Source organism: Synechococcus sp. MU1643 (assembly GCF_020514095.1).
Classification (GTDB): Bacteria; Cyanobacteriota; Cyanobacteriia; order PCC-6307; family Cyanobiaceae; genus Parasynechococcus.
Map to the genome: position 1 here is coordinate 1 of NZ_VTKY01000003.1, position 53,635 is coordinate 53,635.

Genomic DNA, 53,635 nt, shown 5'->3' on the forward strand with positions numbered 1-53,635 from the left:
CAACGGCCTGAACCCAGCCGCCGCCCCTGGCCCTGCCCCCCCCCCCCCCGCAGCGCCAGATGAGCCGCACCAACGAACTAACCCAGGGGAGGGCCGGGTCCAGATACAACCCACGCTTCAACCAGCCAACGCTGAGGGTGACCGCGGCACAGGCCGCCTGATAGCCCAACACATTTCCATGGTCACAACAAAGGCCCGAAGGCACGTCCAGGCTGATCAACGCACCAGGCTGCTGCTGCTGCCGACGCCGAAACAGATCCGCCAACGACTCAGGCAGCGGCCGGCTCTGGCCCAGCCTCACCTTCTCCATCGAGGCAGCACGGGCATTCCGCTGTCGAACAACCTCTGTTCCACGGCGCCCATGGACACGGCATCCACCGGTAGGTGATCGGCATCAGCGGGAGGCCACACCAGTTGCAGGTTGCCGGGACCTCACTATGGAGAGAACTTCCTGCGCCGCCCATGGCCGTCGGATCCACCACAACCAGCGCTGGAGAGGCTGCTCTTGAGCGCCTCCGGCAATGGCCTGGGGACCATCGTGTTGCCGTTGGTCTCTCTGGAGGCGTTGACAGTTCTCTAACTGCTGCGCTGCTGGTGGAGGCAGGCTGGCATGTGGAAGGCCTGACGCTGTGGCTGATGAGCGGGAAAGGGGCCTGTTGCGCCGAGGGGCTGGTGGATGCGGCCGGCATCTGTGAACAACTGAGCATTCCCCACCACGTGGTGGATACGCGGGAGACGTTTCAACAGGAGATCGTTCAACGGCTGGTGGATGGCTATCGCGATGGGATCACGCCATTGCCCTGCTCCCAGTGCAATCGATCGGTGAAATTTGGACCGATGCTCGATTGGGCTCTGCAGGAGCGCAAGCTGCCCCGCATCGCCACCGGCCACTACGCCCGTATACGCCATGGCGGCGATCAAGGGCGACATCAGCTTTTGAGGGGCCTCGATACCCGCAAAGACCAGAGCTATTTCCTCTATGACCTACCCCAGGACGTTTTAGGGCGCATCGTTTTTCCCCTAGGGGAACTGACCAAACCCGACACGCGTCTTGAAGCCGCACGACACGGTCTGCGCACCGCAAAAAAACCGGAGAGCCAGGATCTTTGCCTGGCAGACCACCACGGATCAATGCGGGCGTTCCTGGATGCCTATCTGCCAACGCGGCAGGGGGAAATCGTGCTTGCGGACGGGACCGTTGTGGGCGAGCACGATGGCATAGAACACTTCACCATCGGTCAGCGCAAAGGTCTCGGGGTGGCGTGGCGTGAGCCCCTTCACGTCATCCGCCTTGACGCTGCGATGAATCGAGTGATAGTCGCACCCCGGGCCGAAGCCGGCCGAGACGGTTGCGTGGTGGGCGCGGTGAACTGGGTCTCGATTGACCCGATCGAAGCGCCGCAAACCGTTGAGGTGCAGGTGCGCTACCGGAGTTCGCCGGTGCGTGCGGAGCTTTCACCCCTCCCGACCACCGAGGCAGATAAGCAGCGAGAGCGACCCTATCGCTGCCTTCTCAGCTTTAAAGAGGAGCAGTTCTCGATCACACCAGGCCAGGCGGCTGTCTTCTACGACGGTGAAACTGTTCTGGGTGGCGGGCTGATCCAACGCGAATAGGGCGTGACGCGCTGGCGCACCTGAACGACGGCCTCGGCGACGCCCCGAGCCTCAGGCGAAAGCAACCACTGCACCGACCCATTGGCCGAAATCAGCGCCGTGGGGCCCGTGTTGCCAACGCTGAGGAGATCCCGTCCTGTCTCGATCGCCCGTAACTGCGCCAGCGCCAGAAACTGGTTTTGCAGCTGCAGTGGATAGGGATCGAGATTGGCAATGGCAAGGAGCCAGGTCGCACCATCGGCAGCGGAGCGAGCCAGAGCCAGACCATCGGCGATCTCGTAGCAGATCGCAACGGCCGCAGGAGGTTCAACTACCGCCATCGTTCTTGAGGCCGGACCGGGGGACAATCCACCCACCGCAGAAAGTCCCGCCGTCAGCCCGGCGGGAAGGGGCGGGATCCATTCCCCGATCGGCACCAAACGGTGCTTATCAGCCAAGGGGACAGGAGAACGGGCCTGCGGCTCGTACAGCAACAAAGAACTGCGTTGCTGACCCCGCACCCAACGAAAACTGCCACTGATCAGGGGGATGGCTGGAGCATCGGCCGGCAGCTGAAAACGCGCCGGCAGCGCTCCTTCCGGAGCCACCACAGCAGCTGGATTGTTGGGCTCCATCTGACGCATCGCATCCACTAGAGCTTCTGGAAGCGCCTGTTGACGCTCCAGATCAAATTTTTCTCGTGTGGGAACGGCGGGTTGCCAAACCCCCAGAGCAACTGAGCCGACCGGCGGCGGGGGCGCCAACAACAGCCAGCTCCCGAAACCATGGGCCAGGAGCACACTGGCCAATCCGAGCAAGCCCCAGCGGCGCCAGGCAGCGGGTTGCTCGAACAGCGTCAGAAGGCAACAGGCCCAGCACAACTGCAGCAATGTCAGCCCTCCGGAGCCGAACCAGCGGGCCAACCCCGCCAAGGGGCGGTCCCAAGGCAGGGTGGTGCCGCCGACGCCAATCCAGAACAGCGGCGACCCCGACAGCACCAGTTCAGCCAGAGCCCAGAGCCCTGCCAACAGCACCAGCCGCACAAGACGCGGCCAGCGGCGAGGCAGCCGCCGTGCCAGCAAAGACCATCCGGCCAAGAGCAGAGCGGCAAGGCTCCCGCAGGCGAGCCAGAGGGCCAGCGTCACCGGCAGGCTGAGCCAGTCGGGAACACCCATCCAAGTGAGTGGATGCAAGGCCAGCAACCAACTGTGGCTGACCAAAACAGCCAGCAGTCCCCAGCCCGCCGACCAGCGGGGACACTCAACCACAGACCAGAGCAGCGCCAGAGCGGGGACCATCAGCAATGGCCCGCCAAGGGATGGAGCCACGCCTGCCAAGACGCCGCCAAGCAGCGCCCGCGATCCGGCCTGCAGTTGGTGATTGCCCATGGTCAGCAGTCCCGGCCGAAGGCATCCTGGATCGGACCTGCCCACCTGTCGCCATGGATGCCGCGAATCCTCTTCAGCAACTGCTGCTCCGTGGCCTGGGCACAACCACCCTCGTTGCTGACCGTCTGCGAGGCGTTACCCAAAACTGGGTGAGCAGTGGACGGCTGGATCCCAATGAAGCGTCCGCTCTGGTGGACGACGTGCTCAAGGCTCTCCGCGGCGAAACCCCTGAACTGGAACAGCAGATGGGGCGCAACCTGGAACGCAACCGCGACAACCTGCTCCAGGACTTTGGCGTTCCAAGCCAGAAGGAAGTGGATGAGCTGCGGGGCCGAATTGATCGCCTCGAGCAACAGCTGCGGCAGATGAACCGGCCTGAATGAACGCCGACGCCGCGGACCGGAGGTCAGAATCGACGTAATAGAAGCCCTTCCGTGCGCGACATCATCATCAGCACAACGGTCTGCGTGGCCTGCCTTCTCCTGGCCCTAGTGAGCCAGATCGTGGCCCCCTCTACCGTTTCCGCAGCCCCAGCGCAGCCGGCTGCAGTCCGCACCGAGGCTTCGAAACCCCAAAAGACGTTGAGCTTCGAACTCGACCCTGACGACCCCAACCCGATTCTTTTCGCCATGGCCAACGATTCCGCTCCCGCCGACGCCTCAGCCCTCGGCGGCCCCCTCGGTGCCCCTGACAACATCATCACCGCCAGTGGTCTGAAAATTATCGAGCTGGAGGTGGGCAACGGCGAAGAGGCCACCCCCGGCCAAACGGTGGTGGTGCACTACCGCGGCACCCTGGAAGACGGACTGCAGTTCGATGCCAGCTACGACCGGGGTACCCCCTTCAGCTTTCCCCTCGGTGCTGGCCGGGTGATCAAGGGTTGGGATGAAGGAGTCGCCGGAATGAAAGTGGGCGGCAAGCGCAAGCTGGTGATCCCCTCCGACCTGGCCTACGGAACCAGAGGCGCCGGTGGCGTGATTCCCCCGAACGCAACCTTGATCTTCGAGGTGGAACTCCTCAACGTGCAGAAGTGAGCGGAAGCTAGGCTCAACCCAAGCCAATTCCGCTCTGAACCGATGCTGCGCTCGGCCCTTTTCGCACTTTCATGTGCCCTTCCTGCTCCCGTGGCAGAAGCCCATTGCGACGGTCCTTGTGGCGTGTACGACCCGGCTTCCGCCCGTGTGGCAGCCGAAGCCGTGCTGTCGATGACCAAAAAGCTGAAGGCGATGGAAGCGCCCGCCGCTGGTGACGCCGCTGCCCTAGCTGCTTACAACAACACCTTCGGCCGCTACGTCGCCATCAAGGAAGAGGAAGCACAAAAGACCAAGAAAGAGCTGTTGATCCTCTGGACCGACTATTTCAAGCCCGATCACTTGGCCACCTTCCCTGACCTGCACGACACCTTCTGGAAAGCAGCCAAGCTCTGCAGCGCCTGCAAGGTCAACATCGATCAGGCCAAGGCAGAAGAACTGATGGCTGCCGTTGAAAAAATCCACGGCATGTTCTGGCAGTCCAAGGGCGGTTCCGATGCCTGGGTCACCGCATCCTGAGTACGCACAGAACCATTCCCCCTATCGCAGCAGCAGGTCTTCGCGACCTGTTGCTGCTTTTTTGTGGGCGACGGCTGCTGCTACGGATCGAAGGACGATCGATGCAGCCCACCCTTGAACCCGGAGACCGGGTTCTGGTCAGACGGCTGGGACGGAAGCGCGCGCTCAGCCTGGGATCCGTGGTCGTGACCTGGCATCCGAAGCGAAGAAAGCTGCGTCTGATCAAGCGCCTGAAGAGCGTTGAGGAAACGGGGCTTTGGTTGCTGGGAGACAACCCCGCCGAAAGCACCGACAGCCGCCTATTGGGAGCGGTGCCAACAAAACTATTGATTGGCGAGGTGGTGGGCCGGCTCCCGCGCGGTAAATCAGAACAGGGCCGGTGAGGTCTTCTGCAGCCAGATGGCCCCGGTGACAATCGAGAGAGCACCCGTACCGCCCACGATGAAAGGCATCAGCCGGGCACCGCTGCGGAGGGTGAGGAACGACACCACAGACACCACAGCCACCATGGCGCCGATAGATCCAAGTAGGTAAGCAAATAGATAGCCCACAGCAGCGTGGGGCGGCAGAGCCAAAGCAGGGATCACCGCGAGCAGGTGGCTGGCCCCCGCCAGGCCATGCAGCAGACCCAGGCCAGAGGAGGCATGGACGTGGCGACGGTGGTTGCTGGCACCGTGCACATGCAGGTGAAGATGACGATGCTCGGCGGCACCGTCGTGGCGATGCTCATGGGTGTGCAGTTTTAGCCCGAAGGCTGTGCGCACGGCCAAGGCACCCACCACCAGCAGGGCAACGCCCACGAGAAATTCCGCCCAGGACGACATGGCCTCCACATGGGCCAGGTCTTTCAGACCAATGGCGATCAACGCCAAGACCACAACCCCGGTGGAGTGACCGGCACCCCACGCCAGGCCGTGACGAAAGGCAGCCCATGGCTTGTTCAGAGAGAAGGGCGCCATCGCCACCAGGTGATCAGCACCACCAACCACATGAACGGCCCCGGCTGCAACACCGGTCAAAAGGCTAATCAGCACAAAGAACCGACTGAATGTGGCAATTCTGCATCAGCAGTGAGATAGCGAATAGCTTTAACCGGCCTCGATCAACTGCACCAGACCAGCTTCAACATCCGGCTGCCGCATCAGGGCTTCTCCCACCAGCACAGCCCCCGCACCGGCGGCTTGCACCCGATCGAGATCGGCCCGGCTGAACAGGCCCGACTCACTCACAAGCAGCGCCCCCTGTTGGTTCAAACGGTCGTTGAAGTCGATCATCAGTCGCTCGGTCGTGGCTAAATCCGTCTCGAAGCTGGCGAGATCACGGTTGTTGATCCCGATCAAGGGGAAGCCACCAATGCTCAGCACACGGTCCATTTCGGTGGCGTCGTGGACCTCCACCAACACCGTGAGGCCCAGTGCCGCCGCAGCCTTGTTGAGATAACGAAGATCCTGGTCCGACAGGATGGCAGCGATCAGAAGCACCGCATCAGCGCCGGCCGCCCGGGCCTGAAACAGCTGATAGGGACTCAGCACAAACTCCTTGCAGAGCAGAGGCAGGTCAACGGCCTGACGCACTTCCACCAAGACATCAAAGCCGCCCTGGAAAAACGTCTTGTCAGTAAGCACCGAGAGGCAGCTTGCACCGCCAGCGGCGTAGGCCTTGGCAATCGCCACCGGGTCGAAATCCACGCGGATCACCCCTTTGCTGGGGCTCGCTTTTTTCACCTCAGCAATCACCGCTGGTTTCGTTGCGGCCGCCTTAAGTGCCCCCAGGAAATCCTTCGTGGAGGGAAGCTTGGCAATCTGCCGCTTCAGGTTGTCGAGGGGAACCTTGTCACGAGCAATATCGATCTCACGGTCTTTTTCCCAGACAATTTTCTCGAGAATGTGACGTGGTTCTTCGTCATCGTGGGGCACCGCATATTCGAGATGGGCCACCCGCACCTTGGGGTTGGGGGGACGACGGCGGATCTCCATGGAACAGTGAAAAAGCTGGAACGAAAAAGCTGGGGGTGATCAGGCGGCCACCTGGGCGGCAGCCTGCTTGTAAGCGACCTCCACCACCTCGCTGAGGGTCGGGTGGGTGTGAACTTCGGTGGCGAGCTGACGCACGCTCTGACGGCGGGCAACGGCATTGGCTACCTCCTGGATCAGGTCGGCGGCGTGAAGTCCGTAAATGTGGGCCCCCAGCACTTCACCACTGGTTTTGTTGAACAGCAGCTTCATCAAACCGTCGCTGTCCAGCTCTGCCAAAGCTTTGGAATTGGCCTTGAAATAGCTGCGAACGGAACCGAGCTGGAAGCCATCCTTCTCCGCCAAAGCTTTGGCATCCGCCTCGGTCAGGCCAACAGAGCTGATCTCGGGATGGGTGAAGGTGGCTGCCGGAATGCTGCGGTAATCGATCTCGCGCGCATGACCCAGGATGTTGTCCACGGCAACGGTGCCTTGGGCAGCGGCGGTATGGGCCAGCATCAGCTTGCCTGTCACATCTCCGACGGCCCAGAGATGGGGAACAGGCTGGTCGTTGACCAAGACCCGCATGGCGTCGTCGATCGGGACGAAGCCGCGATTCGTCTCCACATTCAGCGACTCCAAGTTGAGATCCTTGCTGCTGGGAACACGCCCTGTCGCTACAAGGACGGCATCAACCTCAAGGTTCTCGACAAGTTCACGGCTGTTGAAATCAGCCAGTTCGATCTGCACCGGACAGCCCGGTGTGACTTTGCGGGCAAGCAGACCGGAACGCGCATCGATATCTCGACTGTCAATCAGATGACGCCCAGCAATCTTGGCGATATCAGGATCAAAGGTAGGCATCACCTTGTCCATGGCCTCGATCATCGTTACTTCGCAACCGAGGGCGGTGTACACATCAGCGAATTCAAGGCCGATGTAACCGCTGCCGATAATGGCGATCCAGCGGGGCAGCCATTCCAGGTTGATGGCCTCGTCACTGGTGAACACCGTGCGGCCATCGGTTTCGATACCTGGCGGCACAAAGGGATCAGACCCCGTAGCGATGATCACGTCCTTGGCGGTCAGCACCCTGTCCACCCCGCTGGGCTCCCGCAGCCCCACCTTCTGGCTGCCCTCCAGACGGCCATGCCCCCGAAGGATCGTCACCCCGGCCCTTTCCAGGGTTTTGGTGAGATTGGTACGGATGGTCTGAACCAGTTGATTGGCGTGATCAGCGATCTTTTGCCGTTCGAACCGCACAGGAGCAGCGTGAATTCCGAAGCTCGACAGGTGCTTGTCGTCCGCAAGTTCCCGCACTTTTCCACTGGCAGCCAACAGTGCCTTGGAGGGAACACAGCCCCGGTTCACACAGGTGCCACCCATGTCGCGTGATTCAACAATCGCCGTCTTCAGGCCGTTCTCGGAGGCATGTTTGGCAGCGTCGAAGCCGCCGTAGCCGGCTCCAATAACGATGACGTCGAAGTCGAAGCTGGCGTCGCTCACCCGAACTGCTGCGATGTGGCGGTCATTGTCGCCCTTCGCCGCTCCAGAAGGAGAGGAACAGCGGCAGACGCCACATTCAGGGATTCCACACTTGCGCTGTGGGGGAGCGTGACGGCATGGGTACAGCAGGCCTGCAGATCCGGATGCAGCCCTGCTCCCTCGGTTCCAAGCACCAGCGCCGTCGGCAGCGTCCAGTCGAGATCCCAGTAGGGAGAGGGAGGCTCAGCCTTGGTCGAATCGGGCACCAGGGTGGCCACCACTTGCACACCCAAGGCCACCAGCTGCGTCAGTTCCTGCTGAAGCTGTGAAATCGCCACCGCTTCGCTCGGGCCAAAGCGTTGATGCGGCAGTTGAAGCAGAGCACCGGCAGAGGCCCGCAACACCTTCGTGCCGAGGGGATCTACACCAGCCCCCATCCAGACCGCGTTGACGTCAGCAGCCAGTGCCGTTCGCAGCAACGTGCCCAGATTTCCTGGATCCTGAATCCGATCCAGAACCAGGAGGAAGTCCAGCTCTGGAGGGACGGTTGGCAGTCGATCCAGGGGGCTTAGGCAGGCAACACCGTCGGGTGTGACCGTTGTAAGAGCAGCCCTCAACACCTCATCGGTGACGATCCGACATCGAGCCTGGGAACAACGTTCAGCCAGGGCCGGATGACCTTGCAACCAGGCTTCAGTCGCGATGATTTCCTCGGGTGCGTTGCCCTGCCTTAGAAATTCCTGCAACAGGTGGGTGCCCTCAAGAAGCAACAGCCCCTCTGCATGTCGCCCCGCACGGGTGGCCAGAGTTCGCAGCCGTTTGACAAGGGGATTGCGTCGGCTGCTGATCAGGGGAGAGGAGGAATCCAGAGAATGATTCAGAACGCTGCGTGTTTGCGCACGTTCAAGCCTTTGTGAACGCTCAAATTTTCACCATCGAGCTGGAGGCCATTGATGGCTGCGATTTCACCCTTAATCCCTTCTGCCGCAAGGTTCTCGATCATCTTTTTAATCACCTGATCCTCAACGGTTGTGTGATCGATGGAGTCAGGGGTTAGCAGTTCAAGGAATTTGCCAACCTTGGAAGCAACCACTTCCGATGCGTTAGTGATCTTGAGAACGATCATGATTGTCGGGCGCTGCTACCCGACAAAGTTAGTGCGGATGGGGAGACTTGAACTCCCACGATGTTGCCACCACTAGTACCTGAAACTAGCGCGTCTACCAATTCCGCCACATCCGCTGGCGTGTCGTGTTCGACCGAAAGAACATAGGGCATCACCGATTCCTGACTGCCCCAGCCCAATAACAAACTGTCCAGTTTGAACGCCGGCCGTCTAGACGGTCTCAATGAACGTTGCCAATATCCCGATATAAGGGTTCAGATCATTGATGAAGGTCGTTGCAGAAGTGTCTCAGGAGAGTCTCAAGCAACGCCTCAATGTCAGTGGCGGCCAGGCCCTGAATGGAACGCTTCGCGTCAGCGGTGCCAAAAACTCTGCCCTGGTGCTGATGACAGCCAGCCTCCTCAGCGAGGAGACCATTGAGCTGACCAATATTCCCTCCCTCACAGACATCGATGGCATGAGCGCCATCCTTGAATCTCTGGGGGTTCAGGTGAACCGAAGGACGGACCGCATTCGCCTCACCGCCGCCGAGCTCAGCGGCTCTGCCCCTCCCTACGAACTGGTCAACAGCCTTCGCGCCAGTTTCTTCAGCATTGGCCCCCTGCTTGGACGCCTGGGACACGCGCGGGTCCCCCTGCCTGGGGGTTGCCGCATCGGAGCACGTCCCGTCGTGGAGCACATCCGCGGCCTGAAAGCCCTTGGTGCCGTCGTCAAAGTGGAGCACGGGATTGTCACGGCCTCAGTGCCCGGCATCGAAAAACGCCTGACAGGTGCTCAGATCGTGCTCGACTGCCCCAGCGTTGGCGCCACTGAAACCATTCTGATGGCAGCGGTTCTGGCCGATGGGGTCTCCACCATCGAAAACGCTGCTCAGGAACCTGAAGTGCAGGACTTGGCCAACCTGCTAAACAGCATGGGAGCCCAGGTCAGCGGCGCTGGCGGCCCGGTGATCACCGTTAAGGGAGTGGAGCAGCTCCATGGTTGCAACAATTATCCGGTGATCCCGGATCGCATCGAAGCCGGAACTTTCCTGATGGCGGCAGCAATCACACGCTCACCACTGGTAGTGGAGCCTGTAATTCCCGGCCACCTTAGCGCTGTGATCCAAAAACTTCGGGATTGCGGCTGCTCCATCGACATCAATGGGAGGGCCGTGACGATCACCCCGGGCGAGATCACGGCCGTGGACATCACCACCCAACCGTTTCCAGGGTTTCCAACCGATCTTCAGGCACCGTTCATGGCCCTGATGTGTACCGCGAAGGGCACCAGTGTGATCAGCGAAAAGATTTACGAAAACCGGCTGCAGCATGTGGCCGAACTGCAACGCATGGGGGCATCCATCCGCCTCAAGGGCAGCACAGCCATTGTTGAAGGCGTGGCTCAGCTGAGCGCAGCTCCAGTCACCGGCACCGACCTCCGTGCAGCGGCTGCCATGGTGCTGGCTGGCCTCTCCGCCAAAGGAATCACCGAAGTGGCTGGTCTGAAGCATCTCGATCGGGGCTACGACGACCTCGAAGCAAAGCTCAGCGCTGCCGGCGCTGAGGTGAACCGAAACATCCCCTGAAACTGGGCCCTTCAATCAATACAATTCCCGTGCGGGAGCCTGGCGGAATTGGTAGACGCAGCTGACTCAAAATCAGCCGGCCACTGGTCTTGGGGGTTCAAGTCCCCCGGCTCCCATCCATCCGCTGTGATGAACACCTACGGCCGTTTCCCTTTGGCGCTGGCAAAGGGGAAAGGCTGCTGGGTCAAAGACACCCAGGGGCGGTGCTACCTGGATGCAGTCGCTGGCATCGCAACCTGCACCCTGGGCCACAGCGACAGAGCCATGCAGCGGGCTCTGCGCAAGCAGCTGGGACGGCTCCAGCACGTATCGAATCTTTATCAGATTCCAGAACAGGAAGAGCTGGCCAGCTGGTTAGTGCGCAACAGCTGTGCCGACAGCGTCTTCTTCTGCAATTCCGGAGCCGAAGCCAATGAAGCCGCGATCAAGCTGGCCCGCAAACACGGACATCAACGCCGCGGCATCGAACAGCCCGTGATCCTCACAGCAGCAGCCAGCTTCCATGGCCGCACGCTCGCGGCGGTCACCGCTACCGGTCAACCCAAGTACCACAAGGGTTTTGAGCCCATGGTGACCGGGTTTGATTACTTCCCTTACAACGATCTGAAAGCTCTCGAAGCCCTGATCAACCGCTACGAACAGGCCGGTCCCTCGATCGCGGCTGTTCTGGTTGAACCCCTGCAAGGTGAGGGTGGCGTCAACCCTGGAGACCGCGTTTTCTTCTCACGCCTGCGCGAGATCTGCACAAAGAACAACATCTTGCTGATCCTTGATGAAGTGCAGGTGGGCATGGGGCGGAGTGGCCGCCTTTGGGGCTATGAGCAGCTGGGCATTAGCCCTGACGCCTTCACCCTGGCCAAAGGCCTGGGCGGTGGCCACGCCATTGGGGCCTTGCTGGTGAACGCATCCGCGGATTTGTTTGATCCCGGCGACCACGCCAGCACCTTCGGCGGCAATCCCTTCGCCTGCCGGGCAGGTTTGACGGTGGCCACCGAAATCGAACGACGAGGGCTGCTGAGCAACGTCACAGCCCGCGGCGAACAACTGCGCGATGGGCTCCAAGAGCTGGTGAACTGCTTCCCCGAGCACCTCCAAGGCGTGCGGGGCTGGGGTCTGCTGCAAGGCATCGTGATACGAGAGGGCAGCAGTTGGACGGCCCCTGCGCTGGCAAAAGCCGCCATTAACCAAGGCCTGCTTCTGGTGGCGGCCGGTCCCTCGGTGCTGCGCATGGTCCCCCCACTGATCATCAACAAGCGCGAAGTGCGCGAACTGCTGCGCCGCCTGGCGAAAACCCTCTCCAGCGTCAGCTGAGTGGACGATCTGTCTGATCTGATCCCACGCTTCGATCTGCGTGGCATGGATCTGCAGTTGGATCGCATGCATGCGGCCCTGCACGAGCTCGACCATCCCTGTCGGACGATTCCCGCGATTCAGGTGCTGGGCACCAATGGGAAGGGTTCCATCGTCAGCTTTCTGGAATCAGCCCTCTGTGCCGCCGGCCTCCGCTGCGGGGTCACCACCTCCCCCCACCTGGTGAGCTGGTGCGAACGCATCCGGATCAAGGGAAAGCCCATTGCCGTTGAAACGCTGCGCACCCAGTTGCAGGCGCTTCAGGCCCTGAACGAACGGCATCGTCTAACCCCGTTTGAACTGCTCGTGACCACAGCCTTCTTGGAGTTCCAACGGCACGCCTGCGACCTGTTGGTGCTGGAAGTGGGGCTGGGAGGACGGCTTGACGCAACAACGGCCCACCCATACCGCCCTGTGGTGGCTGTCGCCAGCATTGGCCTGGACCACTGCGAGCACCTGGGCAACAGCCTCACCGCCATCGCAACCGAAAAAGCGGCAGCGATCCCGCCGCAGGCCACCGTGATCAGTTGCGTTCAAGCCCCTGAGGTGCGTGACGTCCTGAAGACAACCTGCCGAACCCAGCAGGCCACGCTCCACTGGGTGAAGCCCCTGGATTCAAACTGGCAACTGGGTTTGCCCGGCGCCATTCAGCGAAGCAACGCCGCTGTGGCCCTCGATGCCTTACGAGCCCTCTCCGGCTTGGGCTGGACCTTGCCTGAAGCCATGATCCAGAAGGGCTTTGCCACAGCTCACTGGCCCGGCCGCCTGCAAACCGTGCATTGGGGGGACCAAAAGCTTCGCCTGGATGGAGCCCACAATCCACCAGCAGCGGTGCAGCTGGCCGAAGAACGCAACCAGTGGATCGATGCCTCCAATGGTGTGGTGTGGATCCTGGCAATCCAGGCCCACAAGGATGCTGTCGCCATGCTCCAGACGCTGCTGCTGCCGCAAGACCAGGCTTGGATTATTCCGGTGCCGAGCCACAAGAGCTGGAGCCGGTCAGCCCTCCTCCAGGAGCTGCCTCAGCTCGATCACCAGCTGCAGGAGGCCGACGGCCTTGAAACCGTGCTGAACCAGCTCAGCAGCAACGAATGGCCGACACCGGTGCCGATTGTTGCCGGATCGCTGTATCTGATCGGTGACTTGTTCGCTCGAGGCGTTGTAACGGCAGAGTGAGCACAGCTTGCGCGTTGATTGTGCTGCGAATCTCCTGGTTGCTCGGCCTTCTCCTGCCCCTTCTGCTCATGGCAACGCCTGCCCAGGCCCTGGACACCTCAGCTGGGGTGGGACTGCAGGACCGGGCCCTGTTCCAGGAAAAGGTGGATTACACGCTCACAAACCAGAGCAACGGCGACTTCGAGGGGCAGAACCTGGCCAACACATCCTTTGCCGGAGCTGTGGGTCGCGGAGCGAATTTCCGGGGCGCCAACCTACATGGCGCAATCCTCACCCAAGGGGCCTTCGCCGAGGCTGATTTCCAAGGCGCTGACCTCTCCGATGCCCTGATGGATCGCGCCGACTTCGTCGCCACCGACCTACGCAATGCCGTCCTAACCGGGATCATTGCGTCGGGCAGCAGCTTCAGCAACGCTCAGATCGAAGGGGCCGATTTCACTGACGCCCTGCTCGATCGTGATGATCAACGCCGCCTTTGTGGCGAGGCCGAGGGCGTCAACCCCAGCACCGGAGTCGCCACCTTCGACAGTCTGGGCTGCTGATCCTCAAGAGCGCTCCTCCCAACCCCGAAGCTTGCCTGGATTGAGCAGACCGGCAGGATCAAAGCGCTGCTTGGCCACCACCTGATCGGCATCGATGACGCCAAGGCCGCCGTCTTCCACAGTGATCACGTGGGGGTTGAACAGCACGGCACCCGCGGCCCTGCAGTCATCCATCAACCGGTTCAGCTGATCTTGTCCCTGCCAACGCACCAACGGCAGAGCAGCCAGGCGGGGAGAGCCCTGCTGCCGCACAAGCTCGAGATGCCAGAGCAGGGCATCACCCCAACGCTGCTTCAATGCCGCCATCGCTGGGGCCTCCGGTCGCGGCAACAGCATCTGCAGGTAAGTCCATCCCGGCTCTGAAGCCCGCACATGCAGGGTGGTGTGATTCCAGCTCAGCTCTCGCAAGCCATTGCCCCCTGAGAGATCCTCAGGGCCGAGATCCCGCAGGCTGGCACCGGCTGACTGCACCATCCTTTGCAAGCTTTTAAGCCCATCGGGTGCGACAAGCAACAGCAGCCTGTGGGCTGAGACGGCAGGACCACCCCAACCGGGCATCCGCGACAGCAGCGGCTGTTCCAGCAGGCTCGCCAAATGGAGATCCAAGGCCGAGGCAGCGATCCTTTGCATCAGTTCAATTGCGTGCTCCCAGTGCTCGCAGTCCACACTCACCTGGTGCCAGTTGACCGCTGGAGCTGTGGCCAGGCTGAGGGCCGTGATGATGCCGTTGGTGCCGTAGGCGTGGTTCAAGGCCTCTGCATCCATCTCGCCGAGTTGATGGCGCTGGGCATCGGGGCGTAGCGGCACGATCTCCAACCCGAGCAAATGGCCTGGATCCCGTAGGAAGCCCCAGCGCAGCGAACCGATGCCCCCAGACCCCCCTGCAACGAAGCCGCCAATGGTGGCGCTGCGCCAAGTGCTGGGCATCAAGCGCAGCTGGCGTCCATGCCGGCGCAACTCCTGATCCAGATCACGCATCACACAGCCCGGTTCCACGGTCACCACCCCAGTGATCGGATCAATCGAACGGATCTGCCGCAGGGCCGTGGTGAGCATCACCACGCCGCCCTGCAGAGGCACGCACTGGCCGTAGTTCCCCGTCCCGGAACCGCGAAGGGTCAAGGGGACCTGGTGCTCAGCGCAGGCCGAAGCCAGTCGTTCGACGGCGTCCACCGAGCGGGGACGGACCACCAACTCAGCACGGCAGGCCTCCAGCCGCCGCGTCAAGACGGGGGAGTACTCAAAGGCATCCCTGGAATGGCGCTGAAGCTCTCCCGGTTCCTCCAACAGCTCCAGATCCGGAACAGCGCTGAGGGCTTGCCGCAGGGCGATTAAGGCTTCAGCGCGACCCATGACGTGGCGGAACACTGGTCAGGGTCTAGCGCTTGGTGACGACTGCCAGTGGCCGTTCACGAGAATCTGACGCTGGGAAGAGCACTTGATCAGATCTGACCATCCCTGGCCCTCCATGCAGATCAGATCAGCTGGAGCCCCAGCCCGCAGCACCCCATCCCACTCCAACTGAAGAATGGCGGGCGGTGCCGTGGTGAAAGGGGCGAGGCCCAAGCGCTGCCAGGGCAACAACTGGGTCAACGGCATCGACGCACCCAGCAAGCCCAAGGGATCAAAGTCGCCTCCCGGGAACCACGGATCGGCCACGTTGTCACCCGCCACCGCAACGGGGACACCGCAACGTTGCAACTGACGGATCGGGGCCTGCGGACGCTGAAGTGGTGTGGCGTGATCCACCCGTGCCAGCAACCAGGCATTGGTGAGAGGCAGGGCAATCACATTGATCTGCGCTGCCGCCATGCGCTCTGCCAACCGCATGAGGCGTGGCGCCGGCAGCAGGGAAAGACTGCTGGCATGGCTGCAGGTGACTGGAACCTGCACTGGTACGCGCCGCAAAGCCTTCAGCAGCTGAACCATGCCCTCCGCCGGACCATGATCCGCTTCATCGATGTGCAGATCGACGCCGCAGCCATAGCGATCAGCCAAGCGCAACAACGCCTCCAGCTGCTGGGTGACCACAGAAGATCCACAGGGGGGGGTCAGCACACCGCCAAGGCAGCCCGCACTCGCTGCGACGCGACGCGCCAGAACATCCGCTTCAGCTGACCCCCAGAAGGCCAAAGGCACCAGTGCCACCAGCTGGAGATCGATGCGGCTGCGCCAGCGTTGCTGCAGCGTGAGCAGCGCATCCCAGCTGGGCTCAGCGCCGGGGCCACCACTGTCGACATGGCTGCGCATGGCCCGCAGCCCGTTAGCGAACGCCCTCTCCATGGCGTGCTCTCCGCGTTGGAGCACGGAAGCGACGGTTCGGGTGTTGTGCTCCCGCAGGTTGGCGTCCAGGGCACCCCCATAGCTGCCGCTGAGGTTGGGATGCTCATGCCATGTGTAGGCCTTGTCCAAATGGACATGGCAGTCGACCAAGCGCGGCAGCACGATCCGAGACGGTGGCACGTGCTCGGCGGGCAGGGGCTTCAGCTCCCGCAGGCGGCCCTGATGCCAGCTAAGACGCACAGGCGTTAGCCCTTGCTTCGCGACGTCTGGCAGGGGCGTTGAAGGGGCGAAATCCAGCAGTCCCAGGGGTGCCCAGGCCTCAAGGACACCACTCCCCGGCTGGGTCTTAAGCGACGGGGCGTCCATCAATCCTCAGCACCACTGCTGGCGTCGGTGCTGAGAACCACGAAACGACCTGCCACACCAAGGCTGAGCACTTCAAAGCCGGGCAGGCGCAGACCTGGCAGCAGCTCCTTCCCTTCCATTTGGGTGGAATACAAGCTGGCCACCACCAGGTTGCGACGGGTGGTGAACTGACCCGCCAATGCCGCCAGGGCATCCCGCTGGGAGGCAATCAGTTCAGGGCAATTGCGTATCCACAGACGCAGCACCATTGGCAGGGTCGGTTCATCGCAAAGTTCCTTGGTGCCCAACCTGACCAGCTGGTCTCCGGCATGGGCTTGATAGTCCTCCAACGACGGATTGGACACCACCAGCGACAGCACCCCGGCCGCTGCAATCCCCCCCACCAACATCGCCAGAACAGGCCGACCTTGCGGACGCGATGAAGGGGACACCAGGCAGGCTGCAGCTCGTGTTGGTAGATTCTGACGGACGCGGCGGGCGTCGCCAAGTGGTTAAGGCAGCGGCTTGTGGCGCCGCTATTCGGGGGTTCGAATCCCCTCGCTCGCCCTTCTCAACAATCCAGTAGGGCTCCGAGGAGAGGTTCAGCACCCCAGCGGATGGGATCCGTGCAGGCCAAACCCAGCATTTGTTCGACGCGCTCCACCTCCTCCCGAGCCTGAGCTTCATCGAGGCGTGCGGTGTTGAGCGCGACAGCGGCCACCTTGGCAGGCTCAGCTGTCCCACCGGGTCGAGCCCAGCTTGCCAGGATTTCGGTTGTGGCCACCAAGGACTCAAGGCTTGGAAGGGGAATCTGAGGCAGCCGATCAATGGTCTGCTGGCCAGCCCGATGAACGAGCAAAAGGGCCGTCGGCTGGGTGCCCCGCAACAGGGGCAAGTTGGCCGTTGAGGCCGGATGGCAGAGCGACCCCTGCCCCTCCACCAGCACGAGGCCCTGCTCCGGCAAAGCATCCGCCGCCCGAAGCACTGCTGCCTCCACCGCACCGGCGGCGTAATCGACGCGAACCGCATCCAGGGCGACCCCTTCCCCGCTGATCAGGATTCCTGCCTGTCCTGTCCCCACAAAGCGCGCGGGAATGCCGGTGCTCTGGGCCGCCTCGAGCAAAGAAAGGCATGCGCTCATCTTGCCGACAGCCATATCGGTGCCAACGGCCAGAAGGCGCCGACAGGGGAGCGCTGCGGCGCGTGCCTGGCCAACGTTGAGTCCTTCCGGCTCCTTGCGCAGATCCCAGATCCAACGGTCGCGCCAGCAGGCTTCCGCTAGCTCGGGATCATCGGCCAGGCGGGTGTGGAGGCCGCTGGCGAGGTGCAGGCCTGCGCGCAACGCTGCCAAGACGTCGTGGCGGACAGGATCAGGCAGCCGCCCCCCCGAGGGAGCCAGGCCGACCACCGCGACCTCAGGCTTGTACGGCAGAGCCGAAGCCAAATCGGCAACCACTGGCACGTCACGATCGATGCCGGTGACATGTTGAAGAGATTGGCCCGCATGGTCGGGATCGATCACCGCGACGATCGGTCCGGCACGGTGGCGGAGCATGGCCAGACCAGTCTTGCCGGTGAGGCTGGCCAAACCGCCGTGTTGAAGCAGCACCAACCGCATCTCCCGAAATCCCGGCGGCGCCTGAATGCCGTTCATAACGCTGCTGTGCCTCCTGCCTGGCGGATCCCCAATCCAGCCATCGCCGAAGGTCGCAGACGATCGTCTTTCAACTTAAGGCCAACAAAGGGGTCATCCACCAAGTTGAGGTGGCTGTCGAGATCCGGCCAACGAATCAAAGGCAACATCTGTGCCGCTGCACCGTTCAACAATGAGCTGTCGGAGTAGCAACCCACCATCAGATCCAGCCCCTTCTTCTGCGCCACATGAGCCATCAGCAGGGCCTGACTGAGCCCCCCGGTCTTCAGCAGCTTGAGATTCACGCCATCCACCACCGGAGCCAGGCGCAGCAGATCCTCCAGATCCCAGCAACTTTCATCCGCCACCAAGGCCATTGGACAGTGAGGGTGAAGCGCCGCGAATCCCGCTGTGTCCTGCGTGGGATCCAGATCGGGAGCCAGGGGCTGCTCAAGCAGCACCACCTGATGTACGGCCAGGGCCTCAAGCATTCGCCTGGTCTGATCCAAGGTCCATCCGCCGTTGGCATCCACCTGTAGTTCGACCGCCACACCCTGCCGCTGGGATCGATCCGTGATGGCTTGGGCCACAGCCTTCAACAGGCTGAGGTCGTGATCCAACCCGTCGGGGCTGCCCAGCTTGAGCTTCACCCGCGTCGCCGGCAGCTGCGTCCACCAGCGTTCGAGACGATCCAACACGGCATCCTCAGAAGCCAGGCCCAGGGTGATGCTGGTGGCCACACCCTCGGCTGGATCCAACCCCCAGAGCCGCCATAGCGGATGGCCAAGCCGTTGCCCGTACCAGTCCCACAAGGCCAGGTCGATGGCACAACGGGCCGGGGGGCTGAGGGCGTTCAGCAAGGGCTCGAACCGTTGCGGATGGTTGGGATCCAAAGCCTCAAGTTGCGGCAAAAGCGCCAGCAGCTCTTGTTCCACAGCCTCCAGGGCAAAGGCACGGTGGCCGGTCTCAAATCCACCGGCCTCGCCGCGGCCGACCAGCCCATCACGTTCCACCCTGAGCTCCAACCGCACCACGTCAGCTGTGGTGCCCCGGCTTATCGTGAGGGGCACGGCCTTGGTGAGCGAAAACCGTGTGAGGGCCCAGCCCATCGCCATCCGGCCGTCAATCTCCAAACTGACACAACACCGCTGTGACTCACACTGGGAGGGCTTGAGCCAGAGATTTGGTCGCCTCCGCCCCCCTCGCCACTGACGCCGCTGCCAATCCTCGACGGGGTAGTTACTGGATCACCACGTTCGGCTGCCAGATGAACAAGGCGGATTCCGAACGGATGGCGGGAATCCTTGAGGCCATGGGCTACCAGGAGGCATCAGCCGAACTGGATGCCGATCTAGTGCTCTACAACACCTGCACCATCAGGGACAACGCCGAGCAGAAGGTTTACAGCTATCTCGGCAGACAAGCCCAGAGGAAACGCAGCAACCCCAATCTCACCCTGGTGGTGGCGGGCTGTGTTGCCCAGCAGGAAGGCGAATCACTGCTCCGGCGGGTGCCGGAGCTGGATCTGGTGATGGGTCCACAGCACGCCAACCGTCTTGAAACCCTGCTGCTGCAGGTGGACAGCGGTCAGCAGGTGGTCGCCACCGAAGACCACCACATCCTTGAAGACATCACCACGGCCCGCCGAGACAGCAGCATCTGCGGCTGGGTGAACGTGATCTATGGCTGCAACGAACGTTGCACCTACTGCGTGGTGCCCTCCGTGCGCGGCAAAGAACAATCACGCCTGCCCCAGGCGATCAAGCTGGAAATGGAGGGCCTTGCTGCCCAGGGCTACAAGGAAATCACCCTGCTCGGCCAGAACATTGATGCCTACGGCCGTGATCTACCGGGCATCACGCCGGAGGGTCGCCGCCAACACACCCTCACGGATTTGCTCCATCACGTGCACGACGTGGAGGGCATTGAACGAATCCGTTTTGCCACCAGCCACCCGCGCTACTTCACCGAGCGGCTGATCGATGCCTGTGCCGACCTGCCCAAGCTCTGTGAACACTTCCACATTCCTTTTCAGAGCGGGGACAACGACGTGTTGCAAGCCATGGCCCGGGGCTACACCGTTGAGCGCTACCGGCGGATCATCGACCGCATCCGTGAGCGCATGCCCGATGCCTCCCTCAGTGCCGATGTGATCGTTGCCTTCCCCGGCGAAACCGATGCGCAGTACCGCCGCACCCTCGATCTGATCGAAGAAATAGGCTTCGATCAGGTGAACACAGCGGCCTATTCACCTCGGCCCAATACCCCTGCAGCCAATTGGGACAACCAGCTGCCGGAGGAGGTGAAGGTGGAACGCCTGCGCGAAATCAATGCCCTGGTGGAACGCTGCGCCCGCAAGGCCAATGCCCGCTACGAGGGGCGCACTGAAGAAGTGCTGGCGGAGGGCATCAATCCCAAGGACCCATCGCAGCTGATGGGACGAACCCGCACCAATCGCCTGACCTTCTTCAGCTTCACCGGAGCGGATGGCCATGCCTACGACGCCGGCGATCTCGTGCAGGTGCGCATCGATGCGGTGCGTTCCTTTTCACTCAGCGGCAGCCCCCTGCCCCACTAAGTACAACGCTGATACCTTTGGCGCTCCCACCGCTCAGGGGTCGAAGCATTCATGCCGTCCAGTCCCATCACGGTCGGGCTCGTCTTTGGAGGCCGCTCTGGAGAACATGACGTGTCGATCAGATCTGCGGCGACCGTCGTCCGAGGCCTACGCAAAGGAAACAACAGAGATCGTTACACGGTGCAGCCAATCTACATCGACCGTGATGGTCGCTGGTGGGGAACGGATCTATCCGAGGCGACCCTGGCCTCCGAAACCGCACCAGAGCTCGCACCACCTCTGCACCCCTCAGGATTCCAAGGTTTCCCGGAGGGATGTGATGCGGTCGATCTCTGGTATCCGGTGCTGCATGGTCCCAATGGAGAGGACGGAACCATTCAGGGGTTGTTCCAGCTGACCGGCAAACCCTTCGTAGGCGCCGGTGTGCTCGGCTCAGCCGTCAGCATGGACAAGCAGGCTATGAAATCTGCCTTCTCCAGCGCCGGGCTGTCACAGGTGCCCTATGTGGCCCTTCACGCGTCCGAACTCGAAGACGCGAACAGCCGATCGGCACTCTTGGATCGGATTGAACGCGAACTGAACTACCCCTGCTTTGTGAAGCCCGCCAATCTCGGTTCGTCGGTGGGCATCAGCAAGGTCCGTTCCCGTCACGAACTGGAAGCAGGCCTCAAGCAGGCAGCAGCTCTCGATCCAAGGCTGGTGGTGGAGCAGGGCGTCAACGCCAGAGAGGTGGAATGCGCCGTCCTGGGGGGACGCATGCTCGAGGCGTCGGTGATCGGTGAGGTTCGTTTTGATGCGGACTGGTACGACTACGAGACGAAATACACCGCAGGGCGCAGCACCACGTTGATTCCAGCTCCCATACCGGATGAAGTGGCTGACCGGATCCGCGCCCAGGCCTTGCAGGCCTGCTCTGCCGTGGGCGTCAACGGCATGGGACGGGTGGATTTCTTCTACGACGACGTCAACGATCAGCTCTGGATCAACGAAATCAACACCCTGCCTGGTTTCACTGCCCAGAGCATGTTCCCGATGCTCTGGGAGGTCAGCGGCGTAACACTCGAACAGTTGGTGCACAAACTGATCCAAACCGCAGGAGAATGATCACAGCGTCCTTCGCCTAACCCATGAGCCACGGACTGCTCTGGTTTCCTTTGCTACTGGCCTTTGTGCTGCTGGCCTCGCTCGGATGGCTGGAACGGCGGCGCCAAAACCTGTTTCGTGCCTGGGCCGAAGGCTCCGAACTCGCCAAGCTCGACGGTTGTGGTGGTGCCCGTCTGAAAGATGGTGAACTGCAATGGAGCCGCTTCGAAGCGGGCAGTTTTCAGGATCAGGGCTCGTTTGATGTCTGCAGGCTTGAGCTTGTGGAACTGATGTCGCTGGCATCCGGTGATGCGCCGCTCACCGATGAATCCCAGGGGCAATGTCGGCTACGCCTCATCGGTAAGGACCTGCAGATGGATGTGCCCTTCTCTGATGCCGACCGCGCGCGCAGCTGGGGTGAGCAGCTGATGGCACGGGCCCGATGCGACCTGTGAGCCGGGTCTCGACCACCAACAAACCCTCCCAACGGCCGGTTTCCGCTCAGGCCGCCCGGCGCCGGGACTTACGCAGGCAGCGCCGCCAGACCCTGTTGCTTCAGCTCTGGCGGTTCGTGGCCTTGCTGCTTATCAGTGGAGGATTCAGTTGGACCCTGTTGCGCCATGGCTGGACGCTGCGGAGCCCGGAGGCGATCATCCTGACCGGAGGTGCTGCCATTGAGACCAATCAGGTCATCGAGGCCGCCAAGCTGCGCTTTCCCTCACCTCTCCTGGAGGTCAGTCCCAGGGCTCTTGAACAAAAACTGGTGAAGGTCTTACCGGTTCGTAGCGCTCAAGTGCAGCGCCGAATGCTGCCTGCTCGCCTGATCATCAGCCTGAAGCCCAAGATTCCCGTCGCAAAGGCGGTGCGTCAGGGGCCTACTGGAAGGGAACGCGGACTGCTGAACGCCGAAGGAGAGTGGATCACCCTGAGCGACGCAGTACCAGAACCGCTCACGAACATCATGGTGCGCGGTTGGAACGACCAGCAGCGCGCTCAGATCGTTGCACTGCTGCAACAACGGGATCGTTTCGAGGGAAGGCTGAAAGCCATCGTGCTTCACCCCGACGGCAATATCAGTCTGATCACCACTGAACTGGGTCAGATTGATCTGGGTGGCGAACCAACCCTTCTGAACGCCCAAATCGAGACGATCGTCCACCTCAACAAGACGTTGCCGAAGCACCTGCGCCAGGGCCATCAGAGCAGCCTTGATCTCAGCAATCCGGACCGACCGGAACTGCAACTGCCGGCGCCACCCACGCCCAAAAAGGTCAAAACGCAACCCTGAATGCAGAGGATTGAAAATCTGGAGACCACAACCTCAGTTCCTGGTTTGTGATCTGTTGAAGCCGAGACCAGGCTTCAGGGACATAATGCATCGCAACCACACGGTTCTGCCTCGACGATGGAGATGGTGAGCGGCTCAGGGTCTTACACGGCAGCGGGAATCCAGCCCAGCCAATCCGCCCGCATCGAGGTCATCGGCGTTGGCGGCGGTGGCAGCAATGCCGTCAACCGCATGATCCTCAGTGACCTTGAGGGGGTGGGCTATCGCGTTCTCAACACCGATGCGCAGGCCCTAATCCAATCGCAAGCCCAGCAACGCCTGCAGTTGGGGCAGACCCTGACCCGCGGGCTTGGCGCCGGCGGCAATCCGACCATCGGCCAGAAAGCAGCCGAGGAATCCCGTACTGATCTGCACGACGCACTGCAGGGCTCCGATCTTGTGTTCATTGCCGCTGGTATGGGCGGTGGAACGGGTACTGGTGCCGCTCCAGTGGTGGCCGAAGTCGCCCGTGAAGTCGGTGCTCTCACCGTCGGCATCGTGACTAAGCCGTTCGGCTTTGAGGGCCGTCGTCGCATGCGTCAGGCCGACGAAGGCATCGCCCGTTTGGCGGAACACGTGGATACTCTGATCGTGATCCCCAACGACCGCCTGCGTGATGCCATCGGCGGAGCTCCGCTTCAGGAAGCCTTCCGCAGTGCGGACGACGTCCTGCGCATGGGCGTCAAAGGCATCAGTGACATCATCACCTGCCCTGGCCTGGTGAACGTTGACTTTGCGGACGTTCGCTCCGTGATGACAGAAGCAGGAACAGCACTGCTGGGCATCGGCATCGGTTCCGGTCGCTCCCGAGCTGTGGAAGCAGCCCAGGCTGCGATCGCCAGTCCACTACTGGAAACCGAGCGAATCGATGGCGCGAAGGGCTGTGTGATCAACATCAGTGGCGGCAAGGACATGACCTTGGAGGACATGACCACTGCTTCCGAGGTGATTTACGACGTTGTCGACCCCGAAGCAAACATCATCGTGGGAGCTGTTGTGGATGAGGCGCTCGAAGGCGAGATTCACGTCACGGTGATCGCCACAGGATTCGAAAACAAGCAGCCTTACCGCAGCGAGCGCAGCCGCTCTGTGCCAGGAATGTTGAATCGTAGGGAACCCGAAGAGAACGGCGCCCGCATTCCTGAATTCCTGCGTCGCCGTCAACAACAGGACAACGGCACGGTATGAGAGCCCCGTCAGGCCTTCTGGTCTGACGGCTGCTTCGAAGGTGGTGACCCGGAACCCACGCCTGCCCTGAGCATCCCGTGTGGCTGCTCCCTTCCGGTCCTGACCAGATTTGGGCGTCAGAGCCGCATAGGCCCGAATCGGCTAAATGCTAGCAATGAGCCTCCAAGGGGTTCTGAAGCTGAATGCGTCCTTCTGATCTAACCCACTTCAAGCAGAAGGGCCAACCCATTGCCGTCCTCACCGCTTGGGACAGCCTCTCTGCGGCCCTGGCCGAAGCCGCCGGTGCCGATGTGCTGCTGATCGGTGATTCGCTGGCGATGGTGGCGCTGGGCCATGCCACAACCCTGCCGGTAAGCCTGGACCAGATGCTCCATCACACCCAGGCGGTTGCACGGGGATTGACCGCCCTGCCCGCCGATCAGCCCCTGTTGGTCTGCGACCTGCCCTTTCTTAGCTACCAGTGCGGTGAAGACCTCGCCGTGGCGGCTGCAGGACGCCTGCTGAAGGAGTCCAGTGCCGCAGCGGTGAAATTGGAGGGAGCTGAACCGGAGGTCGTCGCCGTGATCGACCGACTGGTGCGCATGGGCATTCCTGTGATGGGGCATCTGGGCCTCACCCCCCAGGCCGTGCATCGTTTGGGTTACCGCCGCCAGGCCACGGACGCCATCAGCCAGGAACGTCTGATCGAGCAGGCGTGCGCCCTTGAGCAGAAGGGCTGCTTCTCCTTGGTGCTGGAACATGTTCCATCTGAGCTGGCGTGCCGTGTGCAGCAGGCCCTGACCATCCCGGTGATCGGCATCGGTGCAGGTGATGGCTGCGACGGCCAAGTGCGTGTCACGGCAGACCTACTGGGGCTCACCGCCAAACAACCTCCCTTCAGCCCAGCGCTGGTGGATGGCCGCCGATTGTTCATCGACGCGTTGAAGGGTTGGGTCAATCAGACCCGGAACCACACTCCTCCCACCAAAGGGGGGAAAACCCAAGCCGATTAGAACTTGAATCACAGCCCTAAAAGCGCCACAGGGCTGTGTGTGATGCGAAGCCTGCAAAGGAATGGCTGGGTTTTGAGTGACGACAACGGTCATCCGTACCTCCGTCGTCTGCTCTCGATTTTCAAAAAAGCTGCAACCAGACCGTTGGACGATCTCCGGTTCTGAGGGGTTCCGGAGATTTCTATTTGCTTCCCTATGGATCAAGCTGAGATCAACGACTGGACATCGATCGCCGAGAGCATGGAAGCCAAGGTCGATACCGAGAGCTGGTTCTACTTTCGTGCTCGTGCAATTGCTGACGGGAAGCCTGATCTCATGCCCAACATTTCAGTTGTTGGCTGACCCTGCTTGATCTGCTCGATAACAGGGATGGGGGTCGGCCATCGAGCCTTTGCTCGACTGTCTCAAGCGTTTAGGGAGATGCTGGCGAGGGAACCCGCGAACATTCCATCTCCCAAGCGTTTGCAGTGGTGCTAGCGCCTAGGCCATCCTCACAGCCAACTTGAGAAAATCTGGCTAAGCATTAACGCCTAATTTAGATGCAACTGATACCTGGTGAGGGCCCGTCCGTCAGCCATGATGGAACTGAAGGCAGTGGTGCCTTCGATGCGTCGTTTGGGGGTGGGCTGAGGGGCCTACCTCTTTTTTTGGGATTTCGGGCGAATTCATTCACATTTCCGACCCAGCCAGCCATACAGGTCGCAAGGTCGTTGCATTCCGAGCCAAACGCAACAGCAACCTCCGATCAATCAGATCGCTTGGTGTGACTGGTTTGGTCTTCTAAAGCCTCTTCCCACCACAGAATCACCTCAATCAGCACCTGATTGCTGAGGGCCATGCCCTCGGGGTCGGAGAGGCACCAACGGCCTGCTCGCTGCTGCAGCCATCCACGCTCAACGAACGGTTGCCATCGGCGCACGAGTGCATCGGCATCAAGACCTTGAAGGGGCACTCCTTCTCGGCGCCGCAGACCCACCAGCAATTGATCATCCAATGGGAGACCAGCCTCCGCGATGGATTCCTCAGGAGGGCTGTCCAGCCATGCCGCATAGGCAGCGCGGGTACGGGGTCGCGCCATGCGCACCCCCCAGGGTGCTGATGTCGCTCCCATGCCAAATCCCCACCAACCGGCACCGCTCCAATACACCCGGTTGTGACGGGAGGCATGACCTGGTCGGGCGTGGTTTGAAATCTCGTAACGGCTAAGGCCGGCAGCCGCCAGCCGTTGCGATGTTCGCCCCATCAGCGCTACGGCAAGGTCGTCCTCCGGCAGCTTCAACAGTCCAAGAGAGCGTTGGTGGTCAAACACAGTGCCGGGTTCCACCGAAAGGTCGTAGATCGAGAGATGGGGGGCCTGAGTGGCAAGGGCCTGATCCAACTGCGCATCCCACCCAGCCAGAGTCTGGCCCGGGAGGTTCTGGATGAGATCGAGACTCCAGGATCGGAGCGCGCCATCGCGCCTGGCCTGAACCAGCCAATCAATCGCCGCATGGAGGTCGGTGTGGCGGTGCCGACGCCCCAGCTGTTCGAGCACCGCGTCATCAAAGCTCTGGCCCCCGAGGCTGATGCGATTCACTCCATGGGCCAGTACGGAGGCCAATTGAGCGGAATCAAAGGTGGCCGGATCCATCTCCAGGGTGATTTCCGCACCCGGTTGAAGACCAAATTTGTCTGCCAAAGCATCGAGCAGTGATCCGATCTGATCAGGGCACAACAGGGATGGCGTGCCCCCGCCGATATAGACCGTGGATAGGGGCGGACCGCTTGGGGCAGAAGCGATTTCCCGATGCAGCAGGCTCAGGTACTCACGGATCGAGCGACTGCCAGGCCCATGGTCAGCCTGGGCTTGGTCCCCCAGGGGAACAACGGCGAAATCGCAGTAATAACAGCGCCGGTGGCAGAAGGGAATGTGGAGGTAGGCGCTGCGAGGTGGGATGGGATAAGGCATGCTTCTGGCATCCGGATCGAGCTGCCACGACCTGAACCCATGGTGGATCCGCTCATCCTGCTTCTTTTTGTGGTTTCCGGTGCAGCTGCCGGCTGGATGGGGATTCACTTGCTGCCCGATGGGCTGGTGAGTGCAAACACCAATGCTGAACAGTTACGTCTCCAGCTCAGCGGAGCTGGCGGTGGCGTTGGCTTGATCGCAGGCCTGGTGTTCAAAAAGCTGCGGGTGCGCCTAATGCAACAGGTGCGCACCATGCCCACCGATCTACTGGTGAGCCGCGCTGTCGGCCTGATCCTGGGACTGCTGGTGGCCAACCTGCTGCTGCTGCCCGTTCTGCTGCTGCCCTTCTCCGGGGGAATTGTTCTGCTCAAACCCCTTCTGGCGGTTGTGAGCAACGTCTTTTTCGGAATTCTGGGAAGCAACCTGGCAGAAGTTCACGGCCGTACGCTGCTGCGCCTGTTCAATCCCGCCAGCACTGAAGCGCTGCTGGTGGCCGATGGGGTGCTGACCCCCGCCACAGCCAAGATTTTGGACACCAGCGTGATCATCGATGGCCGGATCCGCGGCATGCTCGCCTGCGGCTTGCTGGAAGGGCAGGTGATCGTTGCCGAATCGGTGATCGATGAGATGCAACAGCTGTCGGACTCCACCAACATCGAAAAGCGAGCAAAGGGCCGACGTGGCCTGAAGCTGCTGAAGGATCTGCGGGAAACCTACGGGCGGCGGTTGGTGATCAACAGCACGCGTTACGACGGCAAGGGAACGGACGACCGACTGCTGCAGCTTGCATCTGACACCTGTGGCACGCTTGTGACCGCAGACTTCAACCTGGCGCAGGTGGCTCAGGTCAAAGACCTGAAGGTGATGAATCTGAGTGAGCTGGTGATCGCGTTGCGGCCTGAAGTGCAACCCGGCGACGAGCTCAAACTCAAGATCGTGCGTGAAGGCAAGGAGGAAAGCCAGGGGGTCGGCTACCTCGACGACGGAACGATGGTGGTGGTCAACGAGGCGAAATCGCTGATCGGCCAACGCAAACCTGTAGTGGTGACCGGTGCCCTGCAAACCCCAACCGGGCGCATGGTGTTTGCACGGTTGGACGAGAAGGATGCATCAATCGACACCAAGCCTGCAACGAAATCGAAAAGTCAGGGAAAACCGGCCAAAACCAGCAACCGCAAGCCCGCTGACCCCGGCTAGGCTCGCCCCACCGCGATGGTGGAGATGACAACTTCGGCCCCGTACTACGGCGACAGCGCCGTGATGCGCACACCACCTCCCGACCTTCCCTCACTCCTGCTTAAGGAGCGGATCGTCTATCTGGGCTTGCCCTTGTTCTCTGACGACGACGCCAAGCGTCAGATGGGCATCGACGTGACTGAGCTGATCATTGCTCAGCTGCTTTATCTGGAATTCGACAACCCAGAGAAGCCGATTTACTTCTACATCAACTCCACAGGCACGAGCTGGTACTCGGGTGAAGCGATCGGCTTCGAGACCGAAGCCTTTGCCATCTGTGACACCCTCCGCTACGTGAAGCCCCCGGTGCACACCATCTGTATCGGCCAGGCTATGGGTACGGCCGCTGTGATCCTTTCCGCAGGAACGAAAGGTCAACGAGCCGCTCTCCCCAACTCCTCCATCGTTCTGCATCAGCCCCGCAGCGGTGCCCGCGGCCAGGCGACGGACATCCAAATCCGGGCCAAAGAAGTGCTTCACAACAAGCAAGCGATGCTTGAAATCCTTTCCACCAACACAGGACGGTCTGTGGAAGAGCTGAGCAACGACTCCGACCGGATGAGCTATTTGACTCCCCAGCAAGCCGTTGAGTACGGACTCATCGACCGCGTGCTCAGTAGCCGCAAAGACCTTCCTGGAAATCCCCCCGTCTGATTGACGGCATCAGATCCAACCCTCCTCCACTTCTTACATCCACGTTCTGAACCATGCCGATCGGTACCCCCAGCGTTCCCTACCGCCTGCCAGGCAGCCAGATGGAGCGCTGGGTCGACATCTACACACGTCTCGGGGTGGAACGGATTCTCTTCCTCGGCTCTGAGGTCAATGACGGCATCGCCAACAGCTTGGTGGCCCAGATGCTGTATCTCGACTCGGAAGACAGCACCAAGCCGATTTACCTGTACATCAACTCCCCTGGTGGCTCTGTCACGGCGGGCCTAGCGATCTACGACACTATCCAGTACGTCAAAAGCGAGGTTGTCACCATCTGCGTTGGCCTCGCCGCATCCATGGGTGCCTTCCTTCTAGCCGCTGGCACCAAGGGGAAACGGGTTGCCTTGCCCCACAGCCGAATCATGATCCACCAGCCCCTCGGCGGCACCAGCCGTCGCCAGGCCAGTGATATCGAAATCGAGGCAAGGGAGATCCTGCGGATGAAAGAGATGCTCAACCGCTCCCTGTCGGACATGAGTGGCCAGAGCTTCGAGAAGATAGAGAAGGACACCGACAGGGACTACTTCCTCAGTGCCGAAGAAGCCAAGGAATACGGCTTGATCGACCGCGTCATCTCCCATCCGAACGAGGCCTGAACCGAACGGGGCAGGCCACTGCGTAAGCTCGTCCACTGCAGTGTTCCGCAAGCCCGCCCCGGATGGCCCAGCTCTTCTACGACTCCGACGCCGATCTCGGTCTGCTGAACGGCAAGACCGTGGCCATCATTGGTTATGGCTCCCAGGGTCATGCCCACGCTCTGAACCTGAAGGATTCAGGGGTGAACGTGGTGGTGGGTCTCTACGACGGCAGCCGCTCAGCGGAGAAAGCCAAGGCCGATGGTCTTGAAGTGCTGAGCGTGGCCGATGCCTCGGCCAAGGCTGACTGGATCATGGTCTTGCTGCCCGACGAGTTCCAGAAGGACGTCTACGAGAAGGAAATCGCACCTCACCTGAGTGCAGGCAAGGTGCTCAGCTTCGCCCACGGCTTCAACATCCGCTTCGAGCTAATCAAGCCTCCGGCTGATGTGGATGTGGTGATGATCGCCCCGAAGGGCCCAGGCCACACCGTGCGTTGGGAATATCAGAACGGTCAGGGCGTGCCTGCATTGTTCGCCATCGAACAGGACGCCTCCGGCAACGCACGCGGCATGGCCATGGCCTACGCCAAGGGAATCGGCGGCACCCGTGCCGGCATCCTGGAGACTAACTTCAAGGAGGAGACCGAAACCGATCTGTTCGGTGAGCAGGCTGTGTTGTGTGGCGGTCTGTCAGAACTCGTGAAGGCTGGTTTCGAGACCCTGGTGGAAGCGGGTTACCAGCCCGAACTGGCTTACTTCGAGTGCATGCACGAGGTGAAGCTGATTGTGGATCTGATGGTGAAAGGAGGACTCACCTCCATGCGCGATTCGATCTCCAATACCGCGGAGTACGGCGATTACGTCAGCGGCCCCCGTCTGATCACCGCCGACACCAAGGCCGAGATGAAGCGTGTTCTGGCTGACATCCAGGACGGCACATTCGCCAAAAACTTCGTGGCCGAATGCGAAGCCGGCAAGCCCGAAATGAAGAAGGTGCGTGATCGTGACTCTCAGCATCCGATCGAGAAAGTGGGCAAAGGCCTGCGCTCGATGTTCAGCTGGCTGAAAGACGCCTGATCCACCGCAAGCGCGGAACAGCCGGTGGGATCAAACACCATCACTCACCGCACCCCCCGCTCTGTTACACGATCGGTGCAGAGCGGGGCTTTTTGTTGGTTCCTAGCAACACACCTCCCATGACCTCAGAAACGGTGGGAGGCCTGCTGGTGCTTGGGGCAGCACTGCTGGATCAGTTGATTGGTGACCCGCGCCGGATGCTCCACCCAGTGGTGGTGATGGGGTGGAGCATCCGCCAGTTGCGCCATTGGGTCGAGCCATGGACGGGAGACCATCCGATGAAGCTGCGGATTGGGGGAGGCCTGATCACCCTGATCCTGGTGCTTGGCAGCGCCCTGACGGGCTGGTGTCTGGAGCGGCTGCTGTGGCTTCCCTCCCCATGGCATTGGAGTGCCATCCCCGTGATGGCACTGAGCCTCGCCAGCACCCTGGCGGCCCGCAGCCTGAGGGACAGCGTGCTGGCGGTGATAGATGATTTGCCATCAGCGGCGGGAGGAAACCTCGAGTCGGCCCGCAGGAACTTGAGCTGGATCGTCGGACGAGACGTTCAGAGCTTGGATCGAGAGGGACTGCTCAGGGCCGCAGCCGAAACAGCTTCGGAAAATGCTGTGGATGGCGTGTTCGCACCTCTGTTCTGGATGGGGATCGGTGCGCTGCTCTGGATGGTCATGCCCTCTGGACCTGGCCCACTGGCCCTGGCCTGGGGCTTCAAGGCAAGTAGCACGCTGGATTCCATGCTCGGGTACCGCACCGGTCGTCTGCGCTGGTTAGGAACAGCCGGCGCACGCCTCGATGATCTGCTCACCTGGCTGCCCTGTCGTCTGGTCATGCTGACGCTGCCTTTGGTCTGCCCTCCCTGGACGCAGTGGGCGCTACGTGTGCAAGCTGCAGAACAAGATGGGGCTGCAGATCCATCACCCAATGCAGGGCGTTCGGAAGCGATCTACGCACACTGCATCGGGATCCAACTCGGCGGCGAAAACAAGTATGGAGAGCGCTTGGTTCAGAAACCGGTGCTTGGGGCTGGCCAACCAACCGCAAACGTGGCTTCGGTCAGAGCTATTCTGAAGGCATCAAGCCGGCTGGAGATCGTCTGGCTGAGTGCTCTTTGGATCATCCAGTGGGGAATCACCCGTTGAATACGAATCAGTAGGCTCCCCGGTCCATCGGGAGGAGCAATACACCAAACGTGCGGAGGATGATCGCAAAATCCAAACCGAACGAACGACCACGGGCGTAGGCGAGGTCTAGCTTGACGCGTTTTTTGTAGCTCAAGTTGTTCCTGCCACTCACTTGCCAAAGTCCGGTCAAACCGGGGCGCACTGAAGCAACTTCGTCCATGTAAGGGCCGTAGCGAACGAGTTCTTTGTCAACGATCGGGCGTGGACCGACAACACTCATCTCCCCGCGGAGGACGTTTAGGAACTGCGGCAGTTCATCAAGGCTCGAGCGGCGGAGGAAACGGCCAACAGGAGTGATCCGAGGATCACGCTTGAGCTTGAAGTCACGCTCAAACTCAGTGCGCAGCGAGGGATCGGCTTCAAGCACACGCGCCAGAACGGCATCAGCATCGGCCCGCATGGTTCGGAACTTGATGCAGCCAAAACGTTGATAGCTCCGGCCCACCCGACGCTGGACGTAGAACACAGGTCCCGGCGAACTGAGCTTCACCAATCCCGCCAGAAGCAAAAGCACCGGTGAACCGATGCTGAGTACGACGAGAGAAAAAACAATATCTCCTGTTCGCTTGAAGACACGACCCCAACGGTTCTGATGGCGAATCAGCGTGCCGGTCGATAGAACCGAGGGCGGGGCTGAGATCAGCGCAAGGTGTGGCTTGTACTTGCCACGGCGAGCTGCACGCCCTGCGGTCTGAATCAAGGATGGCCGAGAGGCCGAGGTCAAAGGCTCAACCTGGGACTCATCACACTCAACGTCACAGGCGGAGCCCTGGCATCTCCGCAGGGTCACTCGCTGCAACGGCACAGCCCTGTTGATGAGTGCTCCAGGCCGTACGCAGAGCCGATTCAAAGCGCGCCGCGAAAGCTTCAGGCCGAAAGCGCTCGGCCCACGCACGGATGGATTCCGAATCCAGAGAACGCCAAATCCGTTCTTGTTCAAACCACTCCACGGCCTGCACCAGCGATTCGACGTTCTGGTCCGGGAACAAAACCCCCGTGGGCTCCCGAAGCCCTGCGGACGCACAACGCACCGTGTCCAACAAACCGCCCCGCCCCAACCCAATCACCGGCGCTCCGGCCGCCATCGCTTCTACCGGAGCAATGCCGAAGTCCTCCAGGCCGGCATATACAAATGCCCGACAACGGGCCATCAGCTCTTCCACCTGCTGCTGGGATTGACGCCCGAGCAATGTGACGGTGGGACCGGCCAGAGCGTCCAATCGTGCCCTCTCAGGGCCATCGCCAACCACCAGCAGCGGAAGACCAAGACGGTTGAAGGCTTCAACCACAAGATCCACCCGCTTGTAAGGGACCAAACGGCATAGGCAGAGGTAGACGTCGTCACGATCTGCATTCCAGCGAAAGCGATCCACCTCCACAGGGGGATGGATCACACTGACCTCCCGCCCCCAGTACTTGCGGATTCGACGCGCCGTGAATCGGGAGTTGGCGATGAGGTGATCCACCCGCTGGGCACTGAGTTGGTCCCATTGCCGCAGGGCATACAGCTGCCAGCGAACCAAGGGGCCCAGACCACGCCGAGCCAGTGCGGAACGCTGAAGATAAGCGTGCATCTGGTCCCAGGCGTAACGGACCGGCGTGTGCACGTAACTGATGTGCAACTGATCTGGCGCAGTGAGTACACCCTTGGCCACCAGATGGCTGCTGCTGATCACCAACTCAGCGGCGCCAAGATCGATCTGTTCGATCGCAAAGGGCAACAGCGGCAGGTACTGCTGAACATGGCTGTGCCCCCAGGGCAGGTGCTGAATCGGGCTGGTGAGCACAGAGCGACCATGCAACCAACTGCCCAACCGGCGGGATTCGGCATCGATCAGGGCGGCCAACTGCGGCTCACAGCCAAGGTTGCGCAGAAGGGAATCAACCTCTTGAACAACCCGTTCTGCACCTCCAACGGAGCGAGGCGAGAACCACTCATGAACCAGAGCGATGCGCTGCGGGAGGTTGTCCGAAGCCGAGGGCATCCCTCTGGAATAAAAGGAACACTACGAAGTCTCTCAGCTCATTGCAGTGGCCGGACAAGATCACGATGCTGGTGCACATGTCCAGCACAAACCTCACCATCAACATCCTCCTTGAAGAGGCGTTGAACGAACCGGACATCGGCACAACGAGTCGATTCCGTTGGCATGCCACGGCGGTGGGTATTGCTGCACTTTGGATTGATAGCGCTCCACCATCAACACCGCCCTTTGAGGACGCACTCAAAGAAGGGCTCCATGTGGGACTCGACCTCAGCCGAGAGGAACGGGAGTTCCATCAAGTGGAGCAAGGACTGGTGCTGTTGTTCCACTCCTGAGGGGATCAAGAGAGGTTGCTAAAAAAATTTGGCGGGAAGCCACGCCATTGCGCTCTAACAACGCACATTCAAATCAAACATCTCCGGCATGCAAGATTGCAGCTGGCGACGGGACAAAGGACAAAATGAGGAGGAGCAGCAAGGGCAGACAGGCTCGCCCTGTGATTGTGATTGCAGGTGCATCAGGCTCAGGTAAGACGCATTTGATCAAAAAACTGAGCCAGCCACCTCACAATGCGTTCACCTTGAATGTACTGGAGCAACTGGGCTGTGATCCGAATCAACGCCTGAAACGATCAACCGTTGAACGAATAAAGAGACTGATGGATCCAGCCAACTTCAAAAAACGAAAAACACGGAAGTTGTAACACTGCGTGCTGCTTCATATCGATCTGACGAGCATCAATCACAACACCAATCCGAAGATGTTGCGGCAGATTTCAAAGCGAACCAAGCGGCTCGATGTGATCACCCATTACACCTCACCGAAAGAATGGAGACAACGCATTTTAGATCGACCCCACACCGAGGATGAACCATCAATGAGAGCAGCACTGATTGCACTTTCAGCAAAAGCCAGCATAAAATTCTCAATTTTTTTGTATCAAAGGGAATACAAAAATGGTTATTAACAATGAAAAACTATGGCGCGCAAGGCTGCTGCACTGTCAAGATATTTGATCAGTCCTTTTTGAAATTGATACCTCCTTCTCAAGAAGTTCTGAGCAGGAGTGATTTCAATACCGCTCAATCGCTCGGCTTTCATTCAAAAACGGAGAGGGTGGGATTCGAACCCACGAGGGTGTTACCCCTACACGATTTCGAGTCGTGCGCGATCAACCGGACTCTGCCACCTCTCCACACGCCCGCAGGCGTAGGAGCACTTTAAAGGCCGATGAACCGCAAGCCAGACCTATGATGCAGAAGTCAAGGCCGCTGTGAAGCGGATGGCTTGAGGCCAAGCCATGTTCCGGTGATCACCTGTAGGGGTTCTGATCGCTGCTGCTCCTGCAGTGTCAACAAGGACTGGGGGCTGGGAAACAGCTGCCAGCGCTGACGTCCCACACGCAACAGCAGTGCTCCAGAGGGATGCTGTAGGCGGAGCACTGCCAAGCCAGTACTCCGCAGCACCTGGCCGATGGCGATTGGGGCTCGGCCCTGCTGGGAAGCCTCGACGCGGTGGGCCAGCTCTTGCCAACAGGGGAGAACGTCTGTTGCTAAGGGATCCAGGATCATCGCCCAATGAAGACGGGCGTGGCCGTGCACGGCGACGAGCCTTTGTGCCATCTGGCAACTGCGCGCATCGCCATGGGTGCTCACCAGCGCAGCACGCCCACGGTGGCGAGCCAGCAACCAGTGGTAACCGAACCGCTCCACCGCCACCAGGTCATCGCCGAGCTGCACAAGACCATGGACGAGCAGGGCGGTTGCCATGGGGAGCAGCGACCAGCGCCGACAGCAGCGCTCTGCTCCCAGCAACCAAGGCAACAAGCCGAGCACCAGCAAGGCAACCACCCACGCCTCGGGACGTCCGGTGAGCAGTTGGGCGCCAGGCCAGTGGCTGATCCAGCTGGCCATGATCATCACCATGCCCGCCAACTGATGGACGGGCCACAGCAGCATGGGCAGCACAGCCGGAGGCCCCACGAGGACCAACAGACCAACAGTGCCGAGAGCATGGCCAGCAGCGTGAGCGGTGGCGGCAGCACTGAGTTGAAAGCCGATCGACCGAGCCTAGGCGGGGGAGAGCAGCAGCACGATGATGAGCGTCAACACCAGCACCCCAACAGGACTGACCTGACTCACGAATTAGCAGCGCGATCGCAGCCATCAGCACCGCCCGCACCACCGATGGCTGGGCTCCGGCAAGGCAGACAAACAGCAGCAACGCCATGGCCGCCAGGGGGAGCCGCAGCCCAGAGGGCCAACGGCGAGCCAGCATCAGCACACTGCCCAGCAGAACGACGTCGACGCAGAAATCATTAGGCCGCTGTCTCGAGAGTTCCCCCCTTCAGCAACGGGAAACCAAGGGCCTCCCGTTCCGCCAACCAAGCCTCGGCCACCTTGCGGGCCAGGTTGCGGATACGGCAGATGGTGGCCGTGCGCTCCGTCACGGAAATCACGCCACGGGCCTCCAGCAGGTTGAAGGTGTGGCTGCACTTCAGAACGAAATCCAAGGCCGGTGCGGGCAGTTGCTTCTCGATCAGATCAGCAGCTTCCGCCTCGTAGATGGCGAACAACTGCTTGAGCCGCTCGGGATTGGAGGCCTCGAAGTTGAAGTGGCACTGCCCCTTTTCAAACGGCAGCCAGATCTCGCCGTAGCTGCGCTCGCTGTTCCAGCTGAGATCCCAAATGCTCTCCACGTCTTGCAGGTACATCGCCAGCCTCTCTAGGCCGTAGGTGATTTCAATCGAAACGGGCTTGCAATCGATGCCGCCGCATTGCTGGAAATAGGTGAACTGGGTTACCTCCATACCGTCGAGCCACACTTCCCAGCCCACACCCCAGGCGCCCAGGGTCGGCGACTCCCAGTTGTCTTCAACAAAACGAATGTCGTGGTCAGCGGGCTTGATGCCCAGCGCCTCCAGTGACGCCAGATAGGTCTCCTGGATGCCGTCTGGGGATGGCTTGATCAGCACCTGGTATTGGAAGTAGTGCTGGGCGCGGTTGGGGTTATCGCCATAACGGCCGTCGGTGGGGCGACGGCAGGGTTCGGGATAGGCCACGGCCCAAGGCTCAGGCCCAATAGCCCGGAGCACCGTGTGGGGGCTCATGGTGCCAGCACCCTTCTCAGTGTCGTAGGGCTGCAGCAACAGACACCCCTGGTCCGCCCAGAACCGGTTGAGCGTGCTGATGATGTCCTGAAAATGCACTGGGCCGGGGCTAGCTGGGTTCCAATTCTGCCCAGTGGCCTGTCAGCCCTCCAAGGCCAGGCACCGGTGCAGGTGCGCAATGGCGTGATGGCGATGCGGATTGTTGCTGCTGGGACCAATCATTCCGAGCCAGAAACTGCCATCCCCTTGAAAGACCAGGACGGGCTTTGCGCCTCCCTTGCCATGGCAATCAAGCAAGGACATGCAGAGCTTTTCAGCCACCTCCGGTCCCTTGGGGCGCTGGCGCAGGCGACGCAGCAAAGGATCCACCTGCGAGAAGGAGACAAAACAGGCGCGGTCCGAGTCGGTAATCAGGATCAGACCATCCAGCCACTGCACTTCCTGAAGCAGCTCTTCGATGCGGGGCAGCAGCTTCGGCAGCGGAAACGCCAAACCGGAACCTCCCCCTTCATCTTCTCTTCAACTTTCCTAGATCAACGGCGGGGGGTGTCGCAAGCGACACAGGCAAAGATTCATGCGCTGAGGATCAAGGCCCCCATCTGTCCGGCCACCAGCGAGCGGTGGGTCGCTTCAGAAAAACCCGCCTGCCGTGCCAGCCGCTCCTGTTCAGGCCCCGCAGGAAAGCGCTCCAAACTCTTTTCCAGGTAGGCGTACTCCTCCCGTAACCCCACAGAGGCGGCAGCGGGCACCACGAAGCGACGCAGATAGAAGCGTTGAAAGGCGGCAGCCGCTCCGCTTTGGGGGAGACGGTTGAAATCCAGCACCCCGGCGCGCCCGCCGGGCTTCAGCAACCGGTGCAATTCATTCAGCCCCTGCAGGGGGTCCGCCAGATTGCGCAAGCCGTAAGCCATCACGGCACCATCAGCGCAGGCACTGGGCAAGCCTGTTTGCAGAGCATCCCCCTGCTGGAAGGTCACCGGCAACCAGGGCTGCTGACGCTGACGCTGGCGAGCCCGCTCCAGGGGAGCGGCGGCGGCATCCAGACCGGTCACCGCACCAGCGGGGCGAACACAGCGCCCCAGCTCCAAGGCCAGATCCCCAGTGCCGCAGCACAGATCAAGCCAATGCTCTCCTGCCACCGGCTTAAGGGCGCGCACCAACTGACGTTTCCACTGACGATGCAACCCGAAACTGAGCACATCGTTGAGGCGGTCATAGCGGGGAGCCACAGCGTCAAACAGCTGTTCCACCGCCGCGGGGTCACCAGGCTTCATGGACGGATCGTCAGGCCACGGGAGAGAAGATCTTGCTTGATCTGTTCCACGGTGAGAACACCGTCGTGCAGCAACGAGGCCAGCAAAGCGGCGGAGGCATGGCCTCCCTCGGGACCCACGTCCAACGCCTCAGCGATGTGATCCATGCAGCCCGCGCCACCGGAGGCGATCACCGGAATGGGGACCGCATCGGCCACGGCCCGGGTCAGAGCGAGGTCGTATCCAGCCTGGGTGCCATCACCATCCATCGAGGTGAGCAGGATCTCTCCAGCCCCAAGGCCGGCCACCCGCTGGGCCCACTCCACAACATCGAGACCAGTGTTCTCGCGACCTCCCTTCACGTAGACGTCCCAGCCGCCGGCATCGCGCCGACGGGCATCAATGGCCACAACGATGCACTGGCAGCCGAACTGATCGGCCCCCTCCCGCACAAGCTCAGGCCGCCGCACCGCCGAGGAGTTGAGACTCACCTTGTCGGCACCGGCCCGCAACAACTCGGTGATTCCCTCAACGGTGCTGATGCCACCGCCCACCGTGAAGGGAATCGTGACCGATTCAGCTGTTCTACGCACCATGTCGACAAGGGTGCCGCGCCCCTCATGACTGGCTGCGATGTCGAGGAAAACGAGTTCATCCGCCCCTGCACGGCTGTAACGACAAGCCAGCTCCACTGGATCACCGGCATCACGCAGGCCAACGAAATTGACACCTTTCACCACCCGTCCACGGGCGACATCCAGGCAGGGAATCAGACGCAGAGCAACCATCGATTCGGCGCAAAAGCGACTGTTAAGGTTGCGCCACTCTCCAAGCCTCGCAGGCTATGTCCCAGGCTGACGCCATCTCGATCGGCTCCAAGGTTCGCGTAACCCGCGTTAGGGATCGCATTCCCCAGGCCATGGTTGAGCTTCTGAAGAATGATGCCAACGGCACGGTGAAGGATTTCCGCACCGTCGACGGCAAAGGAATCGGTGTCGTTGTTGAGCTCAGCGATGGCTCAACCAGCTGGTTCTTCGAAGACGAAATCGCCGCAGCCTGAGGACTGTCTCTGTGAGCGACGCGCGTCAGCTGCTTGGGATGAAAGGTGCCTCGGGCACCACCAACATCTGGAAGCTGCGGCTGCAGCTGATGAAACCGGTCACCTGGATCCCCTTGATCTGGGGGGTGATCTGTGGGGCAGCAGCCAGCGGTAACTACGAGTGGCGTATTGACCACGTGCTCGCAGCCTTTGCCTGCATGTTGATGAGCGGCCCCTTGCTGGCAGGTTTCACCCAGACCATCAACGACTACTACGACCGCGAGATCGACGCGATCAACGAGCCCTACCGGCCGATCCCCTCGGGAGCGATTCCCTTGGGTCAGGTCAAGCTGCAGATCTGGGTGCTGCTCCTCGCTGGTTTAGGCGTGTCCTACGGACTCGACCGATGGGCGGGACACACCACTCCTGTGGTCTTTTTGCTGGCGTTGGGTGGCTCCTTTGTGAGCTACATCTATTCAGCACCGCCACTGAAGCTTAAGCAGAACGGTTGGCTGGGCAACTACGCCCTCGGTGCGAGCTACATCGCTTTGCCCTGGTGGGCCGGCCAGGCCCTATTTGGCCAGCTCACCTGGGGCACAGCACTGCTCACCCTGGCCTACAGCCTCGCGGGTCTCGGGATTGCTGTAGTGAACGACTTCAAAAGCGTTGAAGGCGACCGTGAACTCGGACTTCAGTCGTTGCCAGTGGTGTTTGGCATCGAGCGAGCCAGCTGGATCAGCGCCGGAATGATTGATGTTTTTCAGCTGGCGATGGTTGCCGTCTTGATCGGGATCGGCCAGCATTTTGCAGCGGTTCTGCTGGTGCTGTTGATCGTTCCTCAGATCACCTTCCAGGACATCTGGTTGTTGAGAGACCCCGTGGCCTTTGACGTCAAATATCAGGCCAGTGCCCAGCCCTTCCTTGTTCTTGGCATGCTGGTGACCGCTCTGGCTGTGGGCCACAGCCCCTTGACCCAGGTGATGTGAAGCGTTCCCGCCTGCACTGGGCTCTGATCACCGGCACAGCAGCTGCGGTGGGTGTGGGAGCTGCCTTGGGCATGCGCGCTTTGACAGAGCTGGTGGACGCCACGCTTCCGGATGCCCGAGTGATTGCCAGCTTCAATCGGCCGGGAACGATCACCCTGCTCTCCACCAATGGCAAGGTGATTCAGAAGCTGGGGCCAGCAACGCGAGAAAAGGTGAAGCCCGGTGCGATGCCGCCAACGGTGGCTGAGGCTTTCATTGCAGCCGAAGACCGGCGTTTTTATCAACACGACGGTGTGGATGGCTGGGGCATCGCCAGGGCCATCGTCACCAACGTCCGCCAGGGTTCTGTTCGGGAAGGGGCCAGCACCATCACCCAGCAGCTGGCTCGAACCGTCTTTTTGAGCCAAGACCGCACAATCACCCGCAAACTCAAGGAAGCGGCTCTGGCCATGAAGCTGGAGCGCCAGCTGAGCAAGCAGCAGATCCTCGAGCAGTACCTCAACTACGTCTACCTGGGGTCTGGCGCCTATGGCATAGCCGATGCGGCCTGGATCTACTTCTCCAAAACCCCAGAGCAGCTCACGGTTCCTGAAGCAGCCATGATCGCTGGGCTGCCGCCTGCGCCATCGATTTATTCACCCCTGGTGAACCCAGATCTGGCCAAGGAGCAGCGTTCGATTGTTCTGGATCGCATGGCCCAGGCCGGGTTTATCTCCACCAGCGAGGCGGATCGTGTTCGCAACAGCCCCCTTGACCTAAAGCCAGCAACACCCAAGTACTTCAACAGTTCAGCGCCTTACTTCACAACCTGGATTGCCCAGGAGCTACCCAAGTTCTTGACGCCCGAACAACTGGAAGTGGGCGGGGTCAAGGTGCGCACCAGCCTGAATCTCGACTGGCAAAAGAAAGCTCAGCAAGTGATTCGGGCCAATGCCCCCTTCGACACAGAAGGCGCGATGGTTTCGATCGATCCCGGCAACGGACTGGTGCGGGTGATGGTGGGGGGCAAGGATTTCTCCAAGAGTCAGTTCAACCGCACCATCCTGGCGTTGCGTTCTCCGGGCTCCACCTTCAAGCTTTTTCCCTACGCAGCGGCCATTGATCGGGGCATGAAACCCGAGACCAAGGTGTTTGATGCGAAGCGTTGCTGGAATGGCTACTGCCCTAAAAACTTTGGCGATAAGTACTACGGCAACATCTCCCTTGCCGATGCCCTGAAGAATTCACTCAACACGGTGGCGGTCCAACTGCAAGACATCGTTGGATTTGAAGCCGTCATTGACATTGCCAACAACTTCAACATCGGCACCGAGCGACCTCTCGGCAAGTACTACCCCATGGCCATCGGGGCCTACGAACAAACCATCCTCGACATGACTGCGGCCTATGCAGGAATGACCAATCGCGGAGTGTTCTTCACACCAAGCCCCATTGAAGAAATTCGTGGGCCCAAGAATGAATTGATTTGGAGCCGGCGACTGAGCGACAACCGAGGCAAGCGGGCGATTGATAGTGATGTGGCAGACACCATGAACTGGATGCTGCAACGGGTGGTGACCGGAGGCACCGGCATCGCCGCAAAACTCGACGATCGCCAGGTGGCTGGAAAGACGGGAACGTCAGAAAACACCCGTGACCTCTGGTTCATCGGCTCGATTCCTCAGCTCACAACGGGCGTCTGGTTCGGATACGACGATGACCGCGCCACCAAGAGCACCAGCGGCGAGGCCGCATGGGCTTGGAAGCAATTCATGCTTCAAATCAAGGACGAGATCCCTGTCCGCGCCTTCCCCGACAAACCAAAGACGAAGCGAAAAGTGCGTTTGGCTGTCGATCCGAAAACGATTGCCAAGCCACCGAAAACCAAACCGGAGCAGAAGCAGAATGGCAACGGCGAGCCTGATGCAGCTCAACCAACGGTTGAGACAGACCTGCCCGCTCTCACCCCCATCGCACATCCTGCTCGCCAGACGCCCTATCTCTGGAGAAACAACACGCCAGACCGCAACGTTGATCGCCAAGGACGTCGCTGGACCCGAGATTGAGCCGAGGCTCTAGACCCGCTGAAGCACAGCCGAGTAGAACCCGTCCCCCCCCCCGGATTGATCCGGCCAGCGCTGGCTCTCCTCCTCCAAACGCATCGTTGGGTGGCGCTTCAACAAAGCCTGGATCTGTGCCTGATTTTCATCGGGATGAATGGTGCAGGTGGCATACACCAACGATCCTCCGGGAGCCAACAACGGCAGAAGCCCATCCAAAATGGCCCGTTGTTGGGGCAAAAGTCCACGAATGGATTGCGGCGTCACCCGCCAACGGGCATCGGGGTGACGGGCAAGGGTTCCAAGCCCCGAACAAGGGGCATCGATCAAAATCCGCTGGAAGGATTCACGCCATTGAGGGCGCTGCTCCAAGAGATTGACAGCATCCGCTGCCAGAGCATTGATGGAGGCGAGGCCCAACCGGGCAGCATTCGCCGCAACGCGCTTGAGCCGTCCGGCTGAACGGTCCACAGCCCAGATCTCCGCCTGATCCCCCACCAACTCCGCCAAATGGGTGGCTTTCCCCCCCGGCGCAGCGCAAGCATCCAGTATGCGATCTCCTGGCTTGGGGTCGAGCAGAGGTGCAATCCATTGCGCCGAGCAATCCTGCACACACCAATGGCCATCTGCATAGCCGGGCCAGTGGCGCAGATCGCCGCTATGCCCAGAGATGCGCAGGCCATCAGGACAATCAACGATGGGCTCACTGTTGATGCCAGCCGCGGCCAGATCCTGCTGCACCTGCGAAGGGCTCGATCGCAACCGATTCACCCGCAAATCCAGGTCCGGCACACGGTTGCAGGCGCTCGCCACCGCCGCGGCCCCCTCCGCCCCGCGCCACTCGATCAACAACTGAGTGAACCAATCCGGCAAGGAATGGGCCTGGGCCAGCTGGGCCGCCAGATCGTTGGGCAGCTGCAGGGTTTCGCCGGCCTCCCGCGCCCGCAGCGCTGCCCGAAGAACCCCATTCACCACAGGGGCCAGCCGGGTCAATCCCTTGCTGGCTTTGGCCAACTCCACAGCGGTGTTCACCGCTGCTGAATCTGGAATCCGCTCCATCAACAGCAGTTGATAGAGACCCACATGCAACAGCCAGCGCAGCTTGGGCGGTTGCTTCGCGGCCGGCACCTTGCCCAACCGATCCAGCCAGGCATCGAGAGTGTGCCGTTGGCGGATGGCGCCATAGGCCAGCTCGGTCACCAAGCCTCGATCGGAAGGCTTGAGGTCACGCTCCCGCAGCACCCGCTCCAGTGCCACATCGGCGTAGGCCCCAGCCGCAACCGCCTGCAACACATCCCAGGCAAGACGGCGCGGCAGCAGCCCAATCGGAGCCGAATCAGACAAGAGCACCACGCATCAATCCCCAGCATGGGCGTCCGGGTGCCAGAGGAACTGACGCAGCGGCAAGCATCCTTCCGTATCCACCGGGATGCCCTCTGCCAGGAGAAGATCCCGCTGGATCCAGTCACTGCCCTCACGGCTGAGGCTCATCGAAATCCGCCCGTGAGCGTTCACCACACGGTGCCAAGGGACAGGGGACGGGAGCTTGAGACGCCGCAACGCCCAACCCACCTGACGCGCACAACCAAAGGCACCGATCAACTCAGCGATCTGGCCGTAGGTCGCCAACCGACCATGGGGGATGCGTTCCACCTCACTCCAGACACGCTGATCAAACGTGCCGCCGGAGACGTACGGTTCAACGGAGGGATCCTTAGGCGGGATCTGGATGGCGACAGAAGCGCTGACTGCTTGATTGTCGTTCCAGGCCCCTAAGCATGGGAGACCCCAATTTGTTGCTCTCACTCGATTGATCGCCCATGCCCCTGCTGCCGCGACGGTTTGAGCGGCTGAAATCCGTGCTGAACCACCGCATGGCAGATCTCACGGTGCTGCTCGAACACGTTGAGAAACCCCACAACCTCTCCGCCATCCTGCGCAGCTGCGACGCCGTCGGGGCACTGGAAGCCCACGCGGTGAGTTTCGACGGGCGGCCACGCACCTTCAACAGCACGGCCCAGGGCAGCCAGAAATGGGTGCCACTGCACGACCATCCCGATACCGAAACAGCCATCCGCCAGCTCAAAGCAAAAGGGTTCCGCCTCTACGGAACCCATCTTGGAGTGAATGCCAAGGACTACCGGGAGTGTGACTTCACCGGACCCACCGCCTTCGTACTCGGGGCCGAGAAATGGGGGCTAACCGATCAGGCCCGGGATCTGATGGATGAAGCGATCTTCATCCCCATGCGCGGCATGGTGCAGTCCCTGAACGTGTCGGTCGCCACCGCAACCCTGTTGTTTGAGGCGCTGCGCCAACGCCAGGTGGCCGGCCTGGCCCCAACCCAGGGAGAAGGCCTGAAGCCAGAGCAATACCAGCAGTTGCTGCTTGAGTGGTCCTACCCCGAGGTGGCTCGCTGGTGCCAGGAGCAGCAACGGCCTTACCCCGCCTTGAGTGAGGAGGGAGAGCTGATGGAGGAGTTACCGCGAACTGTGAAGCTACGATGCTGATCCGACGGAAGACTTGTATCTCGGCGAACCCTGGGCCATAACCAAAGCAGCGGATTGTCAGCAATGGACAACAAACAGCTGCACCAGTACGCGGTCACCTATCACTGCGGCAACGAGTGGGGCGAAGAAATGCTCCAGTCCGACGATCTCACCCATGCCGTGGAAGCGGCCCACGCCATCTTCCCCAGCTCCTGCCGGATTTCGATCCGTGAGGTGAAGGCACCGAAACCAGCCTGAGATCAACGCTGTCGCCGCGGCACCCCAGGCAACTGAACCGCGGCGATCAAAACCGCCGTCTCCAACAGCAGATTGCGGCTAACCAGCACCACCACCAGCACCAAGGTGGTGGCCAGGATCCGCTCGAGCAAGGCGATCACGTCATCGGTGCTGTCGCAGCTCTTTTTCCAGAGCAACGCGGCCACGCTCAGCAACATCAAGCTGATCCACCAGGCCATCAAACCCGTGCTGATGGGTTCAGTCTGACGCGGGCCGGGCTTCTGTGCCGCTCACCCAGGCCTCGATGCCTTCCCCAAGGAAGGACAGCCCCAGCACCAAAACAAACATCGCCAGGCCAGGGAAGAGCGCCGTCCACCACACCCCAGTGGGCACTGCGGCCAGCGCCAGATTGAGATCACCACCCCATTCGGGAACAGTCTCCGGCAGGCCCAGACCGAGAAATCCCAGTCCCCCCAGCACCAACACCGCGTCGGCGGCATTGAGGGTGAGCAGCACTGGCACTGAGGTGATCACATTGCGGAACAAGTAGCGCCGCAGTATCCAGAGCGGCCCCGCCCCCAGGCTCTGGGCGGCCTCCACAAACAGCTCACTCTTCACCTGTGCGGTTTGGTTGCGCACCACGCGGAAATACTGCGGCACGTACACCACGCAAAGGGCTGCGGCGGCATTGGGGATGCCCTTGCCCAGCAGAAAGGCCAACACCACCGAAAGCAACAACACCGGCAGCGTGTAGAGCGTGTCCATCAGCAGCACCATCAGGCGATCGACAGCACCGCCGAAATAACCACTCACCATGCCCAGGGGCACACCCACCAGCAGGGCCAAACCCACCGCCAGCAACACCACCTGAAGCGCCACTCCACTGCCTGCCATGGTGCGCACACACACATCCCGGCCGAGCCGGTCGGTGCCACACCAATGGGTCCAGCTGGGACCGGAGTAGATCGGGTTTTCCAGGCCAGCATTGGCGTCCGGAAGGATGCCAGCACCCACCAACAACGGCGTTATCAAAGCCACCAGCAGGTAGATCCCCACGATCACCAGACCCCAGCGAGCCATGTGGGTGGAGAGGCTGCGGGTCACGAGCAAGTTGGCCTCGGGCAGATGCATTGTCTCCCGAACCGAGGAAGAATGAAGGAATGGCGTCCCGCTACCACTGGCGACAACGGCTTCTCGGCAGTCTCCAAGGCCAGCTCCAACTGGCCACTTATTTGGTGGTCTTCCTCGGATTCACAGGGGCCTCCTCGGTGGGGCTGTTGATCGGTCAGCGCAATCTGCTGGCCAACGACCAGCAGTTGGCCAGCCAAAGCATCGCGCTCTGCGACAAAGCCATCACGGATATTTAGGACGATCGAGCCCATCTTGAACAGGAATTGCTGTTCCACTCCAGCCCAAACACCAGCCTCTGGATCGAAGACAAAAAAGGCGATTAGCTCCCACCACCATCATTGAGCTTGAGCACCGCCATGAAGGCCTCCTGCGGCACATCCACCTTGCCCATGGCCTTCATTCGTTTCTTGCCCTTGGCCTGCTTCTTCAGCAGTTTCTTCTTCCTGGAGATATCGCCGCCGTAGCACTTAGCGAGCACGTCTTTGCGGATGGCACTGATGCTGGTGGAGGCAATGATTCGGCTACCGATCGAAGCCTGAATCGGAATCTTGAACTGCTGGCGGGGAATCAGTTCCTTGAGTTTCTCCACCAAGGCCTTGCCCACGTTGTAAGCCTTGTCTTGGTGGACGATCGTGGTGAGGGCATCGGCCCGCTCGCCATTGATCAACACATCGAGACGCACCAACTGGTTCTTGCGGTAGCCGATCAGGCTGTATTCCATCGAGGCATAGCCCTGGGTGCGCGTCTTCATCTGATCGAAGAAGTCGGTCACCACTTCCGCCAGTGGTAATTCATAGATCAACGTCACCCGATCGGTGGTGATGTATTTCATGTCGATGTAATCGCCACGCCGTTCCTGGCAGAGGCCCATCAGTGCGCCGTTGTATTCATTCGGTGCATAGATCTCCATCTTCACGTAGGGCTCTTCGATTGACTCGCGCTTCTGCGGATCGGGAAGTGTGGCGGGGTTGTCAACCATCACTTCGGAGCCATCGATCATGTTCACCTTGTAGATCACCGATGGCGCGGTGACTATCAGATCAAGGTCGTACTCCCGCTCCAACCGCTCCTGCACGATCTCCATGTGCAGCAAGCCGAGGAAGCCGCAGCGGAAACCGAAGCCCATGGCGCTGCTGGTTTCCGGCTCGTACTTCAGCGCCGCATCCGAAAGCTGCAGTTTGTCGAGAGCATCACGCAGGTCCGGGTACTGATCAGCCTCCGTGGGGAACAGGCCGCAGAACACCATTGGCTTGGCCTCGGTGTAACCCGGCAAAGCCTCATCCGCCGGCGCATTCACCAAGGTGATGGTGTCGCCGACGCGGGCATCAGCCACGGCCTTGATCGACGCCGCGAGATAGCCCACCTCTCCGGCGTGCAGCTCATCCACCTTCTTCTGATCCGGCGCCATGATCCCGATCTCATCGAGCTCATAGGTCTTCTTGCTGGCCATCAACAGCACTTTGTCTTTGCAGCTGATCCGGCCGCTCATCACCCGGAAATAAACGATCACTCCCCGGTAGGGGTCGTAATACGAATCGAAGATCAGCGCCTTGGTGGGCTCCTCCACTGCATCCTTCGGCGGAGGCACCCGGTCCACCACGGCCTGCAGAATTTCAGGCACTCCCATTCCGGTCTTGGCCGAACAAGGAATGGCGTTATCGCAATCGAGGCCGATGATCGCCTCGACCTCTTCCTTGATCCGGTCGGGATCCGCACCAGGCAGATCGATCTTGTTGAGCACCGGGATGATCTCGAGATCGTTGTCCAGCGCCAGGTAGACGTTTGCCAAGGTCTGTGCCTCCACCCCCTGGCTGGCATCCACCACCAGCAGCGCCCCTTCACAGGCCTGAAGGCTGCGGCTCACCTCATAGGAGAAGTCGACGTGGCCAGGGGTGTCGATCAGGTTGAGGACGTACTCCTCGCCATCGGCCGCCGTGTAGTTCATCCGAGCGGCCTGGAGCTTGATCGTGATCCCCCGCTCCCGCTCCAGATCCATGTTGTCCAGGAACTGCTCCTGCATGTCCCGGTTGGCCACGGTTCCCGTGTCCTGCAGCAAGCGGTCGGCCAGGGTCGACTTGCCGTGGTCGATGTGGGCAATGATGCAGAAGTTGCGGATCCGTGAGACGGGGGCGTCGGTCATGCAGCGGCGGAATCCCGTCTCGGGTCCAGAAAGCGTCGTTGCCACAATCCTAAGGAGCGGCACCAGTGCTGATGAGCAATCCCTGGACCCTGTTGCTGCTGGCGATCAGCGCTGAGGTGATCGGCACCTCCTGCCTGCGCTTGTCGGAAGGCATGACCAGACCGCTTCCCACCCTGCTGGTGTTCAGCGCCTATGCCCTTGCAATGGCACTGCTCTCCAAGGTGGTGCTCAGCATCCCTTTAGGAATCACCTACGCCCTCTGGAGCGGCATCGGCACCGTGGTGATCGTGCTGGTGGGGCGCTTCGCCTACAGCCAGATGCTGCAGCCTGCGCAGTTGATCGGTATCGGCCTGATCACCGCTGGTGTGGTGTTGGTGAATCTGGGGAAATGAGCCTCAGACGGTAAGCCCCAGCAAGGCATCACTGCGCTCCCGCATCCGCTGCAGCGCCTGCGGATCCTGCTGAGGGTCTTCATGGATGCTGGGCAACAGGGCTTGCAGCCGCTGCTGCCAGGCTTCGCTGTCGAGCCGTTGCTTGAAGCAGCGCTGCAGCACCTCCAACATAATCGTCACCGCCGTGCTCGCTCCTGGGGAGGCCCCCAGCAGCGCTGCCAAGGAGCCATCGCCGGACGCCACCACTTCCGTTCCCAGCTGCAGCCGTCCGCCCTGCTTGCTGCGTTTGATGATCTGCACCCGCTGGCCTGCCACCGAGAGGGTCCAGTCTTCGGCGCGGGCGGTGGGCATGAACTGCTGCAGCGCCTCATGCCGCTCCGCAGGGCTCTGGCGCAGCTGATTGATCAGGTACTGCACCAGCTCAAAGTTGGTGGCACCCACCTGAAGCATCGGCACCAGATTGGTGGCACGCACGGAAGCGGGCAGATCCAGCAGGGAGCCCTGCTTGAGGAACTTGCTGCTGAAGCCGGCAAACGGGCCGAACAACAGCGAACGCTTGCCATCAATCCAGCGGGTGTCGAGGTGGGGCACCGACATCGGTGGAGCCCCCACCGCCGCCTTGCCGTAGACCTTGGCCCGCTGACGATCGGCCAGCTGCGCGTCACCACAAACCAACCAGAGGCCACTCACTGGGAAGCCAGCGAAATCAGCCGCCTCTGGGATCCCGGAACGTTGCAGCAGCGGCAGGGCACCACCACCGGCACCGAGGAAAACAAAAGGAGTCCGCACTTCTTTTTTGCCCGAGGGCCCCTTGAACACCACGCGCCAGTCAGCCTCAGTCATGTCGCTGCGGCGAAGACGTTTGAGGTCGTGCACCTGAGTGCCGTACTCAACAGTGAGCGCTCCGCTCTGCTGCAAGGGCATCAGGTAGGCCCTGGTGAGGGTGCCGAAATCAACGTCCGTGCCTCGATCAATGCGCGTGGCCGCCACCGGCTGCTTGAGATCGCGCCCCGCCATCACCAGGGGCATCCATTCGGTGAGCTCGCTTTGGTCTTCGCTCCAGCGCATCCGGGCAAAGGCCGGCAGCTCCTTCAGCTGGCTGAAGCGCTGCCGCAGAAAGGCAATGTTCTCCGGCGTCCACACAGCGCTGATGTGGGCCGCCTGGTGGAGAAAGCTGCTGGTGACGAGGTCGCCCCGCTCCCGCAACGACCCCCAGAACTCGAGGCTGCGTTCAAACGAAACATTGATGGCCACCGCTTTGGCCGTCGCCACCGTTCCATCCGCCTGAATCGGGGTGTAATTCAGCTCGCAGTTGGCGGCATGACCGGTGCCGGCATTGTTCACCGCAGCGCTGCTCTCGAGAGCAGGCGCTTCGAGGCGCTCCACCAGAAGAATCCGCAGCTGCGGGTCGAGTTCATGCAGCAGCGCCGCCAGGGTGGCGCTCATGATTCCAGCGCCCACCAGCACGGCGTCGTAGCGGGCCTCTGGGTTGAACGAACCGTCGTGCTGCACCGGAGCTGGAGGGTTAACCGCTCTCGTCACCCTATGGGGCCACTCCGTAACCTTGATGCCTTGATCTCTGGTTCATCCCCATGAGCACTGAAACCATGGCCCTCACGCTTGAGAACGTGGAAAAGGTGCTGGATGAGCTGCGCCCCTTCCTGATGGCCGACGGCGGCAACGTTGAAGTGGTGGAACTGGACGGCCCGATCGTGAAGGTGCGCCTGCAGGGCGCCTGCGGCAGCTGCCCCAGCAGCACGATGACCTTGAAGATGGGCATCGAACGCAAGATGCGTGAATCGATTCCGGAAGTGAGCGAAGTGGTGCAGGTGCTTTGAAGCGCTTCTTCGTCTACGGGACACTGAAAAGTAACGGCAGCGCACATCACTTGTTGAAGGGCGCCAAACGCGATCGCGACGGCATCGTCGATGGCTTCATCGAAATCGAGATCTGGGCTACCCGATGCTGCAGCGGGGCAACGGGTCCATCTCAGGAGAGGTGTATCGGGTGCCCGACTCTTGCTGGCCCGCCTTAGATGATTGGGAGGAAGTACCTGATGTGTACCAACGCAGCAGCGCGACCCTTCGGGATGGCCGCAGCGAGTGGCTCTACGAAGCAGCTCCAAGAATTAATTAATCGCAGAAAATAAAATCAACAAAGCGAAATTTTTCGCACTGCACATTTACAGAAAATAAAATAATCATGCTTTAGACCATTGGGGTGCCTAGCGAGGCAAGCCCATGCAGGCAGCGCCCAAGCCAATCAACGAAGCAGCCAGGCTGAGATCGCTCAGTGAATATCGAATCCTGGGAACAAAGCCTGAGAGAGCCTTTGACAACATCACCCGGATGGCCTCAGAGATTTGCCAATCTCCGATCGCCCTGATCTCCCTGGTGGATGAAAAGCGTCAGTGGTTCAAATCGAAGGTGGGCCTTGAGGCCAGCGAAACCGACCGAGACATCTCCTTTTGCGCCCATACGATCCTCGATTCCAAGCCTCTGGTGGTGGAGGACGCGCTGTTTCATGAGAAATTCCGCGACAACCCCCTCGTGCAGGAAGCACCCCACATCCGGCTCTATGCAGGCTTCCCCCTGAAAACCGACATCAATCACCGCATTGGAACGCTTTGCGTGATTGATCGGATTCCCAAATCACTCACCAATTCGCAATACAAGGTGATGGAAGGCCTGGCGGAACAGGCCACCACTCTTTTGGAACTCAGACGCCGATCCTTGGCCCTGATGGATGAGTTCTGTCAGATGCATCACGCTCAAGGCTTGGTCACCACTTGCAGTTACTGCAAATCCATCCGCGACAGGGAAGGGTTCTGGCAACCCATCGAACGATTCCTAATGCAGCACAGCACGCTGAATTTCAGCCATGGCATCTGTCCCGAATGCATGAACGAGCACTTTCCCGACGTGCAAAGCAGTCGAGCGGAGTCGTCAAACAATCACGTTTGAGCCAATTGGAGCTGGGCGATGGACATTGGCAATCGGTAACACCGCGAACACTTGACATCGTTAGAAAATACAAGGTAGTTCCAGTAACGCGTCATGCGAATTGCAGATTTTCTGTATCGCAAGCTCGGGCTGAATATCTTCAAGGCCGCGCCACACCTGAGAATACAAACACCTGAGATTCCAACCCCCTCCAAGGTTGAGCCGGAGCCTTTAGAGCCACCAACCCCTATCAACGCATCCATCGATGTAATTCACATCGGCCCCAGGGGTGGTCGCTACAAAGTTGACGCCAAAGGACGCAAGATTTACCTCAAGGCAAGCTGAAGCAAGTCGACCCACAGATTGGGAAGCAAACTGAGTTCAAATGCTGATAAATTGGGTTCGGTATTAAACACAACCACCCTCAATTCAGCCTGCACGACAAGTTTGATCCAGGTCGGGAGATTGAGGTGAACGCTGGTCCTGCTTGCCCCATCCGGTTTGGCTTACCGGAAAACCAAACTGAATCGCTCACCGATCAATACCTGACGGCAGCGGAGATCGAATGGCGACGTTGGTCTGGATGGCAGATGGAACGAACAGCGGAAAAACAGTTCAAAAAAAAGTGGGCCTGACACAGGGCTGGGGCAGGCGCTATGGCATGGTTCGGTGATCTGTAGAACCATGTGTTCAACCATTCGCCCTTGCTGAACCGGCATCGCCCCCAGGCCAGTCAGATCGGTGAATTGACGCTACGCCGTGCCACAGCGCATCCAGGCCAGCAGAACGCTCTGGTCGGTCACAGCGTCAGATCAGGCGCCTTCGAAGGGTTGGCCGTTGCCGGAGAAGGCCATGCCGGGGTCCAACGGTTTGACCCAGCTCTCAAGCGATCACGCAGCCGACTCACCGTTTAACGCCTCGCTGCGACCCGATGGCACTGCCAACGTGGTGGCACCCATCTTTCGGCTCACGCCAGTGCCGTGACCATGCGCGACCTCTGCCCTGCCCTGCAGAACAAGACGTACTTCAACTACGGCGGCCAAGGGCCATTGCCCAGCCCATCCCTGGAGGCGATCACAGCGAGCTGGGCGCGCATTCAGGAGTTAGGGCCGTTCACGGCGGATGTTTGGCCCTACATCGCCAAGGAGGTGAACAGCACACGCCGCCTTCTGGCCCAGTCCTGCGGCGTTCCGCCCCATCGTCTTGCCCTCACCGAGAACGTCACCAGCGGCTGCGTGCTGCCGCTTTGGGGACTTCCCTTTGCCAAAAGGGATCGGCTGCTGATAGGCGACTGCGAACACCCCGGTGTGGTGAGTGCCTGCGTTGAACTGGCGCGGCGCAAGAACCTCGCCATCGACGTGCTGCCGGTGAAGCATCTGCGGGGGCATCAAGCCCAGTGCGACGCCGCGGTGGTTGAGGCCATTGCCCAGACCCTCACCCCTCGCACACGTCTTGTGGTGCTGAGCCATCTGCTCTGGAATACAGGCCAGGTGATGCCAATTGGCGCCGTCGCACATCAACTCAACCAACATCCCCAACAGCCCTTTCTGCTGGTGGACGCCGCCCAAAGCTTCGGACAGATCCCCGTTGAAGAGGCCGCTGCCGCGGCCGACATCTACGCCTTCACCGGGCACAAGTGGGCCTGCGGCCCCGAAGGACTGGGGGGCGTGACGCTTTCCGAGCGTGTGTTGGATGAGGCCGCTCCAACCGTGATCGGCTGGCGCAGCCTGCGCGATGAAAGCAAGGCCGACCTAGATGGGAGCGATCTGTTTCACCACGACAGCCGCCGCTTTGAAGTGGCCACCAGCTGCGTACCCCTGATGGCCGGCCTGCGCAGCTCACTGCAACTGCTGGAGAACGAGGGATCAGCCCCACAACGCTGGGACCGCATTCAAAACCTAAGCAGCAAGCTCTGGCAGGCACTCCAGGGGCTAGCGAGCGTCACCCCTCTGCTTGATGTGGCACCCACCACCGGACTGGTGAGCTTTCAGATCAACGGCGA

General features: G+C 60.9%; 60 protein-coding genes, 4 tRNA genes, 1 other RNA gene and 2 pseudogenes (1 of these 67 cut by a window edge). 37 read left to right on the forward strand and 30 right to left on the reverse strand.

Going from position 1 to position 53,635, the window contains the following annotated elements; all coding sequences use genetic code 11:
* On the reverse strand, nucleotides 1–310 hold a 310-nt coding region (locus FZX09_RS06055), incomplete at its 3' end, for an NAD(P)H-hydrate epimerase (protein ID WP_304623280.1).
* Between the two features lie 152 nt (nucleotides 311–462).
* Between FZX09_RS06055 and mnmA the strand changes: the two genes are divergently transcribed.
* Nucleotides 463–1,614, forward strand: a complete 1,152-nt coding sequence (gene mnmA / locus FZX09_RS06060; protein WP_226401155.1) for a tRNA 2-thiouridine(34) synthase MnmA — start codon at nucleotides 463–465, stop codon at nucleotides 1,612–1,614.
* On the opposite strand, the gene lnt is transcribed toward mnmA, so the two are convergent.
* Nucleotides 1,566–3,026, reverse strand: a complete 1,461-nt coding sequence (lnt, locus tag FZX09_RS06065; protein ID WP_226401157.1) for an apolipoprotein N-acyltransferase — start codon at nucleotides 3,024–3,026, stop codon at nucleotides 1,566–1,568. The two genes, mnmA and lnt, sit on opposite strands and share 49 nt — an antisense overlap.
* An 8-nt stretch (nucleotides 3,027–3,034) precedes the next feature.
* Between lnt and FZX09_RS06070 the strand changes: the two genes are divergently transcribed.
* The 4 genes from FZX09_RS06070 to sodX are packed head-to-tail and all read left to right on the forward strand — an operon-like array spanning nucleotide 3,035 to nucleotide 4,914.
* Nucleotides 3,035–3,364, forward strand: coding sequence for a phasin family protein (locus tag FZX09_RS06070; RefSeq protein ID WP_226401159.1), 330 nt, complete (start codon nucleotides 3,035–3,037; stop codon nucleotides 3,362–3,364).
* A 51-nt stretch (nucleotides 3,365–3,415) separates the two neighbouring features.
* Complete coding sequence (locus FZX09_RS06075; RefSeq protein ID WP_226401161.1) at nucleotides 3,416–4,015, forward strand: FKBP-type peptidyl-prolyl cis-trans isomerase; 600 nt, start codon at nucleotides 3,416–3,418, stop codon at nucleotides 4,013–4,015.
* Between the two features lie 42 nt (nucleotides 4,016–4,057).
* Complete coding sequence (sodN, locus tag FZX09_RS06080; protein ID WP_226401163.1) at nucleotides 4,058–4,531, forward strand: superoxide dismutase, Ni; 474 nt, start codon at nucleotides 4,058–4,060, stop codon at nucleotides 4,529–4,531.
* Nucleotides 4,532–4,581: 50 nt separating this feature from the next.
* Nucleotides 4,582–4,914 carry a nickel-type superoxide dismutase maturation protease gene (gene sodX, locus FZX09_RS06085; protein WP_226401165.1) on the forward strand — a complete coding sequence of 111 codons (333 nt, stop codon included), beginning with the start codon at nucleotides 4,582–4,584 and terminating at the stop codon, nucleotides 4,912–4,914.
* Here the strand turns inward: sodX and FZX09_RS06090 are convergent.
* The 6 genes from FZX09_RS06090 to FZX09_RS06115 all read right to left on the reverse strand — a co-directional run bounded on the left by FZX09_RS06090 (nucleotide 4,897) and on the right by FZX09_RS06115 (nucleotide 9,210).
* Entirely contained in the window at nucleotides 4,897–5,565 is a 669-nt protein-coding gene (locus tag FZX09_RS06090) for a hydantoin utilization protein A (protein ID WP_226401167.1), read from the reverse strand. The two genes, sodX and FZX09_RS06090, sit on opposite strands and share 18 nt — an antisense overlap.
* 54 nt (nucleotides 5,566–5,619) lie before the next feature.
* Nucleotides 5,620–6,507 carry an indole-3-glycerol phosphate synthase TrpC gene (trpC, locus tag FZX09_RS06095; RefSeq protein WP_226401169.1) on the reverse strand — a complete coding sequence of 296 codons (888 nt, stop codon included), beginning with the start codon at nucleotides 6,505–6,507 and terminating at the stop codon, nucleotides 5,620–5,622.
* A gap of 39 nt (nucleotides 6,508–6,546) precedes the next feature.
* Nucleotides 6,547–7,989, reverse strand: coding sequence for a dihydrolipoyl dehydrogenase (lpdA, locus tag FZX09_RS06100; RefSeq protein ID WP_226401171.1), 1,443 nt, complete (start codon nucleotides 7,987–7,989; stop codon nucleotides 6,547–6,549).
* Nucleotides 7,986–8,819, reverse strand: coding sequence for an RNA methyltransferase (locus tag FZX09_RS06105; RefSeq protein ID WP_226401640.1), 834 nt, complete (start codon nucleotides 8,817–8,819; stop codon nucleotides 7,986–7,988). The genes lpdA and FZX09_RS06105 overlap by 4 nt, the downstream gene beginning before the upstream one ends.
* 26 nt (nucleotides 8,820–8,845) lie before the next feature.
* Nucleotides 8,846–9,094: a hypothetical protein gene (locus FZX09_RS06110; protein WP_226401173.1), complete on the reverse strand. Its 249-nt coding sequence runs from the start codon at nucleotides 9,092–9,094 to the stop codon at nucleotides 8,846–8,848.
* 32 nt (nucleotides 9,095–9,126) lie between these two features.
* Nucleotides 9,127–9,210 (reverse strand) — tRNA-Leu (locus tag FZX09_RS06115).
* A gap of 149 nt (nucleotides 9,211–9,359) precedes the next feature.
* Between FZX09_RS06115 and murA the strand changes: the two genes are divergently transcribed.
* The 5 genes from murA to FZX09_RS06140 all read left to right on the forward strand — a co-directional run bounded on the left by murA (nucleotide 9,360) and on the right by FZX09_RS06140 (nucleotide 13,729).
* Entirely contained in the window at nucleotides 9,360–10,661 is a 1,302-nt protein-coding gene (gene murA, locus FZX09_RS06120) for a UDP-N-acetylglucosamine 1-carboxyvinyltransferase (protein WP_226401175.1), read from the forward strand.
* Between the two features lie 33 nt (nucleotides 10,662–10,694).
* Nucleotides 10,695–10,777, forward strand: a tRNA-Leu gene (locus FZX09_RS06125).
* Between the two features lie 13 nt (nucleotides 10,778–10,790).
* Nucleotides 10,791–11,972 carry an aspartate aminotransferase family protein gene (locus FZX09_RS06130; protein WP_226401177.1) on the forward strand — a complete coding sequence of 394 codons (1,182 nt, stop codon included), beginning with the start codon at nucleotides 10,791–10,793 and terminating at the stop codon, nucleotides 11,970–11,972.
* A complete protein-coding gene (locus FZX09_RS06135) occupies nucleotides 11,973–13,187 on the forward strand; it encodes a dihydrofolate synthase (RefSeq protein WP_226401179.1) in 1,215 nt (404 codons plus the stop codon).
* Between the two features lie 68 nt (nucleotides 13,188–13,255).
* The gene (locus FZX09_RS06140) at nucleotides 13,256–13,729 is read left to right on the forward strand and encodes a pentapeptide repeat-containing protein (RefSeq protein ID WP_226401642.1); all 474 of its coding nucleotides are present in this window, start codon (nucleotides 13,256–13,258) and stop codon (nucleotides 13,727–13,729) included.
* A 3-nt stretch (nucleotides 13,730–13,732) separates the two neighbouring features.
* Here the strand turns inward: FZX09_RS06140 and FZX09_RS06145 are convergent, their stop codons facing one another.
* The 3 genes from FZX09_RS06145 to FZX09_RS06155 are packed head-to-tail and all read right to left on the reverse strand — an operon-like array spanning nucleotide 13,733 to nucleotide 16,767.
* Entirely contained in the window at nucleotides 13,733–15,082 is a 1,350-nt protein-coding gene (locus FZX09_RS06145; protein ID WP_226401181.1) for an FAD-binding oxidoreductase, read from the reverse strand.
* An 18-nt stretch (nucleotides 15,083–15,100) separates the two neighbouring features.
* A complete protein-coding gene (locus FZX09_RS06150) occupies nucleotides 15,101–16,378 on the reverse strand; it encodes an amidohydrolase family protein (RefSeq protein ID WP_226401183.1) in 1,278 nt (425 codons plus the stop codon).
* Nucleotides 16,378–16,767: a DUF4359 domain-containing protein gene (locus tag FZX09_RS06155; RefSeq protein ID WP_226401644.1), complete on the reverse strand. Its 390-nt coding sequence runs from the start codon at nucleotides 16,765–16,767 to the stop codon at nucleotides 16,378–16,380. Before FZX09_RS06155 ends, FZX09_RS06150 begins: the two co-directional genes overlap by 1 nt.
* An 84-nt stretch (nucleotides 16,768–16,851) precedes the next feature.
* Here FZX09_RS06155 and FZX09_RS06160 point away from each other — a divergent pair.
* Nucleotides 16,852–16,924: transfer RNA gene (locus tag FZX09_RS06160), tRNA-His, on the forward strand.
* Between the two features lie 4 nt (nucleotides 16,925–16,928).
* Here FZX09_RS06160 and FZX09_RS06165 read toward each other — a convergent pair.
* Nucleotides 16,929–18,011, reverse strand: coding sequence for a DUF1611 domain-containing protein (locus FZX09_RS06165; RefSeq protein WP_226401185.1), 1,083 nt, complete (start codon nucleotides 18,009–18,011; stop codon nucleotides 16,929–16,931).
* Nucleotides 18,008–19,099 carry a dipeptide epimerase gene (locus tag FZX09_RS06170; protein ID WP_226401646.1) on the reverse strand — a complete coding sequence of 364 codons (1,092 nt, stop codon included), beginning with the start codon at nucleotides 19,097–19,099 and terminating at the stop codon, nucleotides 18,008–18,010. The genes FZX09_RS06165 and FZX09_RS06170 overlap by 4 nt, the downstream gene beginning before the upstream one ends.
* Before the next feature lie 74 nt (nucleotides 19,100–19,173).
* On the opposite strand from FZX09_RS06170, the gene miaB reads away from it, so the two are divergent.
* The 5 genes from miaB (at nucleotide 19,174) to ftsZ (ending at nucleotide 24,166) form a co-directional block, all read left to right on the forward strand.
* A complete protein-coding gene (gene miaB, locus FZX09_RS06175) occupies nucleotides 19,174–20,568 on the forward strand; it encodes a tRNA (N6-isopentenyl adenosine(37)-C2)-methylthiotransferase MiaB (RefSeq protein ID WP_226401187.1) in 1,395 nt (464 codons plus the stop codon).
* Nucleotides 20,569–20,619: 51 nt separating this feature from the next.
* Nucleotides 20,620–21,672, forward strand: coding sequence for a D-alanine--D-alanine ligase family protein (locus FZX09_RS06180; RefSeq protein ID WP_226401189.1), 1,053 nt, complete (start codon nucleotides 20,620–20,622; stop codon nucleotides 21,670–21,672).
* Between the two features lie 23 nt (nucleotides 21,673–21,695).
* Nucleotides 21,696–22,106 carry a hypothetical protein gene (locus FZX09_RS06185; protein ID WP_226401191.1) on the forward strand — a complete coding sequence of 137 codons (411 nt, stop codon included), beginning with the start codon at nucleotides 21,696–21,698 and terminating at the stop codon, nucleotides 22,104–22,106.
* Complete coding sequence (locus FZX09_RS06190) at nucleotides 22,094–22,939, forward strand: cell division protein FtsQ/DivIB (RefSeq protein ID WP_226401193.1); 846 nt, start codon at nucleotides 22,094–22,096, stop codon at nucleotides 22,937–22,939. The genes FZX09_RS06185 and FZX09_RS06190 overlap by 13 nt, the downstream gene beginning before the upstream one ends.
* 117 nt (nucleotides 22,940–23,056) lie before the next feature.
* A complete protein-coding gene (gene ftsZ, locus FZX09_RS06195; protein ID WP_226401195.1) occupies nucleotides 23,057–24,166 on the forward strand; it encodes a cell division protein FtsZ in 1,110 nt (369 codons plus the stop codon).
* A 41-nt stretch (nucleotides 24,167–24,207) separates the two neighbouring features.
* Here the strand turns inward: ftsZ and ffs are convergent.
* Nucleotides 24,208–24,305: signal recognition particle sRNA small type (ffs, locus tag FZX09_RS06200), an RNA gene on the reverse strand.
* A 43-nt stretch (nucleotides 24,306–24,348) separates the two neighbouring features.
* Here ffs and panB point away from each other — a divergent pair.
* Both panB and FZX09_RS06210 read left to right on the forward strand, forming a co-directional pair.
* Entirely contained in the window at nucleotides 24,349–25,158 is an 810-nt protein-coding gene (gene panB, locus FZX09_RS06205) for a 3-methyl-2-oxobutanoate hydroxymethyltransferase (protein ID WP_226401197.1), read from the forward strand.
* Nucleotides 25,159–25,353: 195 nt separating this feature from the next.
* Complete coding sequence (locus tag FZX09_RS06210) at nucleotides 25,354–25,500, forward strand: hypothetical protein (protein WP_226401199.1); 147 nt, start codon at nucleotides 25,354–25,356, stop codon at nucleotides 25,498–25,500.
* Nucleotides 25,501–25,903: 403 nt separating this feature from the next.
* Here FZX09_RS06210 and hemW read toward each other — a convergent pair whose 3' ends face one another.
* Nucleotides 25,904–27,106 carry a radical SAM family heme chaperone HemW gene (hemW, locus tag FZX09_RS06215; RefSeq protein ID WP_226401201.1) on the reverse strand — a complete coding sequence of 401 codons (1,203 nt, stop codon included), beginning with the start codon at nucleotides 27,104–27,106 and terminating at the stop codon, nucleotides 25,904–25,906.
* A gap of 39 nt (nucleotides 27,107–27,145) precedes the next feature.
* On the opposite strand from hemW, the gene FZX09_RS06220 reads away from it, so the two are divergent.
* The 5 genes from FZX09_RS06220 to cbiB all read left to right on the forward strand — a co-directional run bounded on the left by FZX09_RS06220 (nucleotide 27,146) and on the right by cbiB (nucleotide 31,849).
* On the forward strand, nucleotides 27,146–28,303 hold the full coding sequence (locus tag FZX09_RS06220) for a PIN/TRAM domain-containing protein (RefSeq protein WP_226401203.1): 1,158 nt from the start codon (nucleotides 27,146–27,148) through the stop codon (nucleotides 28,301–28,303).
* Nucleotides 28,304–28,327: 24 nt separating this feature from the next.
* The gene (locus FZX09_RS06225) at nucleotides 28,328–28,996 is read left to right on the forward strand and encodes an ATP-dependent Clp protease proteolytic subunit (RefSeq protein WP_226401208.1); all 669 of its coding nucleotides are present in this window, start codon (nucleotides 28,328–28,330) and stop codon (nucleotides 28,994–28,996) included.
* A 53-nt stretch (nucleotides 28,997–29,049) separates the two neighbouring features.
* Complete coding sequence (locus FZX09_RS06230; protein WP_226401210.1) at nucleotides 29,050–29,652, forward strand: ATP-dependent Clp protease proteolytic subunit; 603 nt, start codon at nucleotides 29,050–29,052, stop codon at nucleotides 29,650–29,652.
* Nucleotides 29,653–29,714: 62 nt separating this feature from the next.
* Nucleotides 29,715–30,710: a ketol-acid reductoisomerase gene (ilvC, locus tag FZX09_RS06235; RefSeq protein WP_226401212.1), complete on the forward strand. Its 996-nt coding sequence runs from the start codon at nucleotides 29,715–29,717 to the stop codon at nucleotides 30,708–30,710.
* 119 nt (nucleotides 30,711–30,829) lie between these two features.
* Nucleotides 30,830–31,849: an adenosylcobinamide-phosphate synthase CbiB gene (gene cbiB, locus FZX09_RS06240; RefSeq protein WP_226401214.1), complete on the forward strand. Its 1,020-nt coding sequence runs from the start codon at nucleotides 30,830–30,832 to the stop codon at nucleotides 31,847–31,849.
* Between the two features lie 7 nt (nucleotides 31,850–31,856).
* Here the strand turns inward: cbiB and FZX09_RS06245 are convergent, their stop codons facing one another.
* Together FZX09_RS06245 and FZX09_RS06250 are read right to left on the reverse strand one after the other, a co-directional pair.
* Complete coding sequence (locus tag FZX09_RS06245) at nucleotides 31,857–32,615, reverse strand: sugar transferase (protein WP_226401216.1); 759 nt, start codon at nucleotides 32,613–32,615, stop codon at nucleotides 31,857–31,859.
* 31 nt (nucleotides 32,616–32,646) lie between these two features.
* Complete coding sequence (locus tag FZX09_RS06250) at nucleotides 32,647–33,876, reverse strand: glycosyltransferase (RefSeq protein WP_226401218.1); 1,230 nt, start codon at nucleotides 33,874–33,876, stop codon at nucleotides 32,647–32,649.
* A 65-nt stretch (nucleotides 33,877–33,941) separates the two neighbouring features.
* On the opposite strand from FZX09_RS06250, the gene FZX09_RS06255 reads away from it, so the two are divergent.
* Nucleotides 33,942–34,211 (forward strand): hypothetical protein, encoded by a 270-nt coding sequence (locus FZX09_RS06255; RefSeq protein WP_370624210.1) that lies wholly within the window; start codon nucleotides 33,942–33,944, stop codon nucleotides 34,209–34,211.
* Nucleotides 34,212–34,984: 773 nt separating this feature from the next.
* On the opposite strand, the gene FZX09_RS06260 is transcribed toward FZX09_RS06255, so the two are convergent.
* From FZX09_RS06260 to hisF, 7 genes and pseudogenes are all read right to left on the reverse strand, one after another.
* Nucleotides 34,985–35,071, reverse strand: a tRNA-Ser gene (locus FZX09_RS06260).
* Between the two features lie 67 nt (nucleotides 35,072–35,138).
* The gene (locus tag FZX09_RS06265) at nucleotides 35,139–35,834 is read right to left on the reverse strand and encodes a hypothetical protein (RefSeq protein ID WP_226401689.1); all 696 of its coding nucleotides are present in this window, start codon (nucleotides 35,832–35,834) and stop codon (nucleotides 35,139–35,141) included.
* 241 nt (nucleotides 35,835–36,075) lie between these two features.
* A pseudogene (locus tag FZX09_RS12045) lies at nucleotides 36,076–36,153 on the reverse strand (hypothetical protein); the annotation flags it as partial.
* A gap of 40 nt (nucleotides 36,154–36,193) precedes the next feature.
* Nucleotides 36,194–37,084, reverse strand: a complete 891-nt coding sequence (glyQ, locus tag FZX09_RS06275) for a glycine--tRNA ligase subunit alpha (RefSeq protein WP_226401222.1) — start codon at nucleotides 37,082–37,084, stop codon at nucleotides 36,194–36,196.
* Nucleotides 37,085–37,126: 42 nt separating this feature from the next.
* A complete protein-coding gene (locus FZX09_RS06280; protein WP_226401224.1) occupies nucleotides 37,127–37,477 on the reverse strand; it encodes a hypothetical protein in 351 nt (116 codons plus the stop codon).
* Between the two features lie 80 nt (nucleotides 37,478–37,557).
* Nucleotides 37,558–38,259 carry a bifunctional demethylmenaquinone methyltransferase/2-methoxy-6-polyprenyl-1,4-benzoquinol methylase UbiE gene (ubiE, locus tag FZX09_RS06285; protein ID WP_226401226.1) on the reverse strand — a complete coding sequence of 234 codons (702 nt, stop codon included), beginning with the start codon at nucleotides 38,257–38,259 and terminating at the stop codon, nucleotides 37,558–37,560.
* Complete coding sequence (hisF, locus tag FZX09_RS06290) at nucleotides 38,256–39,026, reverse strand: imidazole glycerol phosphate synthase subunit HisF (protein ID WP_226401228.1); 771 nt, start codon at nucleotides 39,024–39,026, stop codon at nucleotides 38,256–38,258. The genes ubiE and hisF overlap by 4 nt, the downstream gene beginning before the upstream one ends.
* Before the next feature lie 56 nt (nucleotides 39,027–39,082).
* Here hisF and FZX09_RS06295 point away from each other — a divergent pair, with 56 nt between their 5' ends.
* The 3 genes from FZX09_RS06295 to FZX09_RS06305 are packed head-to-tail and all read left to right on the forward strand — an operon-like array spanning nucleotide 39,083 to nucleotide 42,308.
* On the forward strand, nucleotides 39,083–39,298 hold the full coding sequence (locus tag FZX09_RS06295) for a DUF2862 domain-containing protein (RefSeq protein ID WP_226401230.1): 216 nt from the start codon (nucleotides 39,083–39,085) through the stop codon (nucleotides 39,296–39,298).
* 11 nt (nucleotides 39,299–39,309) lie between these two features.
* Nucleotides 39,310–40,263 carry a chlorophyll synthase ChlG gene (gene chlG / locus FZX09_RS06300; protein ID WP_226401236.1) on the forward strand — a complete coding sequence of 318 codons (954 nt, stop codon included), beginning with the start codon at nucleotides 39,310–39,312 and terminating at the stop codon, nucleotides 40,261–40,263.
* Entirely contained in the window at nucleotides 40,260–42,308 is a 2,049-nt protein-coding gene (locus FZX09_RS06305; protein ID WP_226401237.1) for a PBP1A family penicillin-binding protein, read from the forward strand. Before chlG ends, FZX09_RS06305 begins: the two co-directional genes overlap by 4 nt.
* Before the next feature lie 9 nt (nucleotides 42,309–42,317).
* Here the strand turns inward: FZX09_RS06305 and FZX09_RS06310 are convergent, their stop codons facing one another.
* Nucleotides 42,318–43,655 carry a 16S rRNA (cytosine(967)-C(5))-methyltransferase gene (locus FZX09_RS06310; protein ID WP_226401238.1) on the reverse strand — a complete coding sequence of 446 codons (1,338 nt, stop codon included), beginning with the start codon at nucleotides 43,653–43,655 and terminating at the stop codon, nucleotides 42,318–42,320.
* Nucleotides 43,656–43,658: 3 nt separating this feature from the next.
* Nucleotides 43,659–43,955 carry an MGMT family protein gene (locus FZX09_RS06315; RefSeq protein ID WP_370624197.1) on the reverse strand — a complete coding sequence of 99 codons (297 nt, stop codon included), beginning with the start codon at nucleotides 43,953–43,955 and terminating at the stop codon, nucleotides 43,659–43,661.
* A 167-nt stretch (nucleotides 43,956–44,122) separates the two neighbouring features.
* On the opposite strand from FZX09_RS06315, the gene trmH reads away from it, so the two are divergent.
* Nucleotides 44,123–44,812, forward strand: coding sequence for a tRNA (guanosine(18)-2'-O)-methyltransferase TrmH (trmH, locus tag FZX09_RS06320; RefSeq protein WP_226401239.1), 690 nt, complete (start codon nucleotides 44,123–44,125; stop codon nucleotides 44,810–44,812).
* Nucleotides 44,813–44,875: 63 nt separating this feature from the next.
* Nucleotides 44,876–45,049, forward strand: coding sequence for a hypothetical protein (locus FZX09_RS06325; protein ID WP_186494835.1), 174 nt, complete (start codon nucleotides 44,876–44,878; stop codon nucleotides 45,047–45,049).
* A 2-nt stretch (nucleotides 45,050–45,051) separates the two neighbouring features.
* On the opposite strand, the gene FZX09_RS06330 is transcribed toward FZX09_RS06325, so the two are convergent.
* A complete protein-coding gene (locus FZX09_RS06330; RefSeq protein ID WP_226401241.1) occupies nucleotides 45,052–45,267 on the reverse strand; it encodes a hypothetical protein in 216 nt (71 codons plus the stop codon).
* Between the two features lie 19 nt (nucleotides 45,268–45,286).
* A complete protein-coding gene (locus FZX09_RS06335) occupies nucleotides 45,287–46,159 on the reverse strand; it encodes an ABC transporter permease (RefSeq protein ID WP_226401245.1) in 873 nt (290 codons plus the stop codon).
* A gap of 29 nt (nucleotides 46,160–46,188) precedes the next feature.
* Here FZX09_RS06335 and FZX09_RS06340 point away from each other — a divergent pair, with 29 nt between their 5' ends.
* A complete protein-coding gene (locus FZX09_RS06340; RefSeq protein ID WP_226401246.1) occupies nucleotides 46,189–46,395 on the forward strand; it encodes a hypothetical protein in 207 nt (68 codons plus the stop codon).
* An 83-nt stretch (nucleotides 46,396–46,478) separates the two neighbouring features.
* Here FZX09_RS06340 and lepA read toward each other — a convergent pair whose 3' ends face one another.
* On the reverse strand, nucleotides 46,479–48,299 hold the full coding sequence (lepA, locus tag FZX09_RS06345; RefSeq protein WP_226401259.1) for a translation elongation factor 4: 1,821 nt from the start codon (nucleotides 48,297–48,299) through the stop codon (nucleotides 46,479–46,481).
* Nucleotides 48,300–48,370: 71 nt separating this feature from the next.
* Here lepA and FZX09_RS06350 point away from each other — a divergent pair, with 71 nt between their 5' ends.
* On the forward strand, nucleotides 48,371–48,691 hold the full coding sequence (locus FZX09_RS06350; RefSeq protein ID WP_226401262.1) for a multidrug efflux SMR transporter: 321 nt from the start codon (nucleotides 48,371–48,373) through the stop codon (nucleotides 48,689–48,691).
* Nucleotides 48,692–48,694: 3 nt separating this feature from the next.
* On the opposite strand, the gene FZX09_RS06355 is transcribed toward FZX09_RS06350, so the two are convergent.
* Nucleotides 48,695–50,203, reverse strand: a complete 1,509-nt coding sequence (locus FZX09_RS06355) for a malate:quinone oxidoreductase (RefSeq protein WP_226401650.1) — start codon at nucleotides 50,201–50,203, stop codon at nucleotides 48,695–48,697.
* An 80-nt stretch (nucleotides 50,204–50,283) separates the two neighbouring features.
* On the opposite strand from FZX09_RS06355, the gene FZX09_RS06360 reads away from it, so the two are divergent.
* The 6 genes and pseudogenes from FZX09_RS06360 to FZX09_RS06385 all read left to right on the forward strand — a co-directional run.
* Nucleotides 50,284–50,529 carry a NifU family protein gene (locus tag FZX09_RS06360; RefSeq protein ID WP_011128549.1) on the forward strand — a complete coding sequence of 82 codons (246 nt, stop codon included), beginning with the start codon at nucleotides 50,284–50,286 and terminating at the stop codon, nucleotides 50,527–50,529.
* A 106-nt stretch (nucleotides 50,530–50,635) separates the two neighbouring features.
* Nucleotides 50,636–50,827 (forward strand): annotated as a pseudogene (locus FZX09_RS12050) (gamma-glutamylcyclotransferase); the annotation flags it as partial.
* Nucleotides 50,828–50,931: 104 nt separating this feature from the next.
* Nucleotides 50,932–51,654, forward strand: coding sequence for a GAF domain-containing protein (locus FZX09_RS06370; RefSeq protein WP_226401264.1), 723 nt, complete (start codon nucleotides 50,932–50,934; stop codon nucleotides 51,652–51,654).
* A 93-nt stretch (nucleotides 51,655–51,747) separates the two neighbouring features.
* Nucleotides 51,748–51,978 carry a hypothetical protein gene (locus FZX09_RS06375; protein WP_226401266.1) on the forward strand — a complete coding sequence of 77 codons (231 nt, stop codon included), beginning with the start codon at nucleotides 51,748–51,750 and terminating at the stop codon, nucleotides 51,976–51,978.
* 341 nt (nucleotides 51,979–52,319) lie between these two features.
* The gene (locus FZX09_RS06380; protein WP_226401268.1) at nucleotides 52,320–52,547 is read left to right on the forward strand and encodes a hypothetical protein; all 228 of its coding nucleotides are present in this window, start codon (nucleotides 52,320–52,322) and stop codon (nucleotides 52,545–52,547) included.
* A gap of 72 nt (nucleotides 52,548–52,619) precedes the next feature.
* Nucleotides 52,620–53,635 carry the 5' portion of an aminotransferase class V-fold PLP-dependent enzyme gene (locus FZX09_RS06385; protein ID WP_226401652.1) on the forward strand. The gene runs 151 nt beyond the window's last position, so 1,016 of the gene's 1,167 nt are visible here — the first part of the coding sequence; it begins with the start codon at nucleotides 52,620–52,622; its stop codon lies beyond the right edge, outside the window.

What these genes read in the sequence shown, in the direction of transcription:
- mnmA (WP_226401155.1), top strand. Translation starts at nt 463, where the DNA reads ATGGCCGTCGGATCCACCACAACCAGCGCTGGAGAGGCTGCTCTTGAG.
- FZX09_RS06070 (WP_226401159.1), top strand. Translation starts at nt 3,035, where the DNA reads ATGGATGCCGCGAATCCTCTTCAGCAACTGCTGCTCCGTGGCCTGGGC.
- sodN (WP_226401163.1), top strand. Translation starts at nt 4,058, where the DNA reads ATGCTGCGCTCGGCCCTTTTCGCACTTTCATGTGCCCTTCCTGCTCCC.
- trpC (WP_226401169.1), bottom strand. Translation starts at nt 6,507, where the DNA reads ATGGAGATCCGCCGTCGTCCCCCCAACCCCAAGGTGCGGGTGGCCCAT.
- FZX09_RS06110 (WP_226401173.1), bottom strand. Translation starts at nt 9,094, where the DNA reads ATGATCGTTCTCAAGATCACTAACGCATCGGAAGTGGTTGCTTCCAAG.
- murA (WP_226401175.1), top strand. Translation starts at nt 9,360, where the DNA reads ATGAAGGTCGTTGCAGAAGTGTCTCAGGAGAGTCTCAAGCAACGCCTC.
- FZX09_RS06130 (WP_226401177.1), top strand. Translation starts at nt 10,791, where the DNA reads ATGAACACCTACGGCCGTTTCCCTTTGGCGCTGGCAAAGGGGAAAGGC.
- FZX09_RS06140 (WP_226401642.1), top strand. Translation starts at nt 13,256, where the DNA reads ATGGCAACGCCTGCCCAGGCCCTGGACACCTCAGCTGGGGTGGGACTG.
- FZX09_RS06145 (WP_226401181.1), bottom strand. Translation starts at nt 15,082, where the DNA reads ATGGGTCGCGCTGAAGCCTTAATCGCCCTGCGGCAAGCCCTCAGCGCT.
- FZX09_RS06150 (WP_226401183.1), bottom strand. Translation starts at nt 16,378, where the DNA reads ATGGACGCCCCGTCGCTTAAGACCCAGCCGGGGAGTGGTGTCCTTGAG.
- FZX09_RS06155 (WP_226401644.1), bottom strand. Translation starts at nt 16,767, where the DNA reads ATGTTGGTGGGGGGGATTGCAGCGGCCGGGGTGCTGTCGCTGGTGGTG.
- FZX09_RS06165 (WP_226401185.1), bottom strand. Translation starts at nt 18,011, where the DNA reads ATGAACGGCATTCAGGCGCCGCCGGGATTTCGGGAGATGCGGTTGGTG.
- FZX09_RS06170 (WP_226401646.1), bottom strand. Translation starts at nt 19,099, where the DNA reads ATGGGCTGGGCCCTCACACGGTTTTCGCTCACCAAGGCCGTGCCCCTC.
- FZX09_RS06180 (WP_226401189.1), top strand. Translation starts at nt 20,620, where the DNA reads ATGCCGTCCAGTCCCATCACGGTCGGGCTCGTCTTTGGAGGCCGCTCT.
- FZX09_RS06185 (WP_226401191.1), top strand. Translation starts at nt 21,696, where the DNA reads ATGAGCCACGGACTGCTCTGGTTTCCTTTGCTACTGGCCTTTGTGCTG.
- FZX09_RS06190 (WP_226401193.1), top strand. Translation starts at nt 22,094, where the DNA reads ATGCGACCTGTGAGCCGGGTCTCGACCACCAACAAACCCTCCCAACGG.
- ftsZ (WP_226401195.1), top strand. Translation starts at nt 23,057, where the DNA reads ATGGAGATGGTGAGCGGCTCAGGGTCTTACACGGCAGCGGGAATCCAG.
- panB (WP_226401197.1), top strand. Translation starts at nt 24,349, where the DNA reads ATGCGTCCTTCTGATCTAACCCACTTCAAGCAGAAGGGCCAACCCATT.
- FZX09_RS06210 (WP_226401199.1), top strand. Translation starts at nt 25,354, where the DNA reads ATGGATCAAGCTGAGATCAACGACTGGACATCGATCGCCGAGAGCATG.
- hemW (WP_226401201.1), bottom strand. Translation starts at nt 27,106, where the DNA reads ATGCCTTATCCCATCCCACCTCGCAGCGCCTACCTCCACATTCCCTTC.
- FZX09_RS06220 (WP_226401203.1), top strand. Translation starts at nt 27,146, where the DNA reads ATGGTGGATCCGCTCATCCTGCTTCTTTTTGTGGTTTCCGGTGCAGCT.
- FZX09_RS06225 (WP_226401208.1), top strand. Translation starts at nt 28,328, where the DNA reads ATGACAACTTCGGCCCCGTACTACGGCGACAGCGCCGTGATGCGCACA.
- FZX09_RS06230 (WP_226401210.1), top strand. Translation starts at nt 29,050, where the DNA reads ATGCCGATCGGTACCCCCAGCGTTCCCTACCGCCTGCCAGGCAGCCAG.
- ilvC (WP_226401212.1), top strand. Translation starts at nt 29,715, where the DNA reads ATGGCCCAGCTCTTCTACGACTCCGACGCCGATCTCGGTCTGCTGAAC.
- cbiB (WP_226401214.1), top strand. Translation starts at nt 30,830, where the DNA reads ATGACCTCAGAAACGGTGGGAGGCCTGCTGGTGCTTGGGGCAGCACTG.
- FZX09_RS06250 (WP_226401218.1), bottom strand. Translation starts at nt 33,876, where the DNA reads ATGCCCTCGGCTTCGGACAACCTCCCGCAGCGCATCGCTCTGGTTCAT.
- FZX09_RS06255 (WP_370624210.1), top strand. Translation starts at nt 33,942, where the DNA reads ATGCTGGTGCACATGTCCAGCACAAACCTCACCATCAACATCCTCCTT.
- FZX09_RS06265 (WP_226401689.1), bottom strand. Translation starts at nt 35,834, where the DNA reads ATGCTGCTGTGGCCCGTCCATCAGTTGGCGGGCATGGTGATGATCATG.
- ubiE (WP_226401226.1), bottom strand. Translation starts at nt 38,259, where the DNA reads ATGAAGCCTGGTGACCCCGCGGCGGTGGAACAGCTGTTTGACGCTGTG.
- hisF (WP_226401228.1), bottom strand. Translation starts at nt 39,026, where the DNA reads ATGGTTGCTCTGCGTCTGATTCCCTGCCTGGATGTCGCCCGTGGACGG.
- FZX09_RS06295 (WP_226401230.1), top strand. Translation starts at nt 39,083, where the DNA reads ATGTCCCAGGCTGACGCCATCTCGATCGGCTCCAAGGTTCGCGTAACC.
- trmH (WP_226401239.1), top strand. Translation starts at nt 44,123, where the DNA reads ATGCCCCTGCTGCCGCGACGGTTTGAGCGGCTGAAATCCGTGCTGAAC.
- FZX09_RS06325 (WP_186494835.1), top strand. Translation starts at nt 44,876, where the DNA reads ATGGACAACAAACAGCTGCACCAGTACGCGGTCACCTATCACTGCGGC.
- FZX09_RS06330 (WP_226401241.1), bottom strand. Translation starts at nt 45,267, where the DNA reads ATGGCCTGGTGGATCAGCTTGATGTTGCTGAGCGTGGCCGCGTTGCTC.
- FZX09_RS06335 (WP_226401245.1), bottom strand. Translation starts at nt 46,159, where the DNA reads ATGCATCTGCCCGAGGCCAACTTGCTCGTGACCCGCAGCCTCTCCACC.
- FZX09_RS06340 (WP_226401246.1), top strand. Translation starts at nt 46,189, where the DNA reads ATGGCGTCCCGCTACCACTGGCGACAACGGCTTCTCGGCAGTCTCCAA.
- lepA (WP_226401259.1), bottom strand. Translation starts at nt 48,299, where the DNA reads ATGACCGACGCCCCCGTCTCACGGATCCGCAACTTCTGCATCATTGCC.
- FZX09_RS06350 (WP_226401262.1), top strand. Translation starts at nt 48,371, where the DNA reads ATGAGCAATCCCTGGACCCTGTTGCTGCTGGCGATCAGCGCTGAGGTG.
- FZX09_RS06360 (WP_011128549.1), top strand. Translation starts at nt 50,284, where the DNA reads ATGAGCACTGAAACCATGGCCCTCACGCTTGAGAACGTGGAAAAGGTG.
- FZX09_RS06370 (WP_226401264.1), top strand. Translation starts at nt 50,932, where the DNA reads ATGCAGGCAGCGCCCAAGCCAATCAACGAAGCAGCCAGGCTGAGATCG.
- FZX09_RS06375 (WP_226401266.1), top strand. Translation starts at nt 51,748, where the DNA reads ATGCGAATTGCAGATTTTCTGTATCGCAAGCTCGGGCTGAATATCTTC.